Source organism: Kribbella sp. NPDC043289, assembly GCF_056436705.1.
This window is the reverse complement of record NZ_JBWKCB010000002.1, coordinates 894,417-946,162: the sequence shown is the minus strand read 5'-3', so window position 1 is coordinate 946,162 and position 51,746 is coordinate 894,417. Positions and strand designations below refer to the sequence as shown.

At 68.8% G+C, this 51,746-nt stretch carries 51 protein-coding genes (1 of these 51 only partly in view); 9 read left to right on the top strand and 42 right to left on the bottom strand.

All coding sequences use genetic code 11. The annotated features are described in order from the left end of the window. Positions 1-545: 545 nt before the first annotated feature. The 10 genes from AC0662_RS16275 to AC0662_RS16230 all read right to left on the bottom strand — a co-directional run bounded on the left by AC0662_RS16275 (position 546) and on the right by AC0662_RS16230 (position 8,029). The gene (locus AC0662_RS16275) at positions 546-944 is read right to left on the bottom strand and encodes a pilus assembly protein TadG-related protein (RefSeq protein ID WP_452194796.1); all 399 of its coding nucleotides are present in this window, start codon (positions 942-944) and stop codon (positions 546-548) included. Positions 945-1,089: 145 nt separating this feature from the next. After that, the gene (locus AC0662_RS16270; protein WP_452194794.1) at positions 1,090-1,539 is read right to left on the bottom strand and encodes a hypothetical protein; all 450 of its coding nucleotides are present in this window, start codon (positions 1,537-1,539) and stop codon (positions 1,090-1,092) included. Then, entirely contained in the window at positions 1,536-1,922 is a 387-nt protein-coding gene (locus AC0662_RS16265; RefSeq protein WP_452194792.1) for a TadE/TadG family type IV pilus assembly protein, read from the bottom strand. The genes AC0662_RS16270 and AC0662_RS16265 overlap by 4 nt, the downstream gene beginning before the upstream one ends. Further along, positions 1,922-2,119, bottom strand: a complete 198-nt coding sequence (locus AC0662_RS16260) for a hypothetical protein (protein WP_452194791.1) — start codon at positions 2,117-2,119, stop codon at positions 1,922-1,924. The genes AC0662_RS16265 and AC0662_RS16260 overlap by 1 nt, the downstream gene beginning before the upstream one ends. Positions 2,120-2,135: 16 nt before the next feature. Beyond that, complete coding sequence (locus tag AC0662_RS16255) at positions 2,136-3,074, bottom strand: type II secretion system F family protein (protein ID WP_452194789.1); 939 nt, start codon at positions 3,072-3,074, stop codon at positions 2,136-2,138. Next, the gene (locus AC0662_RS16250) at positions 3,071-3,931 is read right to left on the bottom strand and encodes a type II secretion system F family protein (RefSeq protein ID WP_452194787.1); all 861 of its coding nucleotides are present in this window, start codon (positions 3,929-3,931) and stop codon (positions 3,071-3,073) included. The genes AC0662_RS16255 and AC0662_RS16250 overlap by 4 nt, the downstream gene beginning before the upstream one ends. Beyond that, positions 3,931-5,208: a CpaF family protein gene (locus AC0662_RS16245; RefSeq protein ID WP_478301380.1), complete on the bottom strand. Its 1,278-nt coding sequence runs from the start codon at positions 5,206-5,208 to the stop codon at positions 3,931-3,933. Before AC0662_RS16245 ends, AC0662_RS16250 begins: the two co-directional genes overlap by 1 nt. A 231-nt stretch (positions 5,209-5,439) precedes the next feature. Beyond that, positions 5,440-6,183 carry a GntR family transcriptional regulator gene (locus AC0662_RS16240; RefSeq protein WP_478301378.1) on the bottom strand — a complete coding sequence of 248 codons (744 nt, stop codon included), beginning with the start codon at positions 6,181-6,183 and terminating at the stop codon, positions 5,440-5,442. Between the two features lie 53 nt (positions 6,184-6,236). Beyond that, a complete protein-coding gene (locus AC0662_RS16235) occupies positions 6,237-6,998 on the bottom strand; it encodes a TIM barrel protein (protein ID WP_452194782.1) in 762 nt (253 codons plus the stop codon). Further along, on the bottom strand, positions 6,995-8,029 hold the full coding sequence (locus AC0662_RS16230) for a Gfo/Idh/MocA family oxidoreductase (RefSeq protein WP_452194780.1): 1,035 nt from the start codon (positions 8,027-8,029) through the stop codon (positions 6,995-6,997). The genes AC0662_RS16235 and AC0662_RS16230 overlap by 4 nt, the downstream gene beginning before the upstream one ends. Before the next feature lie 97 nt (positions 8,030-8,126). Here AC0662_RS16230 and AC0662_RS16225 point away from each other — a divergent pair, with 97 nt between their 5' ends. Next, positions 8,127-9,107 (top strand): LacI family DNA-binding transcriptional regulator, encoded by a 981-nt coding sequence (locus AC0662_RS16225; RefSeq protein ID WP_478301376.1) that lies wholly within the window; start codon positions 8,127-8,129, stop codon positions 9,105-9,107. Here AC0662_RS16225 and AC0662_RS16220 read toward each other — a convergent pair. Continuing rightward, positions 9,068-9,781 carry a helix-turn-helix domain-containing protein gene (locus AC0662_RS16220; RefSeq protein WP_478301374.1) on the bottom strand — a complete coding sequence of 238 codons (714 nt, stop codon included), beginning with the start codon at positions 9,779-9,781 and terminating at the stop codon, positions 9,068-9,070. The genes AC0662_RS16225 and AC0662_RS16220 overlap by 40 nt on opposite strands. A 72-nt stretch (positions 9,782-9,853) precedes the next feature. Here AC0662_RS16220 and AC0662_RS16215 point away from each other — a divergent pair, with 72 nt between their 5' ends. Further along, positions 9,854-11,365: an FAD-dependent oxidoreductase gene (locus tag AC0662_RS16215; protein WP_452194775.1), complete on the top strand. Its 1,512-nt coding sequence runs from the start codon at positions 9,854-9,856 to the stop codon at positions 11,363-11,365. Here the strand turns inward: AC0662_RS16215 and AC0662_RS16210 are convergent. Then, a complete protein-coding gene (locus AC0662_RS16210) occupies positions 11,349-12,365 on the bottom strand; it encodes a LacI family DNA-binding transcriptional regulator (RefSeq protein WP_452194774.1) in 1,017 nt (338 codons plus the stop codon). The two genes, AC0662_RS16215 and AC0662_RS16210, sit on opposite strands and share 17 nt — an antisense overlap. Before the next feature lie 98 nt (positions 12,366-12,463). Here AC0662_RS16210 and AC0662_RS16205 point away from each other — a divergent pair, with 98 nt between their 5' ends. Then, a complete protein-coding gene (locus tag AC0662_RS16205; RefSeq protein ID WP_478301372.1) occupies positions 12,464-13,591 on the top strand; it encodes a phytanoyl-CoA dioxygenase family protein in 1,128 nt (375 codons plus the stop codon). Between the two features lie 192 nt (positions 13,592-13,783). Next, complete coding sequence (locus tag AC0662_RS16200) at positions 13,784-14,794, top strand: Gfo/Idh/MocA family protein (protein WP_452194770.1); 1,011 nt, start codon at positions 13,784-13,786, stop codon at positions 14,792-14,794. Here AC0662_RS16200 and AC0662_RS16195 read toward each other — a convergent pair. The 3 genes from AC0662_RS16195 to AC0662_RS16185 form a co-directional block, all read right to left on the bottom strand. Continuing rightward, positions 14,777-15,928, bottom strand: a complete 1,152-nt coding sequence (locus tag AC0662_RS16195; protein ID WP_452194768.1) for an aminoglycoside phosphotransferase/kinase family protein — start codon at positions 15,926-15,928, stop codon at positions 14,777-14,779. The two genes, AC0662_RS16200 and AC0662_RS16195, sit on opposite strands and share 18 nt — an antisense overlap. 114 nt (positions 15,929-16,042) lie before the next feature. Then, complete coding sequence (locus tag AC0662_RS16190; RefSeq protein WP_478301370.1) at positions 16,043-17,050, bottom strand: sugar phosphate isomerase/epimerase family protein; 1,008 nt, start codon at positions 17,048-17,050, stop codon at positions 16,043-16,045. Then, the gene (locus tag AC0662_RS16185) at positions 17,047-18,237 is read right to left on the bottom strand and encodes a Gfo/Idh/MocA family protein (protein WP_478301368.1); all 1,191 of its coding nucleotides are present in this window, start codon (positions 18,235-18,237) and stop codon (positions 17,047-17,049) included. The genes AC0662_RS16190 and AC0662_RS16185 overlap by 4 nt, the downstream gene beginning before the upstream one ends. A 116-nt stretch (positions 18,238-18,353) precedes the next feature. Here AC0662_RS16185 and AC0662_RS16180 point away from each other — a divergent pair, with 116 nt between their 5' ends. After that, a complete protein-coding gene (locus AC0662_RS16180) occupies positions 18,354-19,376 on the top strand; it encodes a LacI family DNA-binding transcriptional regulator (protein ID WP_478301366.1) in 1,023 nt (340 codons plus the stop codon). A gap of 79 nt (positions 19,377-19,455) precedes the next feature. On the opposite strand, the gene AC0662_RS16175 is transcribed toward AC0662_RS16180, so the two are convergent. The 14 genes from AC0662_RS16175 to AC0662_RS16110 all read right to left on the bottom strand — a co-directional run bounded on the left by AC0662_RS16175 (position 19,456) and on the right by AC0662_RS16110 (position 35,133). Further along, entirely contained in the window at positions 19,456-20,454 is a 999-nt protein-coding gene (locus AC0662_RS16175) for a Gfo/Idh/MocA family protein (RefSeq protein WP_478301364.1), read from the bottom strand. Between the two features lie 7 nt (positions 20,455-20,461). After that, the gene (locus AC0662_RS16170; RefSeq protein ID WP_478301362.1) at positions 20,462-21,958 is read right to left on the bottom strand and encodes a CoA-acylating methylmalonate-semialdehyde dehydrogenase; all 1,497 of its coding nucleotides are present in this window, start codon (positions 21,956-21,958) and stop codon (positions 20,462-20,464) included. Then, positions 21,955-22,821, bottom strand: coding sequence for a sugar phosphate isomerase/epimerase family protein (locus AC0662_RS16165; protein WP_478301360.1), 867 nt, complete (start codon positions 22,819-22,821; stop codon positions 21,955-21,957). The genes AC0662_RS16170 and AC0662_RS16165 overlap by 4 nt, the downstream gene beginning before the upstream one ends. 3 nt (positions 22,822-22,824) lie before the next feature. Further along, positions 22,825-23,844 (bottom strand): Gfo/Idh/MocA family protein, encoded by a 1,020-nt coding sequence (locus AC0662_RS16160; RefSeq protein ID WP_452194756.1) that lies wholly within the window; start codon positions 23,842-23,844, stop codon positions 22,825-22,827. Beyond that, positions 23,844-24,770 carry a sugar phosphate isomerase/epimerase family protein gene (locus AC0662_RS16155; protein ID WP_478301358.1) on the bottom strand — a complete coding sequence of 309 codons (927 nt, stop codon included), beginning with the start codon at positions 24,768-24,770 and terminating at the stop codon, positions 23,844-23,846. Before AC0662_RS16155 ends, AC0662_RS16160 begins: the two co-directional genes overlap by 1 nt. A gap of 73 nt (positions 24,771-24,843) precedes the next feature. Beyond that, positions 24,844-25,728 carry an ATP-binding cassette domain-containing protein gene (locus AC0662_RS16150; protein ID WP_452194753.1) on the bottom strand — a complete coding sequence of 295 codons (885 nt, stop codon included), beginning with the start codon at positions 25,726-25,728 and terminating at the stop codon, positions 24,844-24,846. Continuing rightward, a complete protein-coding gene (locus AC0662_RS16145; RefSeq protein ID WP_478301356.1) occupies positions 25,725-26,780 on the bottom strand; it encodes an ABC transporter permease in 1,056 nt (351 codons plus the stop codon). Before AC0662_RS16145 ends, AC0662_RS16150 begins: the two co-directional genes overlap by 4 nt. 62 nt (positions 26,781-26,842) lie before the next feature. Continuing rightward, entirely contained in the window at positions 26,843-27,841 is a 999-nt protein-coding gene (locus AC0662_RS16140; protein WP_478301354.1) for a sugar ABC transporter substrate-binding protein, read from the bottom strand. Between the two features lie 86 nt (positions 27,842-27,927). After that, positions 27,928-29,853 carry a 3D-(3,5/4)-trihydroxycyclohexane-1,2-dione acylhydrolase (decyclizing) gene (gene iolD, locus AC0662_RS16135; RefSeq protein ID WP_478301352.1) on the bottom strand — a complete coding sequence of 642 codons (1,926 nt, stop codon included), beginning with the start codon at positions 29,851-29,853 and terminating at the stop codon, positions 27,928-27,930. After that, positions 29,850-30,743, bottom strand: a complete 894-nt coding sequence (iolB, locus tag AC0662_RS16130) for a 5-deoxy-glucuronate isomerase (RefSeq protein WP_452194745.1) — start codon at positions 30,741-30,743, stop codon at positions 29,850-29,852. The genes iolD and iolB overlap by 4 nt, the downstream gene beginning before the upstream one ends. After that, on the bottom strand, positions 30,740-31,666 hold the full coding sequence (locus AC0662_RS16125; protein WP_452195600.1) for a Cgl0159 family (beta/alpha)8-fold protein: 927 nt from the start codon (positions 31,664-31,666) through the stop codon (positions 30,740-30,742). The genes iolB and AC0662_RS16125 overlap by 4 nt, the downstream gene beginning before the upstream one ends. A 614-nt stretch (positions 31,667-32,280) precedes the next feature. After that, a complete protein-coding gene (iolC, locus tag AC0662_RS16120; protein ID WP_452194743.1) occupies positions 32,281-33,222 on the bottom strand; it encodes a 5-dehydro-2-deoxygluconokinase in 942 nt (313 codons plus the stop codon). After that, on the bottom strand, positions 33,222-34,103 hold the full coding sequence (locus AC0662_RS16115) for a sugar phosphate isomerase/epimerase family protein (RefSeq protein WP_452194741.1): 882 nt from the start codon (positions 34,101-34,103) through the stop codon (positions 33,222-33,224). Before AC0662_RS16115 ends, iolC begins: the two co-directional genes overlap by 1 nt. Before the next feature lie 31 nt (positions 34,104-34,134). Next, a complete protein-coding gene (locus AC0662_RS16110; RefSeq protein WP_452194740.1) occupies positions 34,135-35,133 on the bottom strand; it encodes a Gfo/Idh/MocA family protein in 999 nt (332 codons plus the stop codon). A gap of 127 nt (positions 35,134-35,260) precedes the next feature. On the opposite strand from AC0662_RS16110, the gene AC0662_RS16105 reads away from it, so the two are divergent. Continuing rightward, positions 35,261-35,998, top strand: coding sequence for a GntR family transcriptional regulator (locus tag AC0662_RS16105; protein ID WP_478301348.1), 738 nt, complete (start codon positions 35,261-35,263; stop codon positions 35,996-35,998). A gap of 3 nt (positions 35,999-36,001) precedes the next feature. Here the strand turns inward: AC0662_RS16105 and AC0662_RS16100 are convergent, their stop codons facing one another. The 5 genes from AC0662_RS16100 to AC0662_RS16080 all read right to left on the bottom strand — a co-directional run bounded on the left by AC0662_RS16100 (position 36,002) and on the right by AC0662_RS16080 (position 43,852). Beyond that, positions 36,002-40,864, bottom strand: a complete 4,863-nt coding sequence (locus AC0662_RS16100) for an NAD-glutamate dehydrogenase (RefSeq protein ID WP_452194737.1) — start codon at positions 40,862-40,864, stop codon at positions 36,002-36,004. Positions 40,865-40,999: 135 nt separating this feature from the next. After that, positions 41,000-41,200 carry a ferredoxin gene (locus AC0662_RS16095; RefSeq protein ID WP_452194736.1) on the bottom strand — a complete coding sequence of 67 codons (201 nt, stop codon included), beginning with the start codon at positions 41,198-41,200 and terminating at the stop codon, positions 41,000-41,002. Further along, the gene (locus AC0662_RS16090) at positions 41,197-42,306 is read right to left on the bottom strand and encodes an NADH-ubiquinone oxidoreductase-F iron-sulfur binding region domain-containing protein (protein WP_478301344.1); all 1,110 of its coding nucleotides are present in this window, start codon (positions 42,304-42,306) and stop codon (positions 41,197-41,199) included. The genes AC0662_RS16095 and AC0662_RS16090 overlap by 4 nt, the downstream gene beginning before the upstream one ends. An 86-nt stretch (positions 42,307-42,392) precedes the next feature. After that, positions 42,393-42,944, bottom strand: a complete 552-nt coding sequence (locus AC0662_RS16085; protein WP_478301342.1) for a hypothetical protein — start codon at positions 42,942-42,944, stop codon at positions 42,393-42,395. Continuing rightward, the gene (locus tag AC0662_RS16080) at positions 42,944-43,852 is read right to left on the bottom strand and encodes an FAD:protein FMN transferase (protein ID WP_478301340.1); all 909 of its coding nucleotides are present in this window, start codon (positions 43,850-43,852) and stop codon (positions 42,944-42,946) included. Before AC0662_RS16080 ends, AC0662_RS16085 begins: the two co-directional genes overlap by 1 nt. Positions 43,853-43,876: 24 nt before the next feature. Here AC0662_RS16080 and AC0662_RS16075 point away from each other — a divergent pair, with 24 nt between their 5' ends. Then, entirely contained in the window at positions 43,877-44,170 is a 294-nt protein-coding gene (locus AC0662_RS16075) for a hypothetical protein (RefSeq protein ID WP_478301338.1), read from the top strand. A 110-nt stretch (positions 44,171-44,280) separates the two neighbouring features. On the opposite strand, the gene AC0662_RS16070 is transcribed toward AC0662_RS16075, so the two are convergent. Further along, complete coding sequence (locus tag AC0662_RS16070) at positions 44,281-44,772, bottom strand: MarR family winged helix-turn-helix transcriptional regulator (RefSeq protein WP_478301336.1); 492 nt, start codon at positions 44,770-44,772, stop codon at positions 44,281-44,283. Positions 44,773-44,866: 94 nt separating this feature from the next. On the opposite strand from AC0662_RS16070, the gene AC0662_RS16065 reads away from it, so the two are divergent. Further along, entirely contained in the window at positions 44,867-45,841 is a 975-nt protein-coding gene (locus AC0662_RS16065; protein ID WP_478301334.1) for an NmrA/HSCARG family protein, read from the top strand. 2 nt (positions 45,842-45,843) lie between these two features. Here the strand turns inward: AC0662_RS16065 and AC0662_RS16060 are convergent, their stop codons facing one another. The 5 genes from AC0662_RS16060 to AC0662_RS16040 form a co-directional block, all read right to left on the bottom strand. Then, positions 45,844-46,098: an Imm32 family immunity protein gene (locus AC0662_RS16060; RefSeq protein WP_478301332.1), complete on the bottom strand. Its 255-nt coding sequence runs from the start codon at positions 46,096-46,098 to the stop codon at positions 45,844-45,846. Beyond that, positions 46,095-46,427 (bottom strand): immunity 8 family protein, encoded by a 333-nt coding sequence (locus AC0662_RS16055; protein ID WP_478301925.1) that lies wholly within the window; start codon positions 46,425-46,427, stop codon positions 46,095-46,097. Before AC0662_RS16055 ends, AC0662_RS16060 begins: the two co-directional genes overlap by 4 nt. 17 nt (positions 46,428-46,444) lie before the next feature. Next, a complete protein-coding gene (locus AC0662_RS16050) occupies positions 46,445-46,963 on the bottom strand; it encodes a hypothetical protein (RefSeq protein ID WP_452194720.1) in 519 nt (172 codons plus the stop codon). 17 nt (positions 46,964-46,980) lie between these two features. Further along, positions 46,981-47,316, bottom strand: a complete 336-nt coding sequence (locus AC0662_RS16045; RefSeq protein ID WP_478301330.1) for a hypothetical protein — start codon at positions 47,314-47,316, stop codon at positions 46,981-46,983. Between the two features lie 237 nt (positions 47,317-47,553). Next, on the bottom strand, positions 47,554-48,228 hold the full coding sequence (locus tag AC0662_RS16040; RefSeq protein ID WP_452194717.1) for a hypothetical protein: 675 nt from the start codon (positions 48,226-48,228) through the stop codon (positions 47,554-47,556). A gap of 257 nt (positions 48,229-48,485) precedes the next feature. Between AC0662_RS16040 and AC0662_RS16035 the strand changes: the two genes are divergently transcribed. Further along, positions 48,486-49,253 carry an alpha/beta hydrolase family protein gene (locus AC0662_RS16035; RefSeq protein ID WP_478301328.1) on the top strand — a complete coding sequence of 256 codons (768 nt, stop codon included), beginning with the start codon at positions 48,486-48,488 and terminating at the stop codon, positions 49,251-49,253. A 13-nt stretch (positions 49,254-49,266) separates the two neighbouring features. Here AC0662_RS16035 and AC0662_RS16030 read toward each other — a convergent pair whose 3' ends face one another. Both AC0662_RS16030 and AC0662_RS16025 read right to left on the bottom strand, forming a co-directional pair. Beyond that, positions 49,267-50,232 (bottom strand): hypothetical protein, encoded by a 966-nt coding sequence (locus AC0662_RS16030; RefSeq protein WP_478301326.1) that lies wholly within the window; start codon positions 50,230-50,232, stop codon positions 49,267-49,269. Further along, positions 50,229-51,746 carry the end of an excinuclease ABC subunit UvrA gene (locus AC0662_RS16025; protein ID WP_478301324.1) on the bottom strand. It continues 3,186 nt past the right edge of the window, so the window shows 1,518 of its 4,704 coding nt (coding positions 3,187-4,704); the start codon falls outside the window, past its right edge — the gene reads right to left on this strand; it ends in the stop codon at positions 50,229-50,231. The genes AC0662_RS16030 and AC0662_RS16025 overlap by 4 nt, the downstream gene beginning before the upstream one ends.

Sequence of the window (51,746 nt, the reverse complement as noted above, 5' to 3'; positions counted from 1 at the left end):
GCTGCTACCCGCACCGAACGGCCAGGTGAGCGAAGCCCGGGGCGCGGGCGCGGGGCCGCGGGACCGCACGCATTGCCCGGGAGTCAGCACAACCCGCGGGGACTCAGCACGGGCAATAACCTGTGCCGACCCACCGGTTCCTGTCCCCACCCACCGGCGCCGGCTGCTACCCGCACCGAACGGCCAGGTGAGCGAAGCCCGGGGCGCGGGCGCGGGGCGGCGGGGTCGGGGCGACGGGGTCGCGGGACCGCGCGCAGAGCCCGGGAGTCAGCACAACCCGCGGGGACTCAGCACAGGCAATAACCTGTGCCGACCCACCGGTTCCTGTCCCCACCCACCGGCGCCGGCTGCTACCCGCATCGGCGCCAGCTCAGGCGACGGCCAGGCGAGCGGAGCCCTGGGTGGGAACGCGGGGTGCGTCGCCGGAGCGCGGGCAAGCGCGGGAGCGGGCGCGGGGCGGTGCGCGGGGGCCGACGCGGGCACGGGGGCGTGCGGGCGGGTGCGTGTGGGCGGGGCTGCGGGGCGGGGGTTGGCGCGTGAGGTGGTCAGCGGATGGGGACTATGGCGGCTGATTGGGAGGAGACGGCTGCGGTGGTGGGGAAGCCGGGGGGATGGAAGGGGAGGTCGGCGGTGGAGGTGAGGCGGACGGTGACGGTGGTGCCTTCGACGTCGACCGACCAGTCGAGGGCGTCGAATCTGTTGCCGGCGGCAATTTGGTTCAGGTACTCCGCGGTGAGTTGGCGCGCCTGTTCGGGATCGATCGCGGCGTTGCCTCCCGCGCCGGGCTGGGCGTAGACGGCGGCGAGGCCGTTGGCGGCCGCGAGGACCGCGCCGTCCGCGGTGGCGTCCAGGTCGCGGCGGACCAGGAACGCCTTGGAGATGTCGGTAACCACCACGACCATCAGCAGGATCACCACGGTGAACCCGATGATCAGAACGGTCATCTGCCCGTCCTCACCACGCCGCCGCCGACTCACCCGGCTCCCTCCACACATCCCACTCACCCAACTTCCCCGGCTCACCCAACTCACTAGCCCCCGGCGGCTCACCAGCTCACCCAGCCCAGCCAGCTCAGCCGGTTTGGGCGGGTCATCCGGTGCCCTTGGCTTGGCGGTAGTCGCCGTAGGCCTCGGTGTGGGCGGCGGTGATGTGGATCGCGGGTGGTTCGCCGCCGAGGGCGTCGGGGATCAGCGGGAGCCGGACCTTCGTGTTCAGCGTGACGGTGACGGTCGAGCCGGGCTGCAGGCAGGCGGGGTCGCAGCTGATGGTGAGCTCGTCGGAAGCGAGGTCCATCCCCTGGTCCTGCATCGACAGCTTCGCGGCCTCGAAGGCGCGCGCCCGTGCCTGGTCCTCGGACATCCCGTCCGGCACGATCACGAAGGCTCGCCCGGCCGCGCGAGTCGCCGCGGTCGCGCCGTACGAGGCTCGTTGGACGTCGAAGACGCCGAGCATCATGTAGACCAGCGGGACCATCAGCAGGATGGCCAGCCAGGAGAACTCCACGACAGCGCTGCCACGCTCGTTCCGGCGGCGCCTCATTCGCCGGTCTCCTTCACCGCGTGGCCCTCGACGGAGAACGAGATCCCCGGGCCCCACAGCCCGAGCGGCGGCATGTGTGCCTGTACGGCGACCTCGACGCCGGGCTGCCCGTCGATGTCGGTCTGCTCCGCCGACACCGAGTCGATCAGCCGGCTCGCGACGACGCCGCGGATCAGGTCTCGGGTGCGCGCCTCACCATCGGCCGGCGACCGGTCGAGCACGGCCGCGTAGTGCGCTCCCTCGGAGGCGGCGGCGGTGACGGTGTTGCGCACGTACAGGAACAGGCCGACCTGGAGGATGCCGAGGAACAGCGGCACCAGGATCGTCGCGACCAGGACGAAGTCGACGACGGCCGAACCCCGCTCGTCGCGGCGCCTGGCCATCACTTGTTGGTGACGGAGTCCAGCGCGTTCTGCAGCATCTGGCCGAGCTGCTTGCCGGCGATTCCCCAGATCGCGACGACCAGGCCCGCGGTCATCACGGTGATCAGTACCCAACCGGGGACGTCGCCGCGCTCTGTGCGGGACGGGCGTGGTTTCAGCAGCAAGGTCAGGAACAGTCTGGTCAGGTGTAGCGACATGGCATCTCCTCAAGGTTCATCCAGCGATCAGCTGGATTCCGACAGCGCCGGGGTAGAAGGCGAAGGCGATGGTCACCGGCAGAACCAGGAAGATCACCGGGATCATCATGGCGACCTCGCGACGCGCTCCGGACTCGATCAGTTCGCGGCGCCCCGCTTCCCGGATGTCACCGGCCTGCGCCCGCAGGACGTCGGCCAGTGGCGTACCGCGTTCCAGCGCCACCGCCAGCCCGTCCGCGAAGCGCGACAACGCCAGCAGTCCGGTCCGGTCCGCGAGCGCGTCGAGCGCGCGGACCAGTGTTTCCCCCGCCCTGGTCTCGGCCAGGACTCGTTTCAGTTCGTCGGCCAGCTCGCCGCGGCACGCGCGCGTCACTCGGTCCAGCGCGGACGCCGGCCCCTCTCCGGCCGCGACCGACAGCGCCAGCAACTCGGCCACGGTCGGCAGTTCCGCGAGCAGGCGGCGTTCACGGCGGCTCACCTGAGTGGTCAGATAGGTGTCGCGGGCAAGCACCCCGAGGACACCGAGGACCACACAGAACACCAGCAGACCGACGGGGTTGCCGATGCCGAAGGCGACCGAGACGATCGAGATCACCAGGCCGCCACCGAACGCGAGCGTGCCCCACAGCAACTGCTCGATCCGGAACTCCTCGACCGTCCGCTCCATCCCTGCGCGCTCCAGCCGGCGGCGGATCGTGTTCGCCCCGCCGAGGATCCGCTCCAGCCGTTGCGCCGCCGAGCGCAGCGACGGACCGAACAGCCGCAGGATCGCGTAGAACGGCGACCGCGAGTCGACCACGCCGACGAACACGTCCGGCGCTCCGAGATCCCGCAGGTACGGCGAGATGCGCTCGTCGACCGTCGGTTTCCGCAGGAACGGCAACCGCAGTACGACAAGCAGCAGGCCCGCGCCGAGCAGTGCGCCGAGGAAACCACCGATCAGGAACGGGTTCATCGCAGCACCCGCTCCGGCTCAGGCAGCCGGCCGATCCGCAGCATCACCCGGTACGCGACCACGCAGATCACCGCGCCGGCGCCGATGATCAAGGCACCCATCGGCGAGTTGTACCGCTGGATCACATCGCCCTGGAAGGACAGCAACGCCAGCACCAGCCACGGGGCCGCGACCGCGACCCGGGCGCCGTTGACCGACCACGACTGCCGGGACTCGAGCTCGGACCTGGTCCGCGCGTCGTCCCGCAGGAACGTCGACAGCGAGCGCAGCAGCCGGCCGAGGTCGCCACCGCCGACCTCGCGGGCGATCCGCAGCGCCTCGACCACGCGGTCGCCGACCGGGTCGGCCAGCCGCGCCTTCAACCGGTCGAGCGACTCGGCGAACCGGCCGGTCGACGCGTAGTCGGCACCGAACCGCCGGAACGGCTCCCGCAGCGGCAGCGGCCCACGGTCACCGACCTGGGCCAGCGCCTCGGACAGCGACAGCCCCGCGCGGACCGCCGACGCGACGTTGTCCACCACGTCCGGCCACAGCTCACGGAACTCGGCCAGCCGCCGCCGGGCGCGGGCCCGCACCAGCGCGATCGGCGCCCAGCCCGCCATCACTCCGAACACGAGCCCGATCGGCAGCGCCCGCGACACCAAGAACATCAGCAGGAAACCGGCCAGCCCGGTGATCACGCAGGCACCGATGAACGCGCCGGGCGTCAGGCCCTCGATGCCGGCGCTCGCGAGCAGATCGCGGCTCTTCCCGCGCAACCACCCGTCGGAGTCCGCCGCGGCCTCGGACGGCGCCACGAACGTCGCGATGATCAGCAGCAGGCCGACCCCGAAGAACATCCCGATCAACAGGCCCATCAGCTGTTCCCCCGCGGTAACTCGGTCAGCAGCCCGGCCAGGTTGTACCCGGCCTGCTGGAACCGCTCCGGGTGCGGCAGATGCCCCTCGGCGCGGCGCAGGTACCCGTCGTAGGTCCCGAACAGGGTCTCGGTCTCGATCGCCTGCTCCTCGACGCGCCCGGTGACCGCGACGATCTCGCGCACCCGCCGGTGCCCGTCGGCGCCGATCCCGAGGTGTACGACGATGTCGACGCACCCGGCCACGGTCGGCAGCACAAAGCGGGAGCCGATGTTCTCACCGGCCAGCAGCGGCAGCGTGCACATCTTGGTCAGCGCCTCGCGGGCCGAGTTCGCATGGATGGTGCACATGCCGGGGAGGCCGCTGTTCAGCGCGAGCAGCAGGTCGAGGCACTCCTCGCCGCGGACCTCGCCGACGATCACCCGGGACGGGCGCATCCGCAGCGACTCCTTGACCAGGTCGCGCAGCCGCACCTCGCCGGTGCCCTCCAGACCGGCCTGACGGGTCTGCATCGACACCCAGTCGGGGATCGGCAGCTTGATCTCGAAGACCTCTTCGCAGCTGATCACCCGCTCGCTGCCGGGGATCGAACCGGCCAGCGCGTTCAGCATCGTGGTCTTGCCGGCCTGCGTACCGCCGGAGACCAGCACATTGAGGCCGACGGCAACGGATGCCTCCAGCACCGCGGCCGCGTGCGGTGTCAGGGACCCGAGCTGGACCAGGTCGCTGATCCGGGTCGCACGGACGGTGAACTTGCGGATGTTGATCGCTGCATACCGCTGGGTGATGCCGCCGAGCACGATGTGCACGCGGCTGCCGTCCGGCAGCCGGGCGTCGGTGAACGGCTGCGAGACGTCGATCCGGCGGCCGGTGGTCTTCAGCATCCGCTCGACCAGGTCGGCCACCTCCTCCTCGGTCAGCACCGTCGTGGTCAGCTCGTGCCGGCCCTCGCGGGCGATGAACACCCGGCTCGGCTCGTTGATCCAGATCTCCTCGACCGACGGGTCGTCCAGGTACCGCTGCAGCGGCCCGAACCCGGCCACCCGGTCGTGCACCTCGCGGCTGACCGCCTCCAGGTCGCCGATCGGCGGCACGACGCCGCTCAGGCTGCGCTCGTCGTACTCCCGGACGACGACGGCGACAATCGCGTTCACCGCGGCGGGGTCGCGGAGCGGGTCGATGCCTTCGCGACGCACGACGTCGCGGACCTGGGCATCGATCAGCTCGATGGCACCGTCCCAACCCGAGCGGTGCGCGTCGAGCCTGTCCGCTGTCATCGATCTCCCCGTATGTGTCCCGACTGGCGACCACGCGGTCACCATGCGCGACCATCCTTGCAACCTCAGCGCGCCCGGCGCCACTCGCGTCCGCCGCCCTGTGGACAACCGTGACACGCCGCTGGCTCACTCACCGTATCCACCGGCTCACGAACCGGTCCAGAAAATTGCAGGTTGTTGCAATTCCGCAAGTTGCCCGGGGCACCTGCGTGGGATCTCGCCGCGCGGGTTCTAGCGGTGGACGAGCGTGTGTTCGAACGAGTAGCGGCTGGCGCGGTACAGGTGGGAGCCGTACTCGACCGGCTGACCGTGGTCGTCGTACGTGATGCGGGTGATCGCGAGGAGCGGTGAACCCGGCTGCTCCGCCAGCAGACGGGCCTGGTCCGGGGTCGCGGGGATGGCGGAGATGGTCTGGTGCGCCACCTTCAGCCGGACGCCCTCGGCCCGGAGCAGTTCGTAGAGTCCGCGCTCGGCCAGTGTGGTCGGGTCGGTCTCCAGGATCTCGGGCGGCAGCCAGTTACGCATCAGGGCGAGCGGCTCACCGTCCGCACGCCGCAGCCGCTCCAGACGTAGTACCCGGTCCCCCTCCTCGCACTGGAGTGCCGAGGCGACCTCTGCGGTGGCGGGCGAGACACCGAAGCGCAGTACGTCGGTCTGCGGCTTCCGGTGCGCTGCGGTCAGGTCGTCGTGCAGGCTGGTCAGTTCGAGGGAGCGGCGCACCTGGCCGGCGTTGCCGACCACCTGGGTGCCCACACCGCGCTTGCGGACCAGCAGGCCCTGGTCGACGAGACGCGCGATCGCCTGGCGGACAGTGGGCCGACTCAGCCCGTACGCCTCGGCCAGGTCGACCTCGTTACTCAGCCGGGACCCGACCGGCAGTTCGCCGCCCTGGATGGCCGCCTCCAGCTGCTGCGCCAGCTGCACGTGCAACGGCGTACGGCTGTTCCGATCGACCTGGACCTGGACGGTGCTCATGGGCACATCCTGAAGGCTGGACCGGCTTCCGTCGACCCACCGCCCGGATTTGATCAGATGAACGCAGTACGGAACCGCTGCAGCGCCAGATCGCTGTCCGACGACGCGAACGCCTCCAGTCCGACAGTGCCGTCGTAGCCCAGATCGCTCAGCACATCAGCGATGGCCGGGTAGTTGATCTCGCCCGTCCCCGGTTCACACCGGCCCGGTACGTCGGCCACCTGGATCTCACCGATGTACGGGAACGCCTGACGAACCAGTTCGATCAGGTTCCCCTCACCGATCTGGGCGTGGTACAGGTCCAGCATCAGCCGCAGGTTCGGATGATCGACTGCCTGGACCAGCGCGAGTGTGTCGGCGGCCTTCCCGAACGGCACGCCCGGATGATCCACCTCCGCGTTGAGGTTCTCCAGTACGAACGTCACGTCGTACCGCTCCCCCAGCCGGGCTAAACGCTCCAGAGTGCGCGCTGCGGTCAGCCACATCTTCCCAGTGACCTGGTACGCCGGTACTAGTGGCAGACCCTGGTCGTCCAGAGCAGTGCCATGCAGATTGAGCCGTGGACAACCCAGCTCGAGTGCGGCGTGCACAGACTGCTCGGCCGTCTCCAACAGTCGATCCTGTTCATGGGTCAGCGAGCCGGCGACGTACCCGGTCATCGACGAGAAGGTCGCACCGGTCTTCTGCAGCGCGGTGAGGTCCTTGGACGTCCAGTTCCAGATCTCGACGTCGAAACCCGCCGCGTGGATCCGCTGCACCCGCTCGACGAACGGCAGGTCGCTGAACACCATCTCGGCGCAAACGGCCAGCCTCATCGCACGTCCTCGACCCGCACCGGACGGTGCTCCTCGTACGACGCCATCGCGGCCAGCGCGACCTGCAGAGCCCTCCGCGCGTCCAGACCCGACACAGGCGGTACGCCGTTCGTTCGGACGACGTCGACGAAGTCGGCCAGCTCTTGCACATAGGCGTCGCGGAACATCTCCTCGTCACTGCGCAGCGTCTGCTGGTGCAACCCGTTCGCGGTGTAGTGCACCATCGCACTGCTCGCCAGCTGTCCAGCCACGACCATCCCTTCGCTACCGAACACCTCACCGCGCACGTCGTACCCGTAGTACGACGAGAAGTTCGCCTCGGCCGTAGCGATCGCACCGTTGTCGAAGGTGATCACCACGACCGCGGTGTCGAGCAGGCCGCCGGCCTTGTAGTCCGGTGCGACCAGTGCGTCCGCAGTCGTGAAGACCTCAACCGCCCGGGCACCCGGGTTCAGCCAGAGCAGAGTGTCGAAGTCGTGGATCAGCGTCTCGCGGAAGATCGTCCATTGCGGGATCCGGTCGGCGTAGCGCAGACCCCACGGTCCACCGGGGTCACGCGTGATCGACCGCATCAGTCGCGGCGTACCGATCCCGCCGTCCTGGACTATCTGGTGCGCCGCGGCGAAGTCCTTGGCGAACCGACGGTTGAAGCCGACCTGGAACGCGACCCCGGCACGCTCGGTGGCGGCGATCGCCCGGTCCATCTCCGCCAGCGTCAGCGAGGCCGGCTTCTCGCACCAGACCGCCTTGCCCGCCTCGGCCGCCCGCACGATCAGCTCCGAGTGCGCGATCGCGAGCGACGTGATCAGTACGCCGTCGATCCCGGGATCCTTCAGCAGCTCCTCGACGTCCGGCGACGTCGCGCCGTACCGGGCCGCGAGTTGGGCGGCGGCCTCCGGCCGGGCGTCGGCGACGGCCGCCAGCTCGGCACCCGGCACGTGCCGGGCGAGGTTCCCCGCGTGCATCGTGCCGATCCGACCGGCTCCGATGAGTCCCAGCCGAACGACCGGCAGTCCGTGGTCCGTGCGCATCGGCAACCCCTTCGACAGTAGGGACTAGAGCGCTCTAGTCTTGGCTAGAGAACACTGCCGTATCGGCGGCGGTCAAGACCCTGGGAGCATCCCGGAGATGAACCACCGACCGACGATGCAGGACGTGGCCGTCCGGGCCGGCGTGTCCCGGGCGCTGGTCTCGATCGTCTACCGGGACGTCCCCGGCGCGAGCGACGAGACCCGGGCGCGGGTGATCGCCGCCGGTGACGAGCTCGGGTACCGGCCCGATCACCGGGCTCGACTGCTCGGCCGGCAGCGCACCCAGCTGATCGGAGTGGCCTTCGACGTCCGGCACCCGTTCCACGGTGACCTCGTCGCTGCCCTCTACCCGGCCGCCGAAGCACTCGGGTACGACCTGACGCTGAGCGCGGTCACCGAGTCACGCGGCGAGGCAGTCGCGATCCAGTCGTTGCTGGACTACCGCTGCGAGTCGCTGGTCCTGCTCGGTCCCTCAACCACGCCATCCGCGCTGGCAGCGCTTGCCGAGGCGCAGCCGACCGTAGTGGTCGCCCGAAAGGTCAAGGCGGCCGGAGTGCACGTCGTACGCACGGATGACGCTGCTGGAGCCACGCTGGCTGTTGAGCACCTCCTGTCGCTCGGCCATACCCGGATCGCTCATGTGGACGGCGAGCGGGCACCTGGCGCAGCAGAACGACGTACGGCGTATCTCCGGACCATGCGCCGGGCCGGACTGGAGCCGCTGGTCGTCCCAGGCGGGCTGACCGAGGCTGCCGGTGCCGCTGCGGCGCCGGAGTTGCCGTCTGACATCACTGCAGTCGCCGCCTTCAACGACGCGTGCGGCATCGGGCTCCTGCACGCACTCCGGTCTCGTGTCCCCGCAGAACTTTCGATCATCGGGTACGACGACTCCACGCCGTCGCGGCTGGACCACATCCAGCTCACCACGATCGCGCAGAACGCCGACCGCCTCGCCTCCACCGCACTGGAGCTGGCAACCCGCGATGACGAAGCTCGGGAAGTAGTCACCGAGCCCGACCTCATAGTCCGAGCAACCACTCAGACACGACTAGTACGCCGGTACTCCGACGGCGACTGACCAGTCTTGCTACTGAACACCCTGCTCAGGTAGAACGCGCTGCGGTACCCGGTCTGCTCTGCGATCACCCGCAAGGTGCTGTCAGTCTCGGTCAGCAGCTCACGTGCTTTGTGCAGCCGCAGATCGCGCAGGTAGGCAACCGGAGTGACACCGTGGACCGCCCGGAACCGCCGGGAGAGCTGCGATGGGCTGATACCGAGCTCAGCTGCCAGAGCCCCCAGTGACAGGTCAACCGAAGTGCAGTGCTCGTCGAGGTACGCCGTCGCGCTCTGCACCAACCGATCTCGCGGGGACCGCGCGCGGGCGCGCAACAGCATCAACACCAGATCAGTCACCACATGCGTCGCGATCGGCGTGGTGGCGGTCTCGAGCAGCGCGAGGTTGCCGCGGAGCCGATCGCGGTCGGGAAGCCGAGTGCCGCCGGGTGGAGGCTCCAGCTCGGTGGTGAAGCGGGCGTGGAAGAACGACGACCGGGTGCGCATCCGGCGGTGCAGCGTGCCCCCGGGTGGGCAGACGACGACGTCGCCGAACCTGGCCGTGCCGTGACGCTCACCGACCCGATAGTCGAACGCACCGGTGATCGGAAGCAGCAGACACCACGTGTCGTAGGTGTCGTAGGCCAAAGAGAACTGGAGCCGGTGCGGCGCGACCAGGTAGCCGTCCAACTCGAGCATGGCAAAAAAGTATATGTCGACACTCACAACCGCTATTTCCCAGAGGTAGCGTCCCACAGCAGAGTGCATGACATGGTCGATGTCTGTGTGTACGGCGGAACCGCGGCGGGCTGTGTCGCGGCGGTGACCGCACTCCAGGAGGGCGCCTCGGTGGTGCTCATCGAGCCGAGTCGGTGGCTCGGCGGAATGCTGAGCGCCGGGATCAAGCCGGCGCAGGACTGTCCGCTTCCGGCGGCTACCGGCGGGCTGACGCGCGATGTGGTGTTCGGCTTCGGCCAGCAGCAGCACACCGCGTTCTACGAGTGGATGGTCGCGGCCGGCGTCGAGGTGATCTTCGAACGCCGGGTGCGTTCGGTACAGCGCAGCGGCAACCAGATCACGTCGCTGCAGCTAGAGACCTCACCGCCGGACCAGTGGGGCGTGCCGCTGCCGGCTGCCGACGCAGTCCCCGCCCAAGAGATCCACGCGAAGGTCTTCATCGATGCGTCGTACGAAGGCGACCTGATGGCGCTCGCCGGCGTCCCCTACCGCACCGGACGCGAGTCGCAGGCAGCCTTCGGCGAAGACATCGCCGGCGTGCAGCCAGTCACCAACTGGACCCCAATCGATCCGTACGTCGTACCTGGTGACAGCACCAGCGGACTGCTGCCATTCGTCGAGGAAGACCGCGGACTGCCAGTCGGTGCGGCCGACAACTACACGCAGGCCTACAACTACCGCTTCTACGTCACCACCGACCCGGAACGCCGAGCCGAGCTCACACCGCCCGACGACTACTCCCCTGCCGACTACGAGCTGGTACGCCGCTACATCGCCCACCTCGACGCAGAAGACCTGCCCGACATCTTCCCCGGCTGGCTCAACTCCGGCGAGTACAACTACCAACGGGCGTCACTCGTCACCAACGCTCCACTCGGCCTGAGCCGTGCGTACCAGGACGGCAGCTGGGACGACCGCGCACGCATCTGGCGTCAGCACCTCGACTACCTCCGCGGACTCCACCACTTCCTGTCCACCGAGCCCGACGTACCGGAGGACTTCCGTGTGGCGACAGCGGCATACGGACTCGACAAGAGCGTCTTCCCGGACACGGACGGCTGGCCGCCGCAGCTGTACATCCGGGTCTGCCGGCGACTGGCCGGGCAGTACACGATCACCCACTCGGACGTGATCAACCGGACCGAGCCATCGGACAGCATCGGCCTCGCCCTCTTCGGCGTCGACGTCTATCCGGTACGACGGATCGCCAGCCGCAACGCATCGGGCCAGCTGGGTGTCGCCACCGAAGGAGACATGTTCATCGGCGGCCATCTGGGCACCGGCCGGCCCTATCCGGTGCCGTACCGAGCCATCACCCCACTGCAGAGCGACTGCGGCAACCTCCTCGTCCCGGTCTGCCTATCCGCCACCCACATCGGGTACGCCGCGACGCGCATGGAGCCCGTGTTCTGCGTACTCGCGGAGTCGGCCGCAGTGGCCGCGGTGCAGTCGCTGCGCGCGCAGAACGACGTACAGGAGGTGGACGTCGACAAGCTGCAGGACCGGTTGGTCGACCGAGGACAGGTGCTCAGCTGGGCAGGTTGAACGGCGTGATCGGCTGCAGGTTGCTCGGGGTTGGGCGGACGGCCGGGAGCAGGTGATGAGCGTGCAGTAGGTGTTGGCACGCTCTGTGGAGGTCGGTGGGCAGGTCGTGGTGCAGTACTACTGACAGGGCGCCGGCCCGGAGTAGCGCGAGGTTGTCCGCATCCAGGTCGTGGGCGACGAAGCAGCGACAGGTCCGGTCCAGGTCGGTGAAGGCCTGCACGATCGCGCGGTTGCCACCGCCGATGGAGTAGACCGCGTTCACGGCCGGGTCTGCGGTCAGCGCGGCGAGCGCCTGACCGTGGATGGTGGTGTCGAGGCCATCCGTCTCCGCGAGCTCCACAACCGACCGGCCTGGTGACAGCCGGCGCAGCGTGGAGCGGAAACCCATCTCGCGTTCCTCCTCACCGCGGAACGATCCACGGCTCAGCGTCACGAGCACCGTCCCCGGCTCCGCGCCCAGCCACTGCGTGAGCAGGTACGCCGCCGTCGCGCCGGCCGAGCGGTTGTCGATACCGACGTACGCGACCCGTCGACTGGTGGGCAGGTCGGTGACCAGGGTGACCACCGGAACACCGGCGTCGACCAGGCGGTTGACGGCCTCGACCACCTCGGGCTCGTCCGGCGCCTTGAGGATCACGCCCTGCGAACCGCGCTTGCGCAGCTTGTCCAGGCTCTTGACCAGGTCAGCGGCCGAAGCGGTCTCACTGAGGTCGAACCGCGCCCGCAACGCGGCCGGACGCAGCCCGGGCAACGCGGTCTCGAGCGCCGACCGCACTGCCTGGGAGAACCGGCGCGGCGCCTGCATGACCAGGTCGATCACCAGGGTCCGCCCACCGAGCCGGATCTGCGACGCCTGCCGATCGAGGTCGTGGATCGCCTGATCCACCTGCCGCCGCGCCCGGGCGCTCACCCCGGCCCGGCCGTTCAGCACCCGGTCGACAGTGGTCTCGCTCAGTCCGGCCTGCACCGCGATATCGCGGACCCGGTGTTCACGGGTCATCTCGGCCTCCCGGATGACGGGTTTTTGGTGGATTCAGGGGATTCCGAACCCTTCAGCCTGCCACCAATCTAGAACTATCGACCGAGAGGAGCCATCCCATGTGGCTGAACCCAGACGACGCCCGGCTCGACGACCTGCTGACCGTCCTCAAGGACACGACCGAGCCCGCCGACTATCCGTCAGCGACCACGATCGAGCAGCAGGTCCCGGTGTACGACGCCGCTCGGGCGCGCGCCGCCGTACCCCGGGATCTGCAGGCCGAGTTCGTCCGGGCGTTCGCCGACGGTCCCGGGATCATCGTCCTGAAAGGTGCCTTCAGCAACGACGTGGTCGACGCCGCGACGGATGCCTTCGAGCGGATGATCGCGGAGCAGCACCGCTCCGGCGTCACAGCCGGTGACCACTTCGCGAAGCCAGGCGCCAACGACCGGGTCTGGAACGCGCTCGAGAAACTCGCGGTCGACGCGCCCGACGTGTTCACGGCGTACTACGCGAACGATCTGCTCGCGCTCGTGGCGGCTGCCTGGCTCGGACCGGCGTACCAGGTCACCTCGCAGGTCAACGTGGTGAATCCCGGCGGCGAGGGACAGACGGTGCACCGGGACTACCACCTGGGATTCCAGTCGGACGAGGTGGCGGCCCAGTACCCCGAGCACGTGCACCGACTGTCGTCCGTGCTGACGCTGCAGGGTGCGGTCGCGCACTGTGACATGCCGGTGGAGTCCGGGCCGACGCTGTACCTGCCGCACTCGCAGAAGTACGGCCTCGGTTATCTCGCCTACCGCCGGCCCGAGTTCCAGGCGCACTTCGTCGAGAACCACGTGCAGTTGCCGCTCGAGAAGGGCGACGCGGTGTTCTTCAACCCGGCGCTGTTCCACGCTGCCGGGAGCAACCATTCGGCCGACATCAAGCGGATGGCGAACCTGCTGCAGGTGTCGTCCGCGTTCGGCCGCGCGATGGAGAGCATCGACCGGACGCGGATGATCGAAGCCGTCTATCCCGCGCTCGGTGCGCTGACCGACCCGGCCGCCGTCGAGAACGTGATCGCCGCGACGGCCGAGGGGTACGCCTTCCCGACCAACCTGGACCGGGACCAGCCGATCGGTGGTCTCGCGCCGCGGTCCCAGGCCGAGCTGCTGCGGCTCGCCGTCACCGAGCATTGGGGTCCGGACCAGTTGCACCAGGCCCTCATCGAGCACGGTGAACGGCGGCGCACCCACGACTGAGACGCGTGAACGTTCGATGAACGCCGTCCGGATCACGGGCAGCCGCTGTCGGGCCCGTGTGGTCGTCAGGCAGGATGGCGCGTTCGCCGTCGGAACGGGCAGCTACCCTTACCGGCGGAAACACGCCCCTTGGACGAACCGCCGCACCGGATCCACCCAGGATCCGCACGGCCGACCCTCGAAGGAGAAGGCATGGAACCGCTGCGGATCGGTGTCCTCGGTGCCGCCCGGATCTCCGGACGCGCCATCGTCGAACCGGCCAAGCTGACCGGCGCCCGGCTGGTCGCGGTCGCCGCCCGGGACACCGGACGGGCCGAGGCCTTCGCTGCCGAGCACGGGGTCGAACGGGTCCATGCGTCGTACCAGGACCTGATCGACGATCCCGAGATCGAAGCCGTCTACAACCCGCTGGCCAACGGCCTGCACGCGCCGTGGAACCTGCGGGCGCTTGCCGCGGGCAAGCATGTGCTGACCGAGAAGCCGTCGGCCAGCAACGCCACCGAGGCCGCCGCGGTGCGGGACGCCGTACACACCTCCGGCCTGGTCTTCATGGAGGCCTTCCACTACGCGTACCACCCGGTGATGCGCCGGCTGCAGGAGCTGGTCGCGAAGGGTGAGCTCGGCGACCTGCAGCACGTCGAGGCGACGATGGTGATGCCTCCGCCGCCGGACGAGGACCCGCGCTGGTCGTTGCCGCTCGCCGGCGGCGCCGTGATGGACGTCGGCTGCTACGCGCTGCACGCGCAGCGGATGTTCGCGCAGTACGCCGGTGGCGCGCCGACGCTGACCGGTGCGCGGGCCGGCGAACGCAAGCGGATGCCGGGCGTCGACGAGTGGCTGAACGCGGACCTCGAGTTCCCGAGCGGCGCGACCGGCGCGGTCCGGACCAGCATGGCCGCCGAGAACGTCGAGTTCAGCCTGAAGGTGGTCGGCAGCCGCGGCGAGGCGTTCGCGCCCTTCTACGTGCTGCCGCAGAACGACGACCAGGTGATCGTCACGACCAAGGAAGACACCTGGGTCGAGCACCTCGGCACGCGGACGTCGTACACCTATCAGCTGGAGGCGTTCGCCGGCGCGATCCGCAACGGCTCGCCGGTGCTGACCGACGTCGAGGACGCGCTGGCCACGATGGAGCTCATCGACGCCTGCTACCTCGCCGCCGGCCTCACCCCGCGCCCGGTCACCTCATTGGACGTCGAGTAACTGCTCCAGACCCGGACGGGTCATCGGCCGATCCAGGACCCCGACCGCTTCCCGCTCCGCGAAGGCAGCGTGGTCGGGGTCTTCTGGGTCGATCGCCTCACACATCGAGTTGTACGACCAGTTCAGCCACCCCGTCACGCCGACGCCGAACGACGAGAGCTCCAGCTTCGGCCACTCGCGCTGCTCGGCGTACCCCTCCCGGAACGCCGTCATCGCTTGCGGGTTGATCGACGGGCGTAGCACCCACTGCGTCAGACCGGAGCCGAGTTCGAGCTCGGGCGTCAGCGCGCCGGCGAAGTCCCACTCCATCACGACCAGCTCGCTGTCGCGCCCCTGCCGGATGTGCGTCGGGATCAGGTTCCGGTTGCACAGACTCAACGCGTCGGGCACCTCGGGTTCGATGGTGTGCAACTCGAGGAACGTCGGCAGGAGCGCGTCGAGCCGTTCGGCCCACGACTTGCCGGCGGCCCGCGCACGATCGCGCAGGCGGTACCAGTCAGCCTCGGAGTGGCGGTGCGTCAGATACCCGTGCAGCGGTTCGTCGCTCGGGAGGTCCAGGGCGTGCAGCATCCCGTACGTCGCTCCCGCGCGCCGGGCCACCGCGGTGGACACCGGAAGCGCCGGCTCAGGCCCTACCTCGAGCCACTCGTGAACGCGCCAGTTCGCACCTTGCACGGTCTCGATCAACCGCCCACTCGGGCTCCGCACTCCGAGCGGCGCCCGTACGCCGGCGGCGACTGCGGCGTCGCGGAGCCGGGCGCCGAGCTCCGCCTGTTCGTTGGTGATCCAGTCGAACACCGTGACCGCGAGCCAGCGCCCGCGGTCCGTCGTCAGCTCCCAGCACCGGCCCATCGCCGTGAACGTCACGGCCCTCGCGGGCGATATCACAGTGCCCAGGCCGAACGTGTCGGCAAGCGCCGCGGCCAGGCCGTCGGGTGCGGCGGGTGTTGCCGCTGCTCGGCGTTCGACCTCGGTCTTCAGGGCCGGCCAGTCCCGCAAGCCGTACTCTCCGGCCAACGCACGCTGGGCCTCCGCGAGTGAGGCGTCCGGCCTGGACTCCCGTAGTACGACCAGCAGGTCCTTGGCTTCCTTGCGCAGGAACTCGATCGTCGGCCGATCCGGCAACAGCTTCATGACGCGTCCTCTCCGGCCCGGACTCGCACGGGCAGGCAGAGAGAGGAACGTGAGGTGGCTTCCAGCCTTCCGGCGAGTCTCGACGCGTCCTCACGACGCCCTCCAGAAGTTACCTCAGGGGGCGGTCCGGACGGAAGCGGCTGCCGTGAGGAGCGTCTTGGCGGCGTACTCCAGACCCTCGAGCTGACCGAGTTCCTGATCCTCGTGCTCGATGTTGACGGGCATGTCCGGCTCGATGCGTTCGATCGCGGCGAGGAACGCCGTCCAGAACGCCACGTCGTGGCCGCGGCCGACCGCGACGAAGTCCCAGGAGGAGTTCTCGGGCCAGCGGCTGAGCGTGTCCCTTCCGCCGAGGCCGACGGCACGGGGGTCGGTGGGCAGCACCCGCCCGAAGCGGTCGTCGAGGACGCCGTTGATCTTCGCCGCTTCGTTGATCCGGGTGTCCTTCGCGGCCGCGTTGTAGACCAGCCCGCCGAGACTGTCCAGCGCGGCGACCGGGTCGATGCCCTGCCAGAACAGGTGGCTCGGGTCCATCTCCGCGCCCACATGGGTCGCGTTGATCTGCTCCGCCAGCCGGACCATCGTCGCCGGGTTGTAGACCAGGTTGTGCGGGTGCATCTCGATGGCGATCTTCACGTCCGCGTCGGCGGCGCGCGCCTGGATGTCCTTCCAGTACGGGATCGCTACCTCGTTCCACTGGTGGTCGCGGGCGTCCAGGTACACGCTGACCCACGGCAGTACCGTCCACGAAGGCGCCGTACCGCCGGTGTGTGCTTCCGGAAGGCCGGACATCGTCACGATCCGCTTGACCCCGAGCAGTGCGGCGAGCTCGATGGCGTCGCGGACGTCCTGGCCGTGCTTACGCCGTACCACTGGGTCGGGGTGCAGCGGGTTGCCGTTGCAGTTCAGCGCGGTCAGTTCGACGCCGGCGGCGGCGAACTGGGCGAGGTACTCGTCGCGGGCGTCCTGGCTGGCGCGGATCGCGTCGATCGGCAGGTGCGGCGCGGGCAGGAAGCCGCCTGAGTTGATCTCCGCGCTCTCCAGACCGAGGCTCCTCAAGGTCTTCAATGCGTCGGTCAGTGGTGCGTCGTGCAGGCAGGCGGTGTAGGCGCCGAGCTTCATGAGGATGGTCCTTCCATGGTGACGGCCGCGCCGCCGGATTGAGCTGAGGTGACGACCGCGCCGAGCAGCCGTAGATTGCGCAGACCGTCCTCGAACGTCGCGCAGTCCGGCAGGCCTTCGACGCCGGCCACCTGGCCGAGGAACGCCCTGGCCTGGAACGCGAACAGATCGTTCTGCCCGTGGCCGACACCGGGAAAGTCCATCGGGAGACCGCCGGTGATGTACGGGTGCTCGGGCCCCACCAGCACCTGGCGGTACCCGCTCGTCGCCTGCGGCGCGGCGCCGTCCACGAAGCCGAACTCGGTCGCCCGCGCGAGGTCGAAGGTGGCCGCGCCCTGCTCCGCGAAGATCTCGAACCCGAGCCCGTTCGGATGCCCGTACGCCGTCCGCGACGCCGACAGGGTCGCAGTGGCGCCAGAGGCGAACCGCGCCGTGAAGCTGACCAGGTCCTCGTTCTCGACCGGCTCGGTCTCGTCGCTGACCTGCGCGAGCGCATGCCCGACGACCGCACCCACCGGCAGATGCCGTTCCTTGATGTACGTCGCCAGCACGGCCCCACTCACCGACTCGATCGGCCCGCAGAGGAACTCGGCCAGATCGACCAGGTGCGCGCCGATGTCCGCGAGTGCACCGGTTCCCGGACCGCCTTTGTACCGCCAGCTCATCGGACCCATCGGGTCGCAGCCGTAGTCGCACCAATAATGGCCGTCGAGGTGCACGGGCTTGCCGATGGTGCCGGAGTGCAACTGCGCGCGGATCGCGTTGATCGCCGGCGACCGGCGGAACGTGAACCCGGTCGCGGTCTGCCGGCCGGAAACCCGCGCCGCCGCGACCATCGCCGCGGCATCCTCGACGCTCGGCGCCAGCGGCTTCTCGCACAACACATGTTTGCCAGCGGCAAGCAAACCCTCGACGATCTCGCGGTGCAGAGTGTTGGCGACCACCACGCTGACCACGTCGATATCGGGTGCCTCGGCGATCGCCTGCCAACTCGTCTCGGCGCGCTGATAGCCGAAGCGGTCCGCGGACTCCTTGGCGACCGCGGCGTTCACGTCACCGACGGCGACGTACCGGACCTCAGGCAGCCCGGCGCCGTGGATCGCGGTCGCCGCCCGGTACCCGGCCAGGTGCGCCCGACCGGCCATCCCCGCACCGATCACCGCCACCCCGATGGACGAAGACGTCATGATCACTCCTCCCGAATCCCCTGTCCCCACGGGGTTTCAAGCGCTTTAAGACCTGTGTACCATGATTGTCCTGACAAACCAGATGTCAAGACCTCGCCCCGGGAGAATCAGGAGCCATGGGAAGTCGGCGGTTGCGGTTGGAGGATGTGGCGGTGGCGGTCGGGATGTCGCCGTCGTCGGTGTCGCTGGCGCTCAGTGATCGGCCGGGGCCGAGTGCGGAGACGCGGCGGCGGGTGCGGGAGGCCGCGGATCGGTTGGGGTATCGGCCGGACCGGACCGCGAGTCTGCTGGCGCGACGCCGTACCCGGTTGCTCGGCGTACTGCTGGACATCCGGAACCCGTTCCACGCAGAGCTGGTCGAGGATCTGCATCGCGCGAGCGCGGGGCGTGGGTACGAGCTGGTGCTCAGCACCGTCACCGCGGACCGCGACGAGCGACGGGCGATCGAGACACTGCTCGACTTCCGCTGCGAGGCGTTGATCCTGCTCGGCCCCGCCGGTGCGGTGCCCCACCAGGAGCTGCCGGTCGTCGTCATCGGCAAGCAGACTGCGAAGGACGTCGACGTGGTGCGCGCGGCCGACGATCTCGGCGTCGCCCAGGCGGTCGCGCACCTGGTCGAGTTGGGGCACCGCGACATCGCATTCATCGACGGCGGCAAAGGCCCCATCGCGGCATTACGCCGGCGCGGCTACCGCACCGCCATGCGCGACCACGCACTCACCGAGTCGATCCGGGTGATCCCAGGAGGACACGACGAACTGGCCGGCGCCCGAGCCGCCCGAGCACTACTCGACGAGGCGGCCGGGGCGCAGGGTCTCCGGCCACACGACGGCCCGGCGCGCGCGCTACCGACGGCGGTGGTGGCGTCCAACGACATGTGTGCGGTGGGTCTCCAAGACGCGTTCACCCGCGCCGGCGTACGCGTCCCGGACGACCTCTCCCTCGTCGGCTACGACAACAGCACCCTCGCGCGCCTCGCCCACATCGACCTCACCTCGGTCGACCAGGACGCCGCCCAACTCGCCGAACACGCGGTCCAAGCAGCCGCCGACCGCCTCGAGAACGCCCGCACCACCCCTGAGGAGTTCGTCCTCACGCCCCACCTCGTCATCCGAGGCAGCACGGCCCCCCGCACCTGACCCGATCGGCAGCTCGACAGGAGGTGTCCCCGCGCGAGTAGTGCACCTGAGCGTGCGCGTACGGCGTACACCAGGTGCTCTACCTGTCGAGCTGCACGGGTCCGCCAGCGTGCGCCGACTCTGCCAGCTTCTCCAGCACTCTCGCCTGGTCGACGGCGTCCTCGCGGCCATAAGGGAGGTCACGCTGACCGGCCAGGTACGCCGAAATGGTGTCGAGCTCGATGCGATAGACGTCGGCCTCTTCGCCGGTGAGTGCGTAGGCGTCGTCCGGGTCGATCGCCAGGCGCTCGGTGACGCCGTCGCGGGTCAGTTCGACGCGCTGGTCGCGACAGATCCACGGGTCGCCGATGACGATCCGTCCGTCGCTCCCGATCAGCTCCAGCTCGTCGCGCCTCGGCAGGTCGAGTCCGAGGTCGAACTGCGCGAGTACGTCGTCCGGCATCCGCAGCGTTGCGGCCCAGCGGAGATCGACCCCGTCGCCGGCGGTGTCGAGCACCCGTTCGGCGTACACCCGTTCCGGCGTGCCGGCGAACATCCGGATCGCACTCACGCAGTAGCACCCGAGGTCCAGTAGCGCGCCGCCGCCGAGCGCCCGCGATCGCCGGATGTCGCCGGTCCCGACACTCACGCTGAGCGCCGCGCGGACCGTGGTCAACCGGCCGATCGCGCCGTCGGACACTAATCGGCGCGCGAGCAGCGTCTGCGGATGATGGCGGTACATCAGCCCCTCGACACACGTCACGCCGGCGCCGGCGGCCGCGTCGAAGCATCGCGCGGCGTCGTCGGCCGTCATCGCGAAGGGCTTCTCGGTCAGCACATGCTTGCCGGCGGCAATCGCCCGCAGCGTCCACTCGGTGTGCATCGCGACCGGCAACGCGACGTACACCGCGTCGACGTCCGGGCTGGCGAGCAGTTCGTCGTACGAACCGAACGCCAGCTCCAGACCACACTCGTCGGCGAACTTCCGCGCCTTGCCGAGGTCCCGCGAGGCGACGGCGACGAAACGTCCCGGCGCCGCGTCCACGACCACCCGGCCGATGGCGGCCGTGGACAGCAATCCCCACCGAGGCTGCTCCATGGGTGCGTCAGTCGTGCGTCGGGAAGCCCAGGTTGATGCCACCGTGCGACGGGTCCAGCCAGCGGGACGTGACGACCTTGCCGCGGGTGAAGAAGTGCACGCCCTCGGTGCCGTGCGCGTGCGTGTCACCGAACAGCGAGTTCTTCCAGCCGCCGAACGAGTAGTACGCCATCGGGACCGGGATCGGCACGTTGATACCGACCATCCCGACCTCGACCTCGTTCTGGAACCGCCGCGCTGCCCCGCCGTCGTTGGTGAAGATCGCCGTCCCGTTGCCGTACGGGTTCGCGTTCACCAGCTCGAGAGCCGCGTCGTACGACGCCGTTCGGACGACGGACAGTACCGGGCCGAAGATCTCGTCGGTGTAGATCGACATCTCCGGCGTCACCTTGTCGAACAGCGTCGGACCGAGCCAGAAACCCTCGTCGGCACCGTCGAACGAACCCTCGCGACCGTCGACCACCAGGTCGGCGCCCTCGTCCACACCCGCGGCGACGTACCCGGCGACCTTGTCGCGGTGCTGGCCGGTGACCAGCGGGCCCATGTCGCAGCCGCGGGTCCCGTCGCCGGTGCGCAGCTTGCCCATCCGTTCCTTGATCTTGGTGATCAGCTCGTCCGCGATCGGCTCGACCGCGACGAGAGCGGAGATCGCCATACAGCGTTCACCGGCCGAGCCGAAGCCGGCGTTCACCGCGGCGTCGGCGGCCAGGTCGAGGTCGGCGTCCGGCAGCACGATCATGTGGTTCTTGGCACCACCGAGCGCCTGCACCCGCTTGCCGTTCTTGGTGCCGGTCTCGTAGACGTACCGGGCGATCGGGGTCGAGCCGACGAACGAGACCGACTTGATGTCCGGGTGCTCGAGCAGCCGGTCGACGGCCTCCTTGTCGCCGTGCACGACGTTCACCACGCCGTCCGGCAGGCCGGCCTCCTTCCAGAGCTCGGCCATCGCGTTCGCCGCCGACGGGTCCTTCTCGGACGGCTTGATCACCACGCTGTTGCCACAGGCAACCGCGATCGGGACGAACCACATCGGCACCATCGCCGGGAAGTTGAACGGTGAGATCACCGCGCAGACCCCGAGCGGCTGGCGGATCGAGTACACGTCGACCTTCGTCGACACGCCCTCGCTGAAGCCGCCCTTGAGCAGGTGCGGGATGCCGCAGGCGAACTCGATCACCTCCAGACCGCGGGTCACCTCGCCGAGCGCGTCGGACAGCACCTTGCCGTGCTCGGCGGTGATGATCGCCGCGATCCGCTCCTTGTCCCGGTTCACCAGCTCGCGGTACGCGAACAGCACCTGGGCGCGCTTGGTCAGCGACGTCGCCGCCCAGTTCCGGGACGCCTCGTGGGCGACCTTGACCACCTCGTCGACGGTGGCCGCCGAGGCGAGGTCGAGCTCGCCGGTGACCGCTCCCGTCGCGGGGTTGTAGACCTTGCTGGTCCGCTCCGACACCCCGGTCCACGGGGCACCGGCGACCAGATGGGTAATCCGTTCGGTGCTCACAGCTGCATCCCTTGTTTCGTCATCAGTTCGGTGATCTTGTCCCGCATGAATGTGCTCGACTCGCGGGCGCGTTCCTCCCACGCGAAGACACAGGTCGTCACGGTGCCATTGAAACCCGCGGCGGCCAGCGCCGCGAACATCTCGTCGAAGTCGACCTCGCCCTGGCCGATGTCCAGGTGCTGATGCACGCGGACCGTCGAGCCGGGCGGGTTCACGATGTAGCGCAGCCCCGACGAGCCGGTGTGGTCGAACGAGTCGGCCACGTGGATGTTGGTCAACAGGTCCCCGGCGTAGTCGATGATGCCGGGGGCGTCGTTGCCCATGTGGAACGTGTGCGGAGCGCAGTACAGGAAGGTCACCAGCGGGCTGTTGATGCCGCGGATCAGGTCGACCGCGGCCCTCCCGTCCTCCTCGAAGTCGTCCGGGTGCGGCTCCAGCGCGAGCTTGATGCCCTCGCGCTCGAACACCGGCAGCAGCTCCTCCATCGAGCTCCAGAACTGCGCCTCGCTGCGCGCCGCCTGCTCCGGACGTCCGTTGAACTCCGAGTTCATCGTGTCGGCACCCAGCGCCGCGGTGATCTCGATCGCCCGCTTCCAATACCGTACGGCGGCCTGCCGGTCGTCCTCGTCCGGCCCGGACCACCGGAACAGCGGCAGCACGCTCGAGATCCCGACCCCTGCCGCGGCCAGCTCCTTCTTGAAGGCAGCCACGGTCGCGTCGTTCACCCGGGGGTGGTTGAAGAACGGGATGAAGTCGTCGCGGGGTGACAGCTCGATCCACTCGTACCCCAGCTCGGCCACCAGCCGCGGCAGGTCGAGCAACGGCGTACCGCGGAACATGTACGGATCGAGAGCAAGTCTCATAGGTCAGCCCTTCGCGTAGAAGTCGGGCCGTTCGTGCGCGGCGACCTCGACGCGCTGACCGGTCCGCAAGGCTTCGAGGCAGGTGTCCGACACCACGGCCGCGAGATGGCCGTCCCAGGCACTCGGGCCGGTGAAACCGCCGGCCGCGACCGCGTCGATCCAGTCCTGCAACTCGATGTCGTACGCGCGGAGGAACCGTTCGCGCCAGTCGGCGGGCACCCGCCCGGCGTACCGGCCGTCGTTCTTGACGATCGCACCGGAGGTCTCCGCGAGGGCCGCCGTACCGAGTTCGCCGACGACCTCGCCGCGGATGTCGTACCCGAAGCGGATGTTCAGCGACAGCTCGACGTCGACCAGGATCCCGCTGGCCATCTCCAGCAGCAGCATCAGCGGATCCTGCAGGTCGTCGGTCGCGTTGCTGTTCCGCCGTCCCGGCTTCAGGACCGTGGCCGCGACCACGTCGTCGTCGAACATCCACCGCACCAGGTCGATCTCGTGGATGGCGGAGTCGGTGATGATCATCTCGGTGGTGAATCCGTACGGCGGAACCGACGGGTTCCGGTGCGCGCAGTGCATCAGCAACGGCGCCCCGATCGAACCGCCGTCGACGGCGGCCTTCACCGCCTGGTACGCCGCGTCGTACCGGCGCATGAACCCGACCATCACGAGCCGCCGGCCGCTCGCCACCTCGGCGTCGACGATCCGCCGGCAGGCCTCCTGCGTGGTCGCCAGCGGCTTCTCGCAGAACACCGGCTTGCCCGCCTCGATCGCGGCCAGCACGAACTCCTCGTGCGTCGGCCCCCACGACGTCACCACGACGGCGTCCACGGCGTCGTCACCGATCACGTCCTGCCCGGTCGCGTGCACCGTGCAGGACGGCAGACCGTCCGCCACCGACCGCGCCCGCTCCGGATCCACGTCGGTGATCGCGACCACCTGCGCCCCGGACAGCACCTGCGTGAGCCGCCGGATGTGGTCCTGCCCGATCATCCCGACGCCGATCACCCCGACCCGGACCGTCATCACTGGTCACCTCCGATTCCGACACTGCGCAGATAGTCGTACGTCCGCCGTGCGATCGGTTCGGGTACGCCGAACTCGCACGGGTACAGGTCCTGCTCGACGATCACGAAGAGATCGTCCCGGTCGAGCGCCCGGAGTGCTTCGGCGATCGGCTCGGCCTTCGGCTCGGCGTTCGGCGGCTCGGCCATCACACCGCGCTTGACCGCCTCCCCGAACGACAGGTCCTCGGCGTCGACGACCTTCAGCACCTCGGGATCGACGCCCTTGATGTGCACGAACCCGAGCCGCTCCGGGTACTTCTCGATGATCCCGACGTTGTCGCCGTGCCGGTAGGCGAAGTGCCCGGTGTCCAGGCACAGCGACACGTACCGCGGATCGGTGTCGTGCAGGAACCGCTCCACCTGGGCCTGCGTCTCCACGTTCGAGTCGGCATGCGGGTGGAACGCGAGGGTGAGGCCGTACTCCTCGCCGATGATCCGGCCGAGCTCGTTGTTCTGCCGGATCAACGTGCTCCAGCCGTCGGCGTCGAGCTCACGGGCCGACGTGACCGCACCGGTCCGCCCGTCCCGGTACTCCCCAGGCAGGATCACCATGAACTTGCCGTCCACCGCGGTCACCAGCTCCGCGACCCGGCGGGCCTCGGCCAGCGTCGGCTCCCACTGACTGCTGTCGTGCAGCGGTGCGCCGACGGCCTGACCGGAGACCCGGAGACCCCGCTTCCCGAGCTCGTCGGTGAGTCGCGCGGGATCGGTCGGCAGGTACCCGTACGGGCCGAGCTCGATCCACTGGTAGCCCACACCGGACAGCTCGTCCAGGAACCGCTCCCACGGCGTCTGCCACGGATCGTCGGCGAACCAGACTCCCCAGGAATCGGGACAACTGCCCAGGGCGAGGCGAGGCGCGCTCCCGGGGTCGGTAGAGGTCATCTGTAGCGATCCTTCCAAGAAACTCTGAACGGGGTCGAACGAGAGGTCCGCCGCCGAAACGGCGGACCCCAGCTCACGAACCGGTGGGACGCTCGGCGATCCCGAGCTCCTGCACCTCCTCCTCGAGCTCGGAAGCCACGTCGGCCGTCGCCTTCCCACCGTGCTGGAGCTCGTGCTGGAGCTGGTCGAGCTCGGCGCCACCGGCCATCTGGGCGGTGAGATCGTCACGGCTGATCTCACTCTTCGCGTAGTAGCCGATCGACTTGCCGCGCTTCAGCAGCAGGAAGCGGTCGCCGACCGGATAGGCGTGGTGCGGGTTGTGGGTGATGAAGATGACGCCGAGCCCGCGTTCGCGTGCCTGGACGATGTACTTCAGCACCACACCGGACTGCTTCACACCGAGCGCCGCGGTCGGCTCGTCGAGGATCAGGACCTTCGCCCCGAAGTACACCGCCCGGGCGATCGCGACGCACTGCCGCTCACCACCGGACAGCGTGCCGATCGGCTGGTCGACGTCGCGCAGGTCGATGCCCATGTCGAGCAGTTCCTTCTTCGTCGTACTGCGCATGAAGTTGATGTCCAGGCGTTTGATCGGGCCGGTCCGCTTGCTGACCTCGTTGCCGAGGAAGAAATTCCGCCAGACCGGCATCAGCGGGACGACCGCGAGGTCCTGGTACACCGTCGCGATCCCGTGCTCGAGCGCCTCCCGCGGCGAGTCGAACGTGACCGCCTCGCCCTCGACCTCGTACGTGCCGTGGGTCGGTTTGTGCAGGCCGGCGATGATCTTGATCAGCGTGGACTTGCCGGCCCCGTTGTCCCCGAGCACGCAGGTCACTTCACCGGCATCCACTTCGAGCGAGATTCCGCCGAGGGCGATGATGTTCCCGTAGTTCTTGTCGCAGCCCGACAGCCGCACCAGGGGTGCCTTGGCCGGGGCTTCGGTGGTCGTCGCGGTCATCTCGAGGCCTCCGCACGTCGACGGATGTAACTGTTCAGCAGGATGGCGCCCAGCAGCAGCACGCCGAGGAAGAAGTACTTCCAGTCGGGGTTCCAGCCGGCGTAGACGATCCCCAGCTCGGCCATGCCGTAGATGAAGGCGCCGATCGCCGCGCCGATCGCGGAGCCGTAGCCACCGGTGAGCAGGCACCCACCGACCACGGCGGCGACGATGTAGATGAACTCGTTGCCGACGCCGAGACCGGACTGCACGGTGTTGAAGGCGAACAGGATGTGCATGCCGGTGAACCACCCCAGGAAACCGACACCCATGAACAGGCCGATCTTCACCCGCTTGACCGGTACGCCGACCGCGCGGGAACTGGGGGCGGACCCGCCGACGGCGAAGATCCAGTTACCGACCCGCGTACGCAGCAGCAACCAGGTGGCGATGATCACGAAGACGATCCACCACACCAGGGTGATCCGGATCGACACGCCGCCGATCGTGAACGAGGACGCGAAGACGTTCTGTGCCGAGCTGAACCCGGCGATGTTCGACACGTCGTCGGTGGCGACGTTCCCGGTGATCTGCTTGGTCATCGCCAGGTTCAGCCCGCGCAGCATGAAGAACGTGCCGAGCGTCACCAGGAAGCTCGGGATCCCAGTTCTCACGACGAGATAACCGTTGATGAAGCCGATCACCAGCGCGACCACCAGGGAGACCCCGACCCCGACCCACATGTTCGCGGTGAACTGGAAGCTGAACATCGCTGCCACCAGCGCCGAGGTGGTCACGGCGACACCGGCGGACAGGTCGAACTCGCCGCCGATCATCAGCAGCGCGACCGCCACCGCGGGGATGCCGTACACCGAGCTCTGGTAGAGCACTGTCGACAACGACGTCGCGTCCCGGAACGGCGGTGCGACGATGAAGAACACGACATAGATGACGATTGCGCCGACCAGCGCGCCCAGTTCGGGCCTGGCCAGCAGCCTGGAGAACGCGGACCGTCGTCCGAGCCGCTCGTCGGCGGCCGGTGGTGTCGGGGCGGCGACCACTGTCTGACTCATGGAGACCTCCTAGTCTCGGATCGCGTCCGGGGACACCGTGGACGGCGCCCCCGGACAGCCCACTACCGCGTACCGTTGGCCGCGAACTTGCCGACGAAGTCGACGTTCTGCTTGTCGACGACGAACGGTCCGGTCAGAGTCGGCTTGCCGCCGCCGAGGATGTTGCCGTTGTTCTTGTAGAGCCACAGCGAGTCGACCGCCTCGTACCCCTGCAGGTACGGCTGCTGGTCGATCGCGAACTGCAGATCACCGGCCTTGATCTTCGGCGGGATCTGCGGGTTGAAGTCGAAGGTGCCGATCTTGGCCTTGCTGCCGGACTCCTTCACCGCGTTGATCGCGGCCAGCGCGTCCGGAGCGCCGAGGGTGACGATGAAGTCGATGCTCGGGTCCTGCTTCAGCTTCGCCGCGATCGTGGTCTGCTCCGACGGCCGGTCCGAGCCGTTGACGTAGATCTTGGTCCACTGCCCGTTGAAGGTCTTCTTCACCCCGTTGCAGCGGTCCTCCAACTGGACCTGGCCCTGGAACTGGATCACACACAGCAGGTGCTTGTAGTTGCCCTGCGAGGCCTTGGCGCCGGCGGCCTCACCGGCCAGACTCTCGTCGGAGCCGAAGTACGACAACGCGCCCGACTGCGAGAACTGGCCGATCCCGGCGTTCAGCGCGACGACCGGGATGCCCGCGGCGATGGCCTTCTTGACGGCGGGGATCAGCGCCGGTGGGTCGGGGAGCGTGACGGCGATCCCGTCGACCTTGCTGTCGATCGCGCTCTGGATGAGGTTCGCCTGGTTGCCCGAGGACGGATCCGACGAGTACTTCAGATCGACGTTGTCCTTGGCGGCCGCGGCCTTGGCACCCTTCTGGATGATGTCCCAGAAGGTGTCACCCGGTGCCCCGTGGGTGATCATCGCGACCGTCATCTTCGGCGTGTTGGCCTGACCTGCTGCCGCGGCGGTCGCGGACTGCTCGGCCTTCTTCCCACCGGTGCTGCTGCACGCGGCCACTGTGACCACCAGAACCACAGTGACCGCGGCGGTCACCAGCCGCCTACCTGATCTGAACATCTTGCCCTCCCCTGATAGGGCCGGCCGCGGCTACATGGCGGCCGGGAATTGCTGTGATCGGCTGCCTCGCGGCAGGTTGACGCGCATCAGTCGTCCGTCTCTCTCGTGTACGTCACCGGCGCCACGTAGGCACGCTGGCCGGTCTTGAACTCCTCGTACGCCGCCCGCGCCGTCGAGGTCGACGCCAGCGTCGACACCTCGCTGACCGGGACGTCCCACCAGGACTCGCTGTCGGGGGCACCGATCAGCGGGTCGGTCCGGACCTGGATCAGGATCGGGCCGGTCGCGGCCTTCGCGATGCCGATCGCCTTCTCCAGTTCGGCCCTGCTCTCCACCTCGATCACCTCGACGCCGAGGCTGCGGGCGTTCGCCGCCAGGTCGACCGGCAGGTAGTCCCCATCCAGCCGGCCGTCGGAGGAGCGATAGCGGTACGCCGTACCGAACCGTTGCGAGCCCAGCGACTCCGACAACGCGCCGATCGAGGCGAAGCCCTGGTTCTGGACCAGGACCACGATCACCTTGACGTTCTCCTGGACCGCGGTCACCAGCTCGGTCGACATCATCAGGTACGACCCGTCGCCGACCATCACGAACACGTCCCGGTCCGGTGCGCCGAGCCGGACGCCGATCCCGCCGGCGATCTCGTAGCCCATGCAGGAGTACCCGTACTCGACGTGGTACCCCTTGCCGTCCCGGGTCCGCCAGAGCTTGTGCAGGTCGCCGGGCATCGAGCCGGCCGCGCAGACGACGACGTCCCGCGGGTCGGACAGCTCGTTCACGCAGCCGAGCACCTCGCCCTGGGTGAGTAGGCCGTCGGCCAGCTTCCCGGTCACCTCGGCCGGCGGGTTGTACGTCCGCTCGACGATCGCGTCCCACTCCTGCGCGAGCTGCCCGGTCTCGGTCCGATACTCGTCGTCGACCGACCAGCCGTCGAGCGCGGTCGTCAGCGCCGCCAGCGCCTCGCGGGCGTCAGCGACCACCGGCAGTCCGGCGTGCTTCCCGCCGTCGAACCTGGCCACGTTGACGTTCACGAACCGTACGTCGGGATTCTGGAACGCGGTGCGGGACGCGGTGGTGAAGTCGGCGTACCGGGTGCCGATCCCGATCACCAGGTCGGCGGACTCGGCCAGCGCGTTCGCGGCCGTGGTCCCGGTGGAGCCGATCGCGCCGACCGACTGCGGGTGATCGTAGGGCAGCGATCCCTTACCTGCTTGGGATTCCCCGACCGGGATGCCGGTCACCTCCGCGAAGGTCCGCAGTACGTCGTTCGCCGCGGAGTACGCGACGCCACCGCCGGCGACGATCAGCGGCCGCCGGGAGTTGCGGATCAGGTCGGCCGCCTGGTCCAGAATGCTTGTCTCGGGCAACGGTCGGCCGACGTGCCACTCGCGCTCGGCGAAGAGCTCCTCCGGCCAGTCGAACGCCTCGGCCTGCACGTCCTGCGGCATCGCGATCGTGACCGCGCCGGTCTCGACCGGGTCGGTCAGGACGCGCATCGCGTGCAGCAGCGCGGACGGTAACTGCTCCGGACGGCTGACGCGATCGAAGTACCGCGAGACCGGACGGAACGCGTCGTTCACGCTGATGTCGCCGGCGCCGAAGTTCTCCAGCTCTTGCAGGACCGGCGTCGCGACCCGGGTACTGAAGGTGTCGGAGGGCAGCAGCAGGACGGGCAGCCGGTTCACGGTCGCCAACGCGGCGCCGGTGATCATGTTGGTCGAGCCGGGCCCGATGCTCGCCGTACAGGCGTAGGTCTGCAGGCGGTTCGTGGTCCGGGCGAAGGCGGCCGCGGTGTGCACCATCGCCTGCTCGTTGCGGGCCAGGATGTACGGCAGGGCATCCGGATCGGCGAGCTCGGACTGCAGCAGCGCCTGACCGAGACCGGCCACGTTGCCGTGGCCGAAGATGCCGAAGCACCCGGCGAAGAGCTTCTGCCGCCGCCCGTCGCGTTCGGAGTACTGCGCGCCGAGGAAGCGCACCAGTGCCTGAGCGACCGTGAGGCGCACCGTCATGACTCATCCCTTCCGAGCGGAAGCCGGGGATCGATGTGCTGGGAGTTCCACAGCTCGCGGACCCAGGCGTGCTGCGGGTCGTCGGTGATCAGCCACTGCCGCTCGGTCCCGGGGCCGGCCATCACGTTCAGGTAGTACATGTCGTAGCCGGGCGGCGCCATCGCCGGCCCGTGCCAGCCGTGCGGGACCAGTACCAGGTCGCCGCTGCGGACTTCCGCGAGGACGTCGATCGGGCGGTCCTCGGTGCCGTACACGCGCTGGTACCCGATCGGGTCGTTGCCCTTGACACCTTCCGGGACGTCGTCGGACAGCTGCAGCTCGAAGTAGTAGATCTCCTCGAGCTCGCTCTCCTTCCCCGGCCGGTGCTCGTCGTGCTTGTGCGGCGGGTACGACGACCAGTTGCCGGCCGGCGTGATCACCTCGCAGGCGATGATCGAGTCGGCGGCGAGAACTCCCGGCGTACCGAAGTTGCGGACCTGACGGGACGCGACGCCGGCGCCGCGCAGCTCGGTCTCCACCTCGTCGGCCGCGATCCGCCGGAACGGGAAGTCGCTGGCCGCCTTGGCATTCGGGAACGCGATCCGGGCGCCGCCGGCGCTGACCACGGCGAACGTCGAGTTCCGCGGGACATAGGCGAGGTCGGTCGCGCCCGAGAAGACCTCGGCCCGGCCACCGAGCGGGACGCGCTGCCCGTCGATGATCACCTCGGCCGATCCGCTGAGCGGAAGCACGAGGTACTCGCAGTCGCCGGTGTCGATCTCCACCGACTGTCCGGGCAGCAGCGTGCGGATCGCCAACCCGGTGTGATGCCAGTCGGTCTCCCCAGGTCGCACCATCACCTCGAAGGCGTCGTTCGCGGTCGACCCAGCGGGCCGGAACCATTCGGTCATGCGGCACCCCCGTGGACGAGCGTCGCGGCGTGATCGACGGCGGCGGCCACATCTCCGTCGGGTGGGAAGAGCAACGCGCGGCCGACGACGAGACCGCGCACCGAGGGGAGGCCGAGCGCCTTGCCCCAGGAGGCGTACGTCGCTTCGGGGGCGACCGTCGGATCGCCGCCGAGCAGCAGCGTCGGCAGAGTGGTCGCCTCCATCACGCGCTCCAGTTCGTCGACGACCGGGAGCTTGAGCCAGGTGTACGCGCTGGTCGCGCCGAGGGCGGAGGCGATGTGGATCGACTTGATCACCGAGTCCGGGTCGAGCAGGTTCGTCACTCGGCCGTCCTCGGCGCGGGTCGACCAGAACGGTTCGACCATCGCCATCAGCTTGTGCTCGGCGAGGCCGGTGACGGCGGCGGCGCTGGACTCCAGGGTCGCGACCGTGCCCGGGTCGTCGAGGTCGATGCGGGTCAGCATCTTGCCGCCGTCGAGGCGGCGGGTGGCGATCTCGTCGGCGGAACGGTACGCCGTGAAGCGGTCGTCGACCTCGAACGTGGCGCCCTGCAGGCCGCCGCGGTTCATCGAGCCGATCACGACCTTGCCCTCGAGCGCGCCGAGCAGCAGCAGGTCTTCGAGGATGTCCGGGGTCGCGAGCACTCCGTCGACACCTGGCCGTTCCAGCGCCGTCATCAGCCGGCCGATCAGCTCCGGCCGGCTGGCCATCGCCATCCGGTCGCCCCGAACACCGAGCGCGCCGCGCGCCGGGTGGTCGGCCGCGACGATCAGCAACCGCCCGTCGTCACCGACCAGCGCCCGCGTACGCCGCCGCTGCCAAGCCTCAGCCAGTCGCTCAGGATGCCGAACCCGAATCTCGGTCAGCTCCGCGAGCCGCTCGCCATACTCATGCCACCGCGGCGCCGGAGCTGTCTCCCACACCGGCGCCTCAACCACCTGCTCACCCAACTGAGTGGGCTGATCCGCCCAATCCTCAGCCGCCTGGCTCACCGCCGGAGGCGCCGCCTGGTCCACCGGCGCAGCGGTCGGCTGATCGGCCCGCTCCTCGACCGACTGGTTCGCGGGCGCGGCGGGCGACTGGTCGGCGCGCTGCTCGACCGGCTGACTCGCCGGTGGGGTGGTTGGCTGGTTGGTGGGGAGGCCGAGGTCTCCGATGACTGTGGTCTGGCCGTCTGCCGGTGCCTGGGGCACGGCTGCCTCGACCGTCACGTCTTCGTCGTCCGCCGGGGGCACCGAGGGCCGGACCTGCCCCGGACCGCTCGGGGTCTTCGGGATGCGATGCCCCTCGGCCGGTTCGGCCGGCGGCCGCTGCGCGACAGTCGGCTCGTCGGCGACCGGACGCTGCGCGACCACCGTCAGGTCGTCCGCGTTCGACTGGGCCCCGATCGTCGGGTCGTTCGCGTCGGGGCGGCGGATGGCGACGGTCGGGTCGTTCGGTCCCGGGGTGAAGACGGTGGCTTCGTCGTCGGGAGTCCCGGGACGCTGGATCGGGATCGGGCGCGCGTCTTCGCGGTACGGCTCCTGGTCAGGTCTACTCATGCTTGGTCACCCATGTGGGAGAGGACTTCGGTGGTGGTGGGCATGGCGGTGGAACACTCCAGCCGGGAGGCGACGATCGCACCGGCGACGTTCGCGAACCGGATGACCTTCTCCAGCGGCCAACCGGACAGCAACCCGTGGCACAACGCCCCGCCGAAGCCGTCGCCGGCCCCCAGTCCGTTGACGACCTCGACCGGGTACGGCGGGACCTCGACCCGCTCGTCGCGGGTCCGCGCCAGCGTGCCGCGCGGCCCCTGCTTGACGACTGCGAGCTCCAGCCCCCGGTCTAGCAGCGCCTGCGCCGCCTTGTCCGGGTCGGTCTCGCCGACCGCCACCTCACACTCCTCACGGTTGCCGACAGCAACCGTGCAGTACTCGAGCGCTCGACTGACCTGCGCGTGCGCCTCGCTCGGATCAGCCCAGAACATCGGCCGGTAGTCCAGGTCCAGCACCGTGATCGGCCGCCGGCCACGCGCCTCCCAGGCGGCGAAGTGCGCCGACCGGGACGGCTCTGCGGACAGCCCGGTGACCGTGGACCAGTAGATCCGCGCCTCCCGGATCGCGTCCAGGTCGAGCTCGTCGGGGTTGATCACCAGGTCCGGCGCCTTCGGGAACCGGTAGAAGTACAGCGGGAAGTTGTCCGGCGGGAAGATCTCGCAGAACGTGATCGGCGTCGGCAGCCCGTCCACCGGCGACACGAACCGGTCGTCGACCCCGAGCTCGCCGAGCGTCCGGTGGATGAACGTGCCGAACGGGTCGTTCCCGGTCCGGCTGATCACCGCCGATTTCCGCCCGTGCCGCGCCGCCGCGACCGCGACGTTCGTCGCGCTGCCGCCGAGGAACTTCCCGAACGATTCCACGTCCTCCAGGTGCGTCCCGGCCTGCAGCGGGTACAGGTCGACCCCGATCCGCCCGATCGTCAGTACGTCGTCCACCATCAGACCCGACCCGCAATCTCCCGCAGGTGCGCGATACTCGCCCGGACATCGACCACGGGTCCCTCGCCACTCGGCCGGTCCGACAGGATCGTGTCCTGCTCGAGCACGTACCAGCCGTCGTACCCGGCCTCTTCGAGGGTCGCGACGATCAACGTGATGTCGATGTCGCCGGCACCCAGCGGCCGGTACATCCCCTGCCGTACGGCGTCCGTGTAGCTGACCTCGCCGGCCTGCACCCGCGCGGCCCACGCGGCGTCCACGTCCTTCAGGTGCGTGTGCCGGACGCGGTCGGTGTGCTTGACCACCAGCGCGACCGGGTCGACGCCGCCGATCAACAGGTGCCCGGTGTCGACGGTGAGACCGATCGACGAACCGTTCAGGACCTGCTCGACGTCGTCGGCGTTCTCCACCATCGTGCCGACATGCGGGTGGATCGTCGCCAGCACACCACGCGCAGCGGCGAGGTCGGCCAGCTTGTCCAGGTTCGCGAGCAGCGTGCTCCAGCCCGTCTCGTCGAGCACCGGACGGTCGTCGTACCCGTCCTGGCCGGTGGCCGCGGCGAGCACCAGGGTGGTGGCACCGGCGGCAACGAATCCGTCGAGCGCCGTCGTCACCTCAGGCGCCGGGTCGTACGCCGGATCGTGCAGGACGACCGGGACGAAGCCGCCGACCGCGCGAAGACCCACGTCCGCGAGGGTCTTCGCCTTCTCGGCCGGGTCCTCGGGGAGGAAACCGTCCGGACCGAACTCGGTCGCGGCCAAGCCGGCGTCCCGCATCTCGGCCAGCACCGTCTCCGGGTCGAACTGCCAGCCCCACCCCGGAACCTCGCATACGCCCCAGGAGATCGGGGCGCCGGCGATACGGTCCACCAGCTCGGTCATCGGCAGTTCTCCTCTGTTCTCGAGTACGGCATCAGGCGATCTCTTCCAGCGTGACAACTCGGGCCTCGCGGCGCGAGAGTTCGCACGCATCGGCTGTCCGGAACGCCTGGTACGCGTCGCGGACCGTGCACGGCACCTCACGGTTGCCGGCCACAACTTCAGTGAAGGCGGCGAGCTCGGCGGCGTACGCCGGACGGAACCGGTCCATGAACGTCGCGTGCGGCTGACCGCCCGGGAAGGTCACCCCCTCCTCGGCGGAACGCAGCGCGGTGTGCTCGTCGAGCCCGACCGCGACCGATCCGAGACTGCCGAGTACCTCCATCCGCACGTCGTGCCCGGCCGCGTTGTACCGGGTGCCGCTGACCGAGACGAAGGTGCCGTCGTCCAGTGTCAGCAGGGCGGCCGCTGCGTCCACGTCGCCGTACTCGCCGAAGAAGGACTCGCCGCGGTTCGCGCCGGTGGCGAACACGCTGACCACCTCGGCCCCGGTGACGAACCGGATGATGTCGAAATCGTGCACCGTGCAGTCCCGGAAGAACCCACCGCTGGTCGGGATGTACCCCGCCGGCGGCGGGAACGCGTCGTTGGTGTTCGCCCGGATGTGGTGGATGAACCCGAGCTCGCCGGAGCGGACCTGCGCCGCGACCGTCTGGTACCCGTGGTCGAAGCGGCGCTGGAAGCCGATGTGCACCGGTACGCCGGAGTTCTCCACCAGCTCGACGACGCGCTTGGTCTCGGCCAGGTCGATCGCCACCGGCTTCTCGCAGAACGTCGGGAGGCCGGCCGCCAGACCGGCCTCGATCAACTCGGCGTGCGCGGACGTCGCGGCGGCGATCACGAACCCGTCCAGCCGGCTCGCCAGCAACGCGTCGACATCGGGCGCGAACTCCAGGCCGAGATCCTTCGCGACGAGTTCCGCCCGGCCCGGGTCCGCATCGGCGACGACCACCTGTTCCACCGCCGGCAAATCCTTGAGCGTGGCGGCGTGGAACGCCCCGATCCGCCCGACCCCGACCAACCCGATCCGCATTCCGGTCACCCTTCCGCTGGTTGCGTACGCTCCGTCAGCTTCCCGGGCAGGCAGCGAAGGTGTCAAGACTTTGTTAACACATTTTCACGTCGAGACATACATACTTTCATCATGTAACATCCCGGCCATGGTTGCCCTTCCGGTCAGTATCGATCGGACCAGTCCGGTGCCGCTGTACCACCAACTGGCCGAGCAACTGACGTCCGCCATTACCGACGGCTCACTGCGCCCGGGCGACCCGTTCGAGAACGAGATCGCCATGTCGGACCGGCTCGGGCTGTCCCGGCCGACGGTCCGGCGGGCGATCTCCGAGCTGGTCAACCAGGGCCTGCTGGTCCGCCGGCGCGGCATCGGCACCACTGTCGCGAACCAGATGGTGCACCGCAAGGCCGAGCTGACCAGCCTCTACGAGGATCTCGCCCGCGAGGGCCGCGCGCCGCGCACGGAAGTCCTGTCGCTGGACTGCGACGCCCACGACGACCGCGCCGCCGCGGTGCTCGAACTGCCGGTCGGCACCCCGCTGGTCTCGATCGTCCGGCTCCGGTACGCCGACGACGTACCGCTCGCGATCATGCGCAACTGGTTGCCTCCGGCCCTCAACGACCTGACCCTGGAGCAACTCACCGCGGACGGCCTGTACTCCGTACTGCGCGCCCGCGGCATCCGCCCGACGGTTGCCCGCCAGCGCATCGGCGCCCGCAACGCGACCGCCGAGGAGCGCCGTACCCTGCACATGTCCAAGGCTGAACCCCTGGTCACCATGACCCGCTCCGCCTACGCCGCCGACGGCTCCCCCGTCGAGTACGGCAACCACTGCTACCGCGCCGACCAGTACTCCGTCGACGTCGTAGTGTCGGACCGCTGATTTCTAAGCCTGGTTGGCGAGCAGGGTCCTGACCAGGCGGAGGCCGACCGAGAGGTGGGCGAGTTCCGGGCCCTCGGTTTCGACGATCTCGTCGAGCATGGTGGCTGCGCGGGCCAGGGCCGTGGCGTTCTGGTCCTGCCAGGTGGCGACCCGGTCCTCGGGTTCGGCCGAGGCGTCGGTGCTCGCCAGGACCTGACGGGTCAGGCGGGCGTGGACGGCGTGCAGGTCGTCACGCAGCGCGGCCCGGGCCATCGTCTGCCAGCGGTCGGTGCGCGGCAGGCCGATGATCCGTTCCAGGAAGCGGCCCAGCTGCAGCCGCTCGCCGAGCGCGAAGTGCACCTTGGCGACCTCGAGGATGTCGATGTCGTCGCGGGACGCGGTCTCCACGATCCCGAGCCCCGCGTACGCCGGCGGCAGTACCGCGATCCGGGTGGCGAAGTCGTCCCCGACTCCCCGTTGCACGAGCGCTTCGCGACGCTGTTCGAACAGCGCCAGCTCGCGACCCCGCAGTACCTCGGGAAGCGCCGTGGTCAGCTTCGCGATGCCGGGGCCGAAGAACTCGATCAGCTCCTCGATGTCGACCGGTGGCCGCCGGTTGCTGACCAGCCAGCGGGTCGCGCGCTCCACCAGTGTCCTGGTCTCCAGCCGCATGTGCGACTGGGTGTCGGCGTGGACGACGTTGTCCAGCTCGGCGTTGCGCGACAGCAGCTCCGGCTGCGCGAAGATCCGGGACGCCGCGAGGTTCGCCCGGACGACGTCCTCGACCGTCCCGCCGGTCTCCAGCGAGAGCCGGTGGTACGCCGTGATGCCGGACGTGTTCACGAATTCGTTGACGACCTGCGTGGTGATGATCTCCCGGCGCAGCTGGTGGCTCTGCACCTGGTCGGCGAACCGCTCCTGGATCGCCTTCGGGAAGTAGCTGGCCAGCTTGTGCGCGAGGAAGGCGTCGTCGGGAAGCGACGTCTTCAGCAGCTCGGCCTCCATCACGATCTTGGTGTAGGCGATCAGCACCGAGAGTTCCGGCGAGGTCAGCCCGCGCCCCTCGGCCTTGCGCCGCTTGAACTCGCTGACGCTCGGCAGGAACTCCAGTTCGCGATTGAGCAGGCCCTGCTTCTCGAGGCGCCGTACCCAGTCCTGGTGGACGTGCAGCAGCGCGGGCGCCTGCTCGGTCGCGTTCGCGAGCGCGATGTTCTGCCGGTAGTTGCTCTTCAGCACCAGCGCGCCGACCTCGTCGGTCATCGACGCGATGATGTCGTTGCGCTGCTTCTCGGTCAGGTCGCCGTCCGCGACCACCGTGTCCAGCAGGATCTTGATGTTCACCTCGTGGTCGGAGGTGTCCACGCCGGCCACGTTGTCGATGAAGTCGGTGTTGATCCGGCCGCCGGCCGCGGCGTACTCGATCCGGCCGAGCTGGGTGAAGCCGAGGTTGCCGCCCTCGCCGACCGCGCGGGCGCGCAGCTCGGCGCCGTCGATCCGGATCGGGTCGTTGGCCTTGTCGCCGACGTCCGCGTTCGACTCGGCGGCCGACTTCACGTAGGTGCCGATGCCGCCGTTCCAGAACAGGTCGACCGGCGCCTTCAGGATCGCGTTCATCAACTCGGCCGGGGTCAGCGTCGTCGCGGTGCTCTCGATGCCGAGCGCCGTCCGTACCTCGGCGGAGATCGGGATCGCCTTGTCGGTCCGCGGGAACACGCCACCGCCCGCCGAGATCAGCGACGCGTCGTAGTCCGCCCAGGACGACCGCGGCAGCTCGAACAGCCGCCGCCGCTCGGCGAACGACGTGGCCGCGTCCGGCACCGGGTCCAGGAAGATGTGCCGGTGGTCGAACGCCGCGACCAGTCGGATGTGCTCGGACAGCAGCATCCCGTTGCCGAACACGTCACCGGACATGTCGCCGACGCCGACGACAGTGAAGTCCTCGTTCTGGCAGTCGTGACCCATCTCGCGGAAGTGCCGTTTCACCGACTCCCAGGCGCCGCGGGCGGTGATGCCCATCGCCTTGTGGTCGTACCCGACCGAGCCGCCGGACGCGAACGCGTCACCGAGCCAGAAGCCGTACTCCTTCGCGACACCGTTCGCGATGTCCGAGAACGTCGCCGTCCCCTTGTCCGCGGCAACGACCAGGTAGGCGTCGTCACCGTCGTACCGGACCACGTCCCGCGGCGGAACGATGTCACCGGCAACGATGTTGTCGGTGATGTCCAACAGCCCCGAGATGAAGGTCTTGTACGACGCGATGCCCTCGGCCAGCCAGGCGTCGCGGTCCACCGACGGCTCCGGCAGCTGCTTGGCGTAGAACCCGCCCTTCGCGCCGACCGGCACGATCACCGAGTTCTTCACCATCTGGGCCTTCACCAGACCGAGCACCTCGGTGCGGAAGTCCTCGCGGCGGTCCGACCAGCGCAGCCCACCGCGCGCGACCGCGCCGAAGCGCAGGTGCACACCCTCGACCCGCGGCGAGTACACGAAGATCTCGTACGCCGGCCGCGGCTGCGGCAGCTCCGGGATCGCCTTCGGCTCCAGCTTCAGCGAGATGTACGAACGCGGCTGCCCATCGGCGCCGGGCTGGAAGTAGTTGGTCCGCAGCGTCGCCTTCATCACGGTCAGGTACGACCGCAGGATCCGGTCCTCGTCCAGACTCCGCACTGTGTCCAGCGCGGCCAGGACCTCCTTCTCCAACTGGTCGGTGCGCATCACGCGCTCCGGGTCGTCGGCCGGACCGCGCGCCGGGTCGAAGCTGGTCTCGAACAGCTGCACCAGGAGACTGGCGACGTCGACGTGGTTCAGGAAGGTGTTCTCGATGTAGCCCCGGCTGAACGGCGTACCACCCTGACGGATGTAGCGCTGGTATGCGCGCAGGATCGAGACCTGCCGCCAGCTGAGGCTGCCGCGTAGTACGAGTGCGTTCAGGTTGTCGGACTCCGCCCGGCCGTCCCAGACCGCCCGGAACGTGTCGGAGAACAGCGTGCGGAGGTCCTCGCGCTCCTCGGCGTCCTCCGGAGCCTTCAGGCCGAAGTCGTAGATGTAGGCCATCGTGCCGTCGGCGCAGCGGATCTCGTACGGGCGTTCGTCGATCACCTCGACGCCCATCGCCGTCAGGTGCGGCAGCACCTGCGACAGCGATAGCGCCGATCCGGTCCGGAAGACCTTGAACCGGCGCTCGCCTTCCCACTCCTCCTCGATCGGACTGTAGAGCGACATCGCCAGCCCGTTGTCGGCCGGCAGCCCTTCGAGCACGTGCACGTCGTTGACCGCGACGCGGGCGTCGAAGTCCTCCTTGTACGCCTCCGGGAACGCCTGCGCGTACCGGCGCGACAGCTTGGCCACGGCGCCGTCGCCGCCCTGCGCGTGCAGAGCGACGTTGAAGTCGTCCTCCCAGGCCCGGGTCGCCTCGATCACCTGCTGTTCGAGCAGGTCCGGGTCGTACTCCCCGACCGTCTCGCCCTGCTTCATCCGGACCACGAAGTGCACCCGAGCCAGCACCGACTCGGTGACGTAGGCGGCGTACGTGACGCTCTCGGCGCCGATGGCGTCCTTCAGGATCTGCTGCATCTTCAACCGGACCGCGGTGGTGTAGCGGTCGCGCGGCAGGTACACCAGGCAGGACAGGTACCGGTTGTAGACGTCACGGCGTACGAACAGCTTGACGGCGCGCCGCTCCTGGAGGTGCAGCACCGACTGCACGATCGGCAGCAGGTCCTCCACCGGCGCCTGCAGCAGCTCGTCGCGCGGGTACGTCTCCAGTACGTCGAGCAGACCCTTGCCACTGTGGCTGTTCGGGTCGAAGCCGGTCTGGCGGAACAGCTCGAGCGCCTTGCGCCGCAGTACGGGCACCTGCATGACGCTCTCGGTGTACGCGGTCGACGAGAGCAGCCCGATGAACCGGCACTCCCGGACCGGGTTGCCGTCCGCGTCGAACTGCTTGATCCCGACATAGTCGAGGTACGCCGACCTGTGCACCGTGGACCGGGAGTTCGCCTTGGTCAGGATCAGCAGCTTCTGCTCCTGGGCCTTGGCGCTCACCTCCGGCGGCAGCTTGCCGGAACCCGGCTTCGGGTCCGGCCGGAGGATGCCCAGGCCGGTCCCGGGCCGGCCGCGCAGGATGCCCTGCTCGCCCTCCATGGTGAAGTCGTACTCGCGGTAGCCAAGGAAGGTGAAGTGCTCGTCGGCGAGCCACTCCAGCAGCTCCCGGGCCTCTTCCACCTCGCTGTCGGAGACCGGGAGGTCGGCGGCGTTCAGACCGGCGGCGATACTGACCGCCTTTTCGTGCATCTTCGGCCAGTCCTCGACCGACTCACGCACGTCGTTCAGGACCTTCTGCAGCTCCTGCTCGAGGGCGCGTTGCTCGGCGACATCCGCGATCCGCTCGATCTCCAGGTGCATCCAGCTCTCCCGCACCAGGTCGTGCCCGTCCGCGGTGGCGCTGTCGTCCAGGACCTCCTGCAGCGTCCCGGCCATGTCGCGGCGGACCACGAACTGCGGGTGGATCAGCAGCTGGAGCTCGAGGTTGCGGTCGGTGATCGCCATCGACGCGCTGTCGACCAGGAACGGCATGTCGTCGACCACGATCTCGACGACGGTCCGGCCGCTCGCGGACCAGCCGTGCTCCTCGAGCGTCGGGGTGAAGACGTGCACCTTCGCCGTGCCCTGCGGGCGGGACATCGCGGACTTGTAGTGGTGCCGCGCGGCGCCCAGGCAGTCGTTCGGCTGGCGCTCCGCGACGTCCTCGGCGGCGACATGCCGGTAGTACTGCTCCAAGAACGTCCGCAGCTTGCCCGGGTCGACCAATTTGTCGTGCCCATGGGTCCCCGCGGCCACCGCCTTCGCGAGCACATCTGCCTTCCGGACGTCCAGCTTGCTCTGCATTCCCCACCGTCTCCACACGTGACGTCGGCGTCGCTCGCGCCGGACCGCACGACATTGTGCGGTCACTCAGAGATTAGTCCACCTCTGTCACTGGTGTGGTGTCGGGACGGGCCTGTCAGCGGGGTGAGTCACGCCTCACCCGCGCTTGGTGAGCCGGAGAGCGAGGGCTGGGCAGGCGAGGACGGCGCGGCGCGCGTCCGGGAGCTCACCGGTGGTGATCTCGCGGCCCCGGAGCACCGGGAATCCCCACTCGTCCAGGACGACGTCATCGGGCAGCAGACCCGCGCACAGGCCGTGACCGTCGCACCGGGTCCAGTCGATCTCGATCTTGCTCATCGGGTGCCTCCCAGCACGCCCAGCACCGGCCGGCCGCATCCCTGACCGGACAGATGCCGGTGGATGTCGTCGTCCAGTACCTCGAGCGCGGACATCAGGAACCTCGCGGTTCCGTCGGGGTGGGCGCAGGCTCCGCGCCCGGGAACCAGGCCGAGGTGCCGCCGGGCGTCGTGCCAGCCCTGCGGGTCGCCGGCGGTCAGCCTGGCGAAGTCGTCGACCAACGCCGCGAGACCGAACACACACGGACCGCATTGCCCGGCCGACTGGCTCGCCAGCCACTGGGCAACCTGAGTGACCTCACCGAGCGGGCAGGTCCGGGAGCCGAGCGCGACGACGATGCCGGCCGACACCTCCGGGCGCTGCAGCGTCAGACCAGCGGTCTCCGACAGCCAGCGGCCGTGGTAGCCACCGAGTAGTACGGGCCCGGCTTCCGCACCGGCGTACTGCAGGACTGTGTCGAGTGGCACACCGATCGGTGTCTCGATCACACCGGGTCGCTGTACGGCGCCGTCGATCGTCAGGAGTTGCGTACCGGGCTCGGTGATCAGGCCGGTGCTGCTGAACCCACGGGAGCCAAGGCGCGCTAGTACTGCGAGCTGCGCGAACGTCTCGACATTCGACAGGAACGTGGGGCGGCGGTGGTAGCCCTTGCGCGTCGGCAGTACGCGTCGGCCCGGTGGTACCGCCGTACCGCCCTCGAGCGCGCTCAGGACCGCACGGGCTTCACCGGCGACGAAACGGCCCGGCGTGTCTCGTACTTCGATCGCCACGCGGTCGTCGCGCTCCATCAGCGCTTCCCGCATCGACGTGGCCGCAGCAGGATCGTGTACGGCGATCAGCACGTGCGGCGCTCGCAGTGCGTGCGCGAGATCGACTGCGGCGTCCAGGACGAGATGCGGTGAATTCGTGAGGAGCAGGCGGTCCTTACGGCTCAACGGCTCGCTCTCGGAACCGTTGACCACCACTGCCTCGATCCCACGCGCAGGGAGGTCCTGCAGCTTCAGAGCGACCGGGAAGGCCGCGCCACCACGCCCCCTGAGCCCTACAGCTTCAGCAAGCTTGGTGTAGTCGTCGCGGGTCAGCCTCGGCTGACTGCCATGAGTCAACAGGTGACGCTGAAGGTCCAGCCGCCCCTGGTCAAGCCCAGCAAACACTCTGGCCTCGCCGATGACTCGTGTCTCTTCCACCGTGATCATTGGGCCCTCCAGGCGCGGGTGAGCTTTGGGGGTGCGTTGAGGCGGTAGGCACCCGCAGTGGCGACGGCAGCCAGACACCCGACAGTGATCCCGACCATCCACGGGGTACTGCGATCAGTGCCCGCCAGCAGTGCGTGGCCGATGGACAGGAGCCATCCGACCGACGCGGCGATGTGCAGCTTGCGCCAGTACTTCGTGAACCGCGCGGAGACCGCCAGCCGGCCACGGGACGCTCCGACGAGGGACGCCAGTACCAGGCTGTAGAGCGCCAGCACACCGACGAGCATCGCGAACGGCCGGTAGCCAGACGCGAACGGCCACACCAGAGCGAGCGGACTGATGCTCACGTAGCTGTCGGCGATCACCGCGACCACATGGGTCGCCAGCAAAACCAGTCCGGTCACGGCGGCCGACCGGTGTACGTACTGCAGCCAGAACCGCGTCGCCGGCCGCCGGATGCTCGGCATGATGATCCCGAGCACGGCCGAGAGCGTGAACATGACCATCGTGACCACGCCGGCCGCGCGAGCGAGGTACCAGAGCGTCATCAGGCAGCCCTGCTCGCTGCCGGCCAGCCCAGCAACTCGGTGACCTCACCGTCCTCGGCGATCAGCCGGGCCGGGTGACCAGCCAGCTTGAGCCGTCCGACAGCCGCCTCACCGGTGGCGATGAGCGCCGTACTGAAGGTGTTCGCCCGTACGGCGGTCGGCGCCCAGACGGAGGCCGTCCGATACGGGCCCGCCGCGGGGTGACCGGTCCGCGGGTCGATCACGTGATGGCCGTAGCCGGTCGGGGTCTGCCAGCGCCGTACCGTGCGGGTCGACGTGGTGAGACCGCCGTGGGCCAGGGTGACGAGGACACCGGGATCACCGGCGCGTTCAGCGACCGTGATCACCCAGGGCTTCTTGGGTTCGCCCGCCGCGCGGAGGTCGCCGCCGATCTCGACCAGGACAGCACAGCCGTAGCGCTTCGACAGCATGTTCGCCGCGCGGTCCGCGGTCCACGCCTTGGCGGTGGCACCCAGGTCGAGCGCGCAGTCCTTCGGTACGCCGAGCAGCGCGAGCTTGCGGTTCAGCCGAACCTCCTGCCAGCCCGCGACCGGTTTCGGGTCGAGCGGGGCCTGCGGGAAACGCCGCCGTACCGTCTCGATGTCGGCGTCGTACCCGGCCGCGATCACCGCCGGGCCGACGGTCGGATCGACCGCGCCGCCGCTCATCTGGGCCGCGACCAGGCTCACGTCGACCAGGTCGACGAGCAGCCGCGAGACCGGCACCAGCGCACCGGCGCGGGTGTTCACGACCGACAGCTCGGAGTCGGGCCGGAAGCGGCTGGCGGCCTTGTCGACCCGGTCCATCAGCGCCTTGAGTTCACCACACGCCGCCCCAAGTACGGCCGGGTCGTCGACGGTCAGGCGGACCGAGCAGCTCCACGCGGTCCAGGTCCGCGAGACGCTCATGACCCGTTGCTCCCACCCTGCGAGGTGGAGCCGGAGTTCGCCGATCCGAGACCGCTGCCGCTGGAGTTCGATCCAGAGCTGGAGCTGGACCCGGAGCCGCTGGAGCCCGAGTTGCTGGAGCTGGAGCCGTTGTCGTCCGAGTTGCTCGACGTGGACGTCGTACCCGTGCTGCTGCTCGAGTGCTTCGACGACACCACCGCGACCGAGATCCCGGTCGCGCCGACGCCGAGAACGGCAGTGGCTATCGCGGCCGCGGAGGCTCGGTGCAGCCAGCGCCTGCGGGTGGAGTGGGAATCATGTGTGGTGACCATGCCGTAAGCCTCGTTCGAAGCCCGTCAGCCGCACTCCAAGAGAAGATCAAGCGACCGTCAAGTTCTGCTGAAAGGTTCGTGAGAGCGCCCCTCAGGCTTTAAAGGCTTTACCCCTTCTCAAGCCGGGCCGCGGACCTCCGGCGGGCAGTCGGTCTCGCAGTGCTTGCCGATCGTCGCGACGACCGCGTCTGACACCTCACCGAGCACCCCGAGCCGCTCCGGCCCGAACACGTCCACGAAGAACTCCCGGACCCGGGCCGCGTGCGCCGGCGCGCACTCCTTGATCGCCGCCAGCCCCTCCGCGGTGATCACGATCTCCGGGTAGCGCGCGTCGCAGGCCTCCTTGCGGATCAGCCCGCGCTTCTCCATCCGGGTCAGGTGGTGCGAGAGCCGGCTCTTCTCCCACTGCGTGGACCGGCCGAGCTCGAAGGCGCGCATCCGGCCGGACTCCGACTCGGACAGGTTGACCAAGATCTCGAAGTCCGACCCGGACAGGCCGAACTCCCGCTGCAGGTGCCGCTCCAGATGCGTCTCCAGCGTCCGTTTCATCAGCAGATAGCTCCGCCACGCCTGCTGCTCGCCCTCGTCGAGCCACGGTCCCTTACTCACGCCACCCATCGTACCCGCCGGGGTTGACACATCAACCCAACGCGCTACGATTCCTTTGGTTGACACATCAACCCAAACTTTCTGGGGAGTTGCCATGAGCAAGAAGCTGATCGCCGTCGTCGGTGCGACCGGGAGCCAGGGCGGCGGGCTGGTCCGCGCGATCCTGGCGGACCCGGCGGGCGAGTTCGCCGTCCGGGCGCTGACCCGGAACCCGTCGTCCGGCCCAGCCCGCGACCTCGCGGCTGCCGGGGCCGAGGTAGTCGCGGCCGACCTCGACGACGAAGCGAGCGTCCGGTCCGCGTTCGAGGGCGCGTACGGCGCTTTCGTGGTCACGAACTACTGGGCGCCGCTGACACCCGAGCAGGAGGCCGTCCGGACCCGCGCGGAGATGGAGCTCGCCCAGGCCGAGACCGCTGCCCGGGCCGCGCGCGATGCCGGCGTACTGCACCTGGTCTGGTCGACGCTCGAGGACACCCGGCGGTTCTTCGCTGGGCGCGACGACGTACCGAGCCTGGACGACGGGCGTTACAAGGTCCCGCACTTCGACGCGAAGGGCGAGGCGGACGAGCTGTTCCCGAAGTACGGCGTACCGACGACGTTCCTGCGCACCACGTTCTACTTCGACGCGTTCCTCGACACTCTCGTACCGACGCGCAACGCCGACGGCCGGCTGACGATCACCCTCCCGATCGCCGACCAGCGCCTGGCAGGCATCGCCTCCGAAGACATCGGCCGCACCGCCCTGGCAATCCTGAAGCGCCCCGACCTGATCGGCCAAACCATCAGCATCGCCGGCGAACACCTCACGGGCGAGCAATACGCCGAGGCCCTCACCACAGCCCTCGGCGAGCAGGTAACCCACCACTCCCCCACGTGGCCCGAGTACCGCACGTACCCCTTCCCCCTGGCCACCGAAATGTCCAACATGTTCCAGTACTACACAGAAAACCACGACGCCTTCACGGGCGCCCGCGACCTACAGAAGGCCCGCAACCTCAACCCCGCCCTCCAGTCCTTCGCCGCTTGGCTCGACAACCACAAAGAGGACCTCAAGGCCGCGCAAAGCTAGAGTCATCCAACGGCACGGGCACTTCTCTCAACCACCAGATCAACCGTCGATTCAATCTCCTGACCGGCAGTGAGATGAATGTGATGTCCGTCTGGTACGCCGTCCTGCGCAAGCGTCAGCAGATGCCTCGCGAGCGATCGCAAACCAGCCGGATTAGCCGATATCACAACCTCGGAGCCCTGCACCTCAACGGCGATCTCGAAGTCATCGTCCCACTCAAAACGCAACCCACGAGTTTCTTCATACGGCAAGTTCACGGCTGATAGTCCTCCAACTCCCAATAGCCGATCCGAGCAAGCTTCTCAGCCAAGGCACTCCACGTAGGAGCCTCAACTTCCTCGAACCGCCGCCGAAGGAACGTCAGCACCCGGGGCAGGTCGAGCGCTTCGACGATCAAGTGATGCCGACCCAACTGTGGGCCTTCCTCCTGAACCAGACGCTGAAGCCATACAGGCGTGCAGACGAGCACGTCGAACGACTCTTCACCGACACCTCCCGCGGGCCCGACCAGCAACCGAACCCACACCGCATCATCCCGAGGATCCGCAGAAACATAAGTCTCCACATCAACATCCGAGCTATACACGGAACGCACCGAAGCCCTCACAACAGATCCGTTCCGTCGTGAGGCAACCCGGAGCGGCCGGGTGTGTTTTGCCAAGTTGATGGCCAGTTCCCCACGAAGAAGTACACCACTTGGCGCTGGGCGCGATCGTCCGAGAGGCCGACGCGCTCGGTCAGCGACACCAGGTTGTGCACGCATCTGACGAAGGCGCGCAGGTCCGTCGACAACACGCGATCAAATCCCTGAATTACCACGGCCAGCGGCGGCGACCACGCTTCCGTCAGCAGGTCCCACATCCGGTCCGCGAAAGCAGCCCACGAGCCGGCGCCGAGCGACGTGAAGCCCAGACACTTGCTCAACTCGATCAGCAACTTCCGTTCGAGATCGCCTTTTTCCGGTGCCTGCGCGCTAACTATCCGAAACCCGAGATCGCCCAGTACAGTAAGCGACGCCTCCAAGTCGGCGGTTTCCAGGAGATAAGGCTCGGGCTTGAGCCACGGGAGTTTCTCTTCCACACCGACCCAGTCCGCCCACTCTCGCGGCTTATCAGCATCCACAGCGGCACCCACAGGCCTCACAGCTCGATGTTTTCCGATTTTATGAGATACAGCTCATAATCACCCGTTGCCACCAGATCCTGCGCCGCAGTCAAGATCGACTCAACTCCGGGATCGCGAACAATGATTCCATCTAGCGCGACGAAGTACGCGCCGGATGCGTTCTCGCCGGTCTCGCGCCAGCGTTCCATCAGACGCGCGGCCTCCGCGACGGTCAAGAAGGTGCCGGCCCATGAGCCGCGACCCGGAATGTCTATCCATCCATCCACATTGCTGACCGTTTCAGGAGCCTCGTCCTCTTCGAGGAGAAGTCGCAACCGGAATTCAGGATGCTCGATCGTAAACAAACTCACCCCCGCGATCTCGAAGCCTTGCTCATTGCTCGCTGTTCGGAGGCGGGCCGAGTCTCCAGGAGTCTTAGGTTAGAGCCCCTGTCATCTGCGGGGGTGCCCCCTCAGATGGCTCGTTGCCCCCTTGCCTGAAGGGGGTAGAAGGGGCCATCTCAGGGGGTGCCCCCTCAGATGACGCGGGCGGTGGGTCGGCGACGGTGAAGGTGCGGCGCGTGACCTGATGCGGGCGGGGCTCCCGATCTAGACGAATCGCTCGTCGTTCTCATCGAATGCCTTGAGTTGGGAGAGCAGGGAGTGGCACGCCGTACGGTCGTCTTCATCCGATCGTGGAGCATTGTCGAGGTAGCTCCATTTTTGGGGCTCTGTGGGGAAGGACAGGCGCAGGATCAGGGCTTCCCAGCCGAGGTTGCCGCCGTCTCCCAGCTGCTCGACGAGCCATGAGCGGAAGTCGCCCGCCCAGCTCGAACCCTCCGTCGCGTATTGACAGCCGCGCAAGAAGGCGGCGTACATGCTGAACGACCCGTCGAGGCTGAACATCTTCGGCCGCGCTTCGAGTCGTTCGATCAACCAGGCGAGAGATCTCCGGTCGTCGTCGACCTCCGTCTGTCGCACGAGGACCAAGGGGTAGAGCTCGGTATCGACGATGTCGCGGACTGCAGCCACGATGTTGTCGATACCGGGCTCGCGAAGAATCACCAGGCCCGGAGTGGCGTAGTACTGGCCCGCCGCGCGCTCGCCGGCCTGCTCTTCCTCGTCCCATCGCGCACGCAGCTCATCCATCGTCAGAAACGTTGCACCCCAGGTCCCCTTGCCGAGGACCGTCACCCAGCCGTCCGTGTCGCAGACGTCCTCGTGTCGCTCACCGTCCTCGACGACGATGGTGAGTTCGAAGGCGGGCTGCCGGATTGTCAGCATCTTCGGCGATTTCCTCACTGGCTCGCCGTTCGTAGGCGGGCCGGCTCTCCAGGACTCTTAGGTTAGAGCCCGCGAGTATGTCGTGACCTGATGCGAGCGTGGTCGGTACGGTGAGGTCATGACAGCGGCCAGGGGCTTGGGGTGGGCTGGGGCTCGGTGGGTGCGGTTGGTGGTTGGGGTGCTGTTGGTGGGGCTTGGGGCTTTGTTGGTGTTCAAGCCGTTTGCTTCGCTTGCGGTGTTGGTTGTGGTTCTTGTTGGTGCTCTCGTGGTGGCTGGGGTTGGGGAGCTGTTGCGGCGGCACGCGGGGGGTTTGGGGGTGGGTGCCTGGTACGGCGTACCTCGGGGCTGCGGTGGTGGTGTTGGTGTGGCCGGGGGCAACTATCAGGGTTGTCGCGGTGGCGGTTGCGGGGGCGTTGCTGGTTGGGGGCGTGGCTGAGCTGGTTGCTGGCCGGCGCGTGCGGGGTACGGCTCGGGTCAATGCGGTGGTTGGTGGGGCGGCCTCGGTGCTGTTCGGGCTGCTGGCGCTTGCGTGGCCGGATGTCACCGTGTTGGTTGTCGCGGTCGTGTTCGGTGCGCGTGTGCTGATCGTCGGAGTTCGGCAGGTGGTTGCCTTCGTCAAGGGTGACGACGTGCCACTCGTACGCCGACCCTCGGCGGCCACGCGTCCCAAAGGTGGCCGGTTGACCGGTACGGTCCTCGGGGCCGTCGTGGCGCTGGACAAGCCCATCTGGTCAGGGAATCCCGGTGCGGGCGCTTTCGGGCAACGCCTGCGCGACAACGTCCCGTCCGGTCCCATCAAGGCCCCGGTCCTCATCGGCCAAGGCGCCGCCGACACCCTCATCCTCCCGGCAACCCAGGCCGAGTACGTCGACGCACGTTGCGCCGCCGGGTACCCCGTCGACTACCGCACCTACGAAGGCCGTGACCACGTCCCGCTCGTCGAACCAGACTCCCCGGCGGTCCGCGATATCCTCACCTGGACAACCGACCGCTTCGACAACAAACCCGCCAAGAACACCTGCTGAGTACGACGTCGGCTCAGGCGGGCTCGAGGCGGCGGAGGGTGGATTCGAGGTTCAGCGAGAGCCAGGCGGACAGCTGTGGGTGGGCCGGGTGTTGCCAGAGGCCGTAAGGGCCTCGGAGGGATTCCAGGTGGGTTGCCAGCGCGCCAACTTGGGAGTCTTGTGCAGTGAAGCCACACCGGGAGGCCAGGTGCAGGACGAAGGCCGGGTCGGCGGTGGCGTAGAAGGTGACTTGGCCCATCGCCGGTTCCAGACCGAGTAGGCGGGAGATCTCCCAGCCGACGGTCGACGTGTCTCGGGCCTCGCGGGCCAGGAGGTGAGCGACGCCGGTTCGGGCGGCCTCGGAGTGGCGGCGGTCGCGGTGCAGCGCGAGGCAGGCCGCGGCGCCGGTGGTGGCCGAGCGGCAACCGAGCCCCTGAGGCAGCCGCCGGTACGCCTTCTCCGGTGGCGCCGGGCGACCGGCCAAGCCGAGGTCAGCTTTCGGACCGGAAGGCCAGGAGCCGTCTGCGAGGCGGACCTCCAGAAGCCACTCGTAGGCCCGCTCGGCGCGTGGATCGGTCGCGAAGCCGGCGGCGGCGATCCCCCGCAGCGGTACGACGGTCTGCATCGTGATGAACCGCGGACTGTCGCTCAGGCCGGGGTCTGAACCGGGACGGGAGCCGGCGCGGGGGCTTGGGTCGGGGGGCGGGGGCGACCAGGAGCCGTTTGGTTGTTGGAGGCTGAAGAGGTTCTCGACGGCTATAGCCGACGCAGGTCCCCGGTAGCCGAGGTTGGCCAGCCGGCAGAGCAGATAGCCCGCAGCAGAAGGCTGATCCGCGACCGCCAACTGCCCAACAAGGGCCTCGATCTCAGTACTGCGATCGATCTCGGCACGCCACGCGACAACCTCGGCGTCGTTCTCATCGGCCCCCTCCAGCTCGCGGGCGACACGCCACCGCAGCGAAGGGGACGGGTCGCCGAGCAACAACGCACCAATGCTCACGACAGCACCTCGGCAAGATGCGGAGCGGTACAGGTGCCGGCCCCAGCAAGAGCCTCGGGTGAGCCCTCGAACACGATCCGGCCGCCGTCCGGTCCAGCACCTGGGCCAAGCTCGATCAGCCAATCGCAACAAGCAAGGAAGGCCGGGTCGTGCTCGACGACCAGCACGCTGTTGCCAGCAGCAACAAGCGTGTCCAGCGCGCTGACGAGCACCGTGACGTCGGTGGCCTGGAGGCCGACGGTTGGTTCGTCCAACAGGTACAAGGAGCCTGCCTTCGCCGGACGGGCGAACTCCTTGGTGAGTTTCAGCCGCTGCGCCTCGCCGCCCGAGAGGCTCCAGCCCGGTTGGCGAACGACGAGGTACCCGAGCCCGAGAGCGACGGCGGCACCACCGACCCGCCGTACCGTGTCGATGTCACCCCACTCGTCGACGAGCTCGGCGATGGTCAGGGACTCGATGTCGGGCAGCGTGCGGCCCCGGTGGAGCAGGCCGGCAGCCTCACGGCGATACCCGGTTCCGCCGCAGGCCTCGCAGGTCTGAGCCACCGACGGCAGGAACGACATGTCCTGCTTCCATATCCCCTTGCCCTTGCAGGCGTCGCAGCCATAGGTCAGGTCCTTGACCGTGATCCCCTGCTCGCCGGCGAACTCCTTGCGCACGGCACCGATCAGCCCAAGGTACATCCCGGGTGACGCGACCTCCTCGCGAGATTGGTCGGCGACGACGACGCGTTCCGGCGCGCCGGTGATGCCGTCGTGATCGCCTGGTCGGACGCGGATCACGCCGCGGCCGGGAATGTTCGTCTTCGGCCGGGTCAGGCCGAGCGCGAGGGTGTCGACGACGAGCGACGACTTGCCCGACCCGGACACCCCGCAGACGCCGACCAGCACACCGAGCGGGACGCGGACGTCGACCCCATCGAGGTTGTTCTCCCGAGCTCCGGTGATCTGCATCCACCCGGCCGGCTCCCGGCGACGATCGCGGCGCGGTGCCGGGAACCGACCGTCCAGAACCGCGCGGGTCACCGACTGCGGATGGTCGAGCGCGATCAGGCGACCGCCCGCTCGCCCAGGTCCCGGGCCGATCTCGATCACGTCGTCGGCCGCGCGGATGACGATCGGGTCGTGCTCGACGGCGATGACAGTGTTCCCGGCGGACCGCAACTCGGTCAGTGTCCGGGTCAACGCGGTCACCTCCGACGGATGCAGGCCCCTCGACGGTTCGTCGAGCAGGACCGTCATCCCGACCAGCCCTCCCCCGACCACCGACGCCAGCTTGATCCGTTGCGCCTCGCCCGCCGACAACGTCCACGTCGACCGGTTCAGCTGGAGGTAGCCCAGCCCGACGGCACGGAGGAACGCGAGCCGATGCAGCGCGCTGGTCCGCGCATCCGCCGCCTGCGGATCATCAGGCTCGCCCATCGATTCCAGGACCGCTTCCACCTCGGCGAGCGCGCTCGCGAACAGCTCGTCCCGCGCGTGCCCGCCGACGCGGATCGACAGGTACGCCGGACG

Bases quoted from the DNA above. Each gene is read 5' to 3' on its own strand.
- AC0662_RS16190 (WP_478301370.1), bottom strand. From the start codon at position 17,050: ATGAAGCTCGGCGCCTACACCGCCTGCCTGCACGACGCACCACTGACC.
- AC0662_RS16175 (WP_478301364.1), bottom strand. From the start codon at position 20,454: ATGGAGCAGCCTCGGTGGGGATTGCTGTCCACGGCCGCCATCGGCCGG.
- AC0662_RS16245 (WP_478301380.1), bottom strand. From the start codon at position 5,208: ATGACAGCGGACAGGCTCGACGCGCACCGCTCGGGTTGGGACGGTGCC.
- AC0662_RS16210 (WP_452194774.1), bottom strand. From the start codon at position 12,365: ATGACCCGTGAACACCGGGTCCGCGATATCGCGGTGCAGGCCGGACTG.
- iolD (WP_478301352.1), bottom strand. From the start codon at position 29,853: ATGACGGTGCGCCTCACGGTCGCTCAGGCACTGGTGCGCTTCCTCGGC.
- AC0662_RS16065 (WP_478301334.1), top strand. From the start codon at position 44,867: ATGAGCAAGAAGCTGATCGCCGTCGTCGGTGCGACCGGGAGCCAGGGC.
- AC0662_RS16085 (WP_478301342.1), bottom strand. From the start codon at position 42,944: ATGACGCTCTGGTACCTCGCTCGCGCGGCCGGCGTGGTCACGATGGTC.
- AC0662_RS16215 (WP_452194775.1), top strand. From the start codon at position 9,854: ATGGTCGATGTCTGTGTGTACGGCGGAACCGCGGCGGGCTGTGTCGCG.
- AC0662_RS16185 (WP_478301368.1), bottom strand. From the start codon at position 18,237: ATGACGTCTTCGTCCATCGGGGTGGCGGTGATCGGTGCGGGGATGGCC.
- AC0662_RS16195 (WP_452194768.1), bottom strand. From the start codon at position 15,928: ATGAAGCTGTTGCCGGATCGGCCGACGATCGAGTTCCTGCGCAAGGAA.
- AC0662_RS16250 (WP_452194787.1), bottom strand. From the start codon at position 3,931: ATGGGCCTGTTGATCGGGATGTTCTTCGGGGTCGGCCTGCTGCTGATC.
- AC0662_RS16230 (WP_452194780.1), bottom strand. From the start codon at position 8,029: ATGCGCACGGACCACGGACTGCCGGTCGTTCGGCTGGGACTCATCGGA.
- AC0662_RS16220 (WP_478301374.1), bottom strand. From the start codon at position 9,781: ATGCTCGAGTTGGACGGCTACCTGGTCGCGCCGCACCGGCTCCAGTTC.
- AC0662_RS16235 (WP_452194782.1), bottom strand. From the start codon at position 6,998: ATGAGGCTGGCCGTTTGCGCCGAGATGGTGTTCAGCGACCTGCCGTTC.
- iolC (WP_452194743.1), bottom strand. From the start codon at position 33,222: ATGGTGGACGACGTACTGACGATCGGGCGGATCGGGGTCGACCTGTAC.
- AC0662_RS16040 (WP_452194717.1), bottom strand. From the start codon at position 48,228: ATGCTGACAATCCGGCAGCCCGCCTTCGAACTCACCATCGTCGTCGAG.
- AC0662_RS16080 (WP_478301340.1), bottom strand. From the start codon at position 43,852: ATGAGCGTCTCGCGGACCTGGACCGCGTGGAGCTGCTCGGTCCGCCTG.
- AC0662_RS16255 (WP_452194789.1), bottom strand. From the start codon at position 3,074: ATGAACCCGTTCCTGATCGGTGGTTTCCTCGGCGCACTGCTCGGCGCG.
- AC0662_RS16100 (WP_452194737.1), bottom strand. From the start codon at position 40,864: ATGCAGAGCAAGCTGGACGTCCGGAAGGCAGATGTGCTCGCGAAGGCG.
- AC0662_RS16105 (WP_478301348.1), top strand. From the start codon at position 35,261: ATGGTTGCCCTTCCGGTCAGTATCGATCGGACCAGTCCGGTGCCGCTG.
- AC0662_RS16200 (WP_452194770.1), top strand. From the start codon at position 13,784: ATGGAACCGCTGCGGATCGGTGTCCTCGGTGCCGCCCGGATCTCCGGA.
- AC0662_RS16165 (WP_478301360.1), bottom strand. From the start codon at position 22,821: ATGAGACTTGCTCTCGATCCGTACATGTTCCGCGGTACGCCGTTGCTC.
- AC0662_RS16095 (WP_452194736.1), bottom strand. From the start codon at position 41,200: ATGAGCAAGATCGAGATCGACTGGACCCGGTGCGACGGTCACGGCCTG.
- AC0662_RS16160 (WP_452194756.1), bottom strand. From the start codon at position 23,844: ATGACGGTCCGGGTCGGGGTGATCGGCGTCGGGATGATCGGGCAGGAC.
- AC0662_RS16110 (WP_452194740.1), bottom strand. From the start codon at position 35,133: ATGCGGATCGGGTTGGTCGGGGTCGGGCGGATCGGGGCGTTCCACGCC.
- AC0662_RS16145 (WP_478301356.1), bottom strand. From the start codon at position 26,780: ATGAGTCAGACAGTGGTCGCCGCCCCGACACCACCGGCCGCCGACGAG.
- AC0662_RS16180 (WP_478301366.1), top strand. From the start codon at position 18,354: ATGGGAAGTCGGCGGTTGCGGTTGGAGGATGTGGCGGTGGCGGTCGGG.
- AC0662_RS16270 (WP_452194794.1), bottom strand. From the start codon at position 1,539: ATGAGGCGCCGCCGGAACGAGCGTGGCAGCGCTGTCGTGGAGTTCTCC.
- AC0662_RS16265 (WP_452194792.1), bottom strand. From the start codon at position 1,922: ATGGCCAGGCGCCGCGACGAGCGGGGTTCGGCCGTCGTCGACTTCGTC.
- iolB (WP_452194745.1), bottom strand. From the start codon at position 30,743: ATGACCGAATGGTTCCGGCCCGCTGGGTCGACCGCGAACGACGCCTTC.
- AC0662_RS16155 (WP_478301358.1), bottom strand. From the start codon at position 24,770: ATGACCTCTACCGACCCCGGGAGCGCGCCTCGCCTCGCCCTGGGCAGT.
- AC0662_RS16205 (WP_478301372.1), top strand. From the start codon at position 12,464: ATGTGGCTGAACCCAGACGACGCCCGGCTCGACGACCTGCTGACCGTC.
- AC0662_RS16275 (WP_452194796.1), bottom strand. From the start codon at position 944: ATGACCGTTCTGATCATCGGGTTCACCGTGGTGATCCTGCTGATGGTC.
- AC0662_RS16225 (WP_478301376.1), top strand. From the start codon at position 8,127: ATGAACCACCGACCGACGATGCAGGACGTGGCCGTCCGGGCCGGCGTG.
- AC0662_RS16140 (WP_478301354.1), bottom strand. From the start codon at position 27,841: ATGTTCAGATCAGGTAGGCGGCTGGTGACCGCCGCGGTCACTGTGGTT.
- AC0662_RS16150 (WP_452194753.1), bottom strand. From the start codon at position 25,728: ATGACCGCGACGACCACCGAAGCCCCGGCCAAGGCACCCCTGGTGCGG.
- AC0662_RS16115 (WP_452194741.1), bottom strand. From the start codon at position 34,103: ATGACCGAGCTGGTGGACCGTATCGCCGGCGCCCCGATCTCCTGGGGC.
- AC0662_RS16240 (WP_478301378.1), bottom strand. From the start codon at position 6,183: ATGAGCACCGTCCAGGTCCAGGTCGATCGGAACAGCCGTACGCCGTTG.
- AC0662_RS16260 (WP_452194791.1), bottom strand. From the start codon at position 2,119: ATGTCGCTACACCTGACCAGACTGTTCCTGACCTTGCTGCTGAAACCA.